This window comes from Vibrio sp. J1-1, from assembly GCF_021728395.1.
Taxonomy (GTDB): domain Bacteria; phylum Pseudomonadota; class Gammaproteobacteria; order Enterobacterales; family Vibrionaceae; genus Vibrio.
The window spans coordinates 346,029-403,699 of record NZ_JAKKCM010000002.1 but is presented as its reverse complement, the minus strand read 5'-3'; the positions used below and the strand labels follow the sequence as shown (position 1 = coordinate 403,699).

Here is a 57,671-nt window from a genome sequence, read left to right as displayed (position 1 = left end):
GGTGTTGTGTCATTGGTGGTGACATCATCCACCGTCACGGCTGGCGCGGTGGTATCAATGGTTAAACTGCCACTCGCGGTACTCTCTGCGCCTGTAAGAGTGGTAGCTGTCACCAAAATCGGGTAATTGCCTTCTGCCAGTTCAGTTACTACGTTGTCCCCAATTGACCACGTGCCATCACCGTTATTTATAGCCGTATAGTCGGTACCATTCACATTGACAACAACGGTTGCTGCCGAGTCATCAATCGTTCCAGACAGTGGAGGGGTCGAATCATTAGTCACTGCACTATTAACCGTAACAGTAGCAGCGGCTGCATTGGTTGTGCTGCTTGCAGGCTCACTTGTATTGCCTGCCTGATCGGTTGCCGTCGCCTTGACTTCAGTTCCATCCGCCAACGGACTATCTGGCGTTACAGCCCAATTGCCATTTTCATCCGCTGTGGTCGTATAATCTGGCGTTCCATCACCATCGACGTCAATGTTGACCTCACTATTTGCTTCTGCCGTTCCGCTGATTTCCGTTCCATTACCAGCGTTTATGACCGGAGCGTCCGGTGCGACAGTATCAACGACCAACGTACTCGTGGCGGTGCCTTGGTTACCCGCCTCGTCTGTGGCTGTGACCGTCACCGGATAGCTGTTGTCAGCCAGTGCAGGCAAAGTATCATCCGCTAGTGTCCAAGTGCCATCGCCATTGTTCGTTGCGGGGTAATCCGTGCCATTCACCGTGACGATAACATTCGCCGCCGGATCATCCACCGACCCCGTTAACGCCGGTGTCGCATCATTGGTAAGGGCATCATCGACCGTGACCACTGGCGCTGTTGTGTCCACCACTAGCGTGCCGGTTGAGGTGCTTTGGTTGCCCGCCTCGTCTGTGGCGGTCACTGTCACCGTATAGCTGTTCTCAGTTAGAGCTGGCAAAGTGTCGTCTGCTAGCGTCCAGGTACCATCGCCGTTGTTTGTCGCTGGGTAATCCGTGCCATTTACATTGACAGTAACACTCGCCGCCGTGTCATCTACCGTGCCAGTTAATGCTGGTGTTGCATCATTGGTAAGAACTTCATCAACTGACACCACTGGCGGTGTTGCATCCAGAGTTGTGGTATCCGTAACCGTGCCCGTGTTTCCTGCCTCATCAGTCACTTCCATCGTCACAGTAAGTAAACCATCATTCAGGCCGGATAAATCAAGATCGCTCACTGTCACTACACCACCGACGATGGAAATATTGGCTGCTGGAATTGAGATGTCGGTAGTGCCGTCACTAATGGTAATGGAGTTTATAATCGCCCCATCTTCAACTTCACCAGATAAAGAGACCGAAACCGCTTCATCCTGACTTAATAGCTCATCGCCACCATCGTTAAACATGATTGAGTTAAAGCCATCGCCGGCGCTTGGCGCGGTTGTATCCACGACCAACGTACCCGTGGCGGTACCTTGGTTACCCGCCTCGTCTGTGGCGGTCACTGTCACCGTGTAGCTGTTCTCATTTAGAGGTGGCAAGGTGTCGTCTGCTAGTGTCCATGTACCATCGCCGTTGTTCGTCGCCAGGTAATCCGTGCCATTCACATTGACAGTAACACTTGCTGTATTGTCATCCACGGTTCCGGTTAAGGCCGGTGTGGTGTCATTGCTGGCAACATCATTAACCGTAACCGCTGGCGCAGTTGCGTCAATGGTTAATGTGCCGTTAGCGGTACTAATTGCCCCTAAGTCTGTTGTTGCTGTCACGACTACTGAATAGCTACCGTCTACTAAAGAGGGCAGCGTGTCGTCTGAGATTGTCCAAGTACCATCACCGTTATTTACCGCTGGATAGTCGATACCGTTCACATTGACCACGACGGTTGCTGACGGGTCATCAATCGTTCCAGCCAGTGGAGGGGTCGAATCATTGGTCACATCACTAGTAACCGTAACAGTAGCAGCGGCTGCATTGGTCGTACTGCTTGCAGACTCACTTGTATTGCCTGCCTGATCCGTTGCCGTCGCATCGATTTCTGTGCCATCCAGCAACGGACTATCGGGTGTTACACTCCAATTGCCATTTTCATCCGCTGTGGTCGCATAATCTGGCGTTCCGTCACCATTGACATCAATATTGACGACACTATTCGCTTCAGCAGTACCACTAATTTCTTCTCCATTACCAGCGTTGATGATCGGAGCGTCAGGTGCAACAGTATCAACGACCAACGTACCCGTGGCGGTGCTTTGGTTACCGGCCTCATCTGTGGCGGTCACTTTCACCGTGTAGCTGTTGTCAGTTAGCTCTGGCAAGGTGTCGTCTGCTAGCGTCCATGTACCATCGCCGTTGTTTGTCGTGGTGTAATCATTCCCATCAACCGTAACAGTGATACTTGCCGTCGGATCATCGACCAAACCTGTTAGCTCTGGTGTCGCATCGTTAGTAAGAGCATCGTTAATGGATACCACTGGCGCACGTGCATCCACTTCAGCGGATGAAGGGTCACTCACATTACCTGCATCATCGGTTGCCGTTGCAGTTATAACGGTACCATCGGCTAAAGGCGCATCGGGTGTAATGCTCCAGTCACCGTTTTCATCGGCTACTGTGGTGTAATCCGGAGTACCGTCACCATCGACATCCACTTGAATCTCGCTTCCTGCTTCAGCCGTACCCGTGATTTCAGTGCCATCACTTGCGTCGATCAAAGGACTAGCAGGAGGAGTGGTATCAATGACAACGGTTCCTGAGCCAAGACTAACGACTCCTGTAGGCGTTGTCGCGGTCACGGATACATTATATGTTCCGTCGACCAGTTCAGGTAAGGTATTGTCAACCAAAGTCCAAGTGCCATCACCCTGGTTTGTAACGACGTAATCAATACCATTCACGTTAACGACAACGGTCGCATCCGCAATATCAACCAAGCCACTCAGCTCAGGTGTCGGGTCATTCGTAATAAGGTTATAAACAGATACATTAGCAGCAGAACTGTCCACGACAGCTAAGCTAGGATCACTAGCATTTCCAGCACCGTCTGTCGCTGTTGCAGTAACCTCCGTACCATCTGCCAAAGGGGTATCTGGCGTGATACTCCACTGCCCATTACCATCTGTGGTCGTCGTATAATCCGTTGTACCATCACCATTGACATCAACATCAATACGACTTCCTGGCTCAGCGTTGCCCGTAAGTTCACTACCATTAGTATCATTTATCTGAGGAGCATCAGGGGCGGTACTGTCCACTTCGAGCTGACCGTCTGCACGGCTTTGATTTCCAGCTTCATCCGTAGCTTCAACAGCAACCGAATAAGAACCATCGGCCAATTCTGGTAACGTGTTATCAGCCAGAATCCAAGTGCCATCACCGTTATTCGTCGCGGTGTATTGCTCGCCACCTAGGCTTACAATAATCGTGGCTGTAGGATCATCCACAGTACCGGTTAACGCTGGTGTTGGGTCATTGGTCAGCACATCGTTGATGAGTACATTCGGCGCCTGCGCATCAATTGTCGACACGCTAGGGTCACTATCATTGCCAGCGTTATCAGTCGCGGTGACGCTAACCTCCGTCCCATCATCTAACGCTGGATCTAACGTAATAGACCACGATCCTGTCTCATCAGTGACTGTCGTGTAGTCGGTATTCCCATCACCATCGACATCTATTTGAATTTCGCTACCAGGCTCGGCACTGCCGCTTAACTCACTACCATCGCTAGGATTAATCGTTGGAGCATCAGGCGCTGTTAGATCAATAATCACGGTACCTGATGCTGTGTCGCTGTTTCCGGCAGAATCCGTTGCCGTTACCGTTACAACGTATTCTCCTTCAGCGAGTTCCGATACGGTATTATCCTCTAAAGTCCAAGTGCCATCACCATTGTTGACAGCTGGGTAATCCACACCATTAATCGTAACAACAACCGAAGCCGTAGCGTCATCAACCGTGCCATTTAAGGCAGGCGTACTATCGTTAGTTTCTAAGTCGTAAATGTCAACATTAGGAGATTGAGTGCCACCAGAGTCAGGCAATACATCATCATTGTCGCTACCGCCACTGCCTCCACCACCGCCAAGTGCCAATGCCCCAAGCCCAGCTAAGGCAACACCACCGAGTACCATCGGCCACCAAATCGTTTGTTCTTCTACAGTGTCGTAGCCCAAGCTTTGAAAAGTCACATCCTCATCGTCTAGACTCTCAAGAAAATCTTCCGTCAATCCGGATTGAGGGACAAAATAGTAGTACTGCCCATCTTCTGCTAATCCGATAAATTGTGGTGGGTTATCTAATTGAAAATAGTCTTCAATTACTACATCTGCGGGTGAGTTGGCGGTCGTCCCACCCAAACGTATTTCTAACGTATCGTCGACACGTTTAAACATAACTTGTTGGGGTGCAACTCCTGTAGATGGCTCTACGACTTCATAAAGAACATCGTTTTGAGCCCCAATAGAAGTGCTACTGCCGCCGCTAGTGATATCATAACGCTCTATAACCTGATCGCCATCGCGAGCAATAATTTCGTACTGATTGTCCATAACACATTACCTACCAACTTATCGATTAGTGTAATAATTTGAGCACGAACCTATTATTCAATTTTTAGTCGTGCATTTAGAACGCACCCACCTTCCTATCGATGGGCAGAAAACAATGGACTACGTTTGATTATGTCTACGCTCTATTGAGCAAAACACCGAATGTATAGAATCATAATTAGCCACTTTGCCAAATCCTGACGGTAACGCGACGATTAGGCTGTAAGCAGCGGATGAGCTCTTCTCGGGCAAGAGTACTTGAGCACGTTACAACAGGCTCACTCGGACCAAATCCGAAGGCGTGTATCGGCCCACCATAGCCACGGCTAATGATATAATCAGCAACTGTTTGTGCTCGTTCTTCTGACAACTTCTGATTGAAATCTTTCGTGCCAATATGATCGGTATAGCCAGAGACAGTAATCTTTAATCCCTTGTCTTCATGAGTATCAATAAAGTCGATAACCTTCTGCAACGTGTCACTCTGAACAACGTCCATTAATTGAGCACCACCGAATTCAAAGAATGACTCCGAGCTAAGATTGAATTCCACAGGCTCTGAGGTCTCACAATTTAACTGATGACGTGGTACGAGGAAGCTTTTTGATCTAGAGCGCGACTCTTTTAAGGCATCATTAATAGATGTAACACTGGACTGTTCATAACGGATTCCGGATGGGGTTGAATACGGAAATAACTTAACGTACTGCAACGACTGTGCGGAAATATTCACGTTAACAGCACCTCCTACCCCACCTCGTGTGACTTGGAATGACTGGTTCCCCTTACACACAGGCAGTACAGCATATTGAGATGGCTGCAAACCAGCCATAACAGAACCATTGGAGAAAATAACCATTGCCTTCGACTGTTCATCTTTCAGGCCTGCATTATAGAAAACAACTTCTGACGTTAAATCATTTCCTATTTGATAAGAAGTTGCTGTTTGTTCTCCGACTAATAGATCACCCTTAGTAGTACAAGCGAGTAGTGCGGAGGTTGTGGCCAACAGACATGCTCGTTGAATCGTATTCATTGTTTTTGTGTTCCTTACATTATTTTCGAGCCAAAGATTTAGTTGAGGGTGTTGTCTACACATAAACAGACATATCAACTAATTACTTAACTCGACCATTATTTATACGATTTCCCTGTATAATAATAAATAGCACGATCTAATAATAATCAAGAAAAAATATATGACAAGTAAAAAACAAAAAGCAATTAAATTATAACTTCACCCTCAACAAAATAATAACTCTACTTTTCTTATGGATAATTTAACCCACTTCTAGCCAGGAAGATTGAAAAATATAAAATCAAACAAGATGTTAATTTAAAAAACAAATAAATTAGGCGGGTAAGACATAATTACTTTAAATCAGCCCTTGGCTTACTTACATCTAAAAAGACCACAAAATAAAATATCCACCTATTTAAATCAACAACTTAGGACAATTTGGAGAATTTACAAAACACTTCAACCCGATGCTTAATCTAGCACGTAATAGCAATGCTTCTTGAGTATTAAACACACATTTAAAACAGAACATGGAAAAATAACCAAAGTATCAATATAACTTATAATCATACTTTTAATAAGGTTATGTATATATTTTAGAATTGATAATGGTTTTCATTTTCAATATATAACAATATTATCCAGCCATACGTTAAAGAAAATAAAAATATGCCTTCCGCAATAGTCGCTTTATTTATATGGATATTTACCAATAATTAACAACAGTTAACGCGTGACGTTGATCACAATGACAATTAACTAGATTACATGCATTCACATTAAATAATGACTACGATTACAATTGGAAGAGTTTTTGGCACTAATTTAAACGTATATTATTGCGCCTAATTCAGTAGACTAAGCCGCAACCTCTTTAAAAACCTCAGAAAGCCCTACCAAATAGAGGTTCCCTGTTTTCGGTTGTCTAGCACTCGATTTTTTAGAAGAGCAGCTTCTTGCTAATACCTACCTTTTCAATGCAAGAGCCAACAAAGACGGCAGTAATATAAGGAATAACCCACTTTAAGAAGCGGCTATAAGGAACATTAGCAATACACAACTGTCGCAGCGGTAGAAGCGAATAAGTTGATCCAGCCAGAACCAATTTGATAAGCGATGACAACTATATCCTTATCAACCGATGCAAAATCGCTCATTGGCCCCATTAAAGGCATTGAAAAAATCGCGAGGCCAGAACTAGAAGCAATAAAGAATGCAAGAACAATATGTGCAATGTGCGTAACGACTGCAAATACACCACTATCGAGTCCAACGACCATAGCTTCCGCCCAACTTAACATTGTATCAGTGATATTTGCATCGTTCATGATAACGTTGATGCCTTTAAGCCACTGCAATGACTAGAGCAACACCTATCATATCTTTACATCCTGCGATAAAGGAACGGACAAACTGCTCCTCTGGCATTCTATTGATCAAGCCTATTAGTAGAATCGCAGCGCAAAGATAAACTATCGAGGAGTCGTCATAGGACTATGATGAGTAACTGCTATAGCCGCTCGGTTGTAAGCTTGTGATTTAGCTTCATCGAATTGTGCACCAAAGGCGTACTCAGAAACGTGTAATTCCCCCCCCAAAAAAATAAACGAAAATAATCCTTTACATGTGAGTGCTAAAAGACAATAATGGCGTCGCTCTGTTGTTCAGAGTTATTAAATGAGACATCACGTAGTAAAAGTAAAACCCTTAGAATTCACCTGTTGTTATCCTCAGTGTTTCCCTTAGCTTCAAAGATACATTAAATAATTCAAGCTACTAGCGCATTCAAATAATTAATTTTTTCAATTTATATAAGGGACATATTATGTCTAATAAAACAACTGGTTCTGTAAAATGGTTCAACGAAACTAAAGGTTTTGGTTTCCTAACTCAAGACAACGGCGGCGCAGACGTATTCGTTCATTTCCGTGCAATCGCTTCTGACGGTTTCAAAACTCTAGCTGAAGGTCAAAAAGTGACTTTCGAAGTAGAGCAAGGCCAAAAAGGTCTTCAAGCTGCTAACGTTGAAGTAGCATAAGATTTTAAGTAGACGCAAGCTGTAGGAAACTACGGCTTGCGTCACTTCTATCTGATTTCATTAATATCTTCCCCTTTAAGACCCCCCAATTCTCTTTATCTGATCCCCTTTCTTCTATTGATTTTGCTTTATAGCGAGCTTCTTTCACGCTTTTAAGCTATTAAATGTCATACCCATACAAAACCCCAATCTTGATGAGTAAACGGTCAGATTATTGTGGGAATTGGTATTATGCCTATATTTAAACACGAGCCCCTGAGGTACAGATCATGACTGATGAAGAAAGAATTGAACTTCAAAAAAACAACCCTCTCCATGGTCTTAAACTAGAGACGATGATCGCAGAACTAGCGGACTTTTATGGATGGGATATCTTAGATGCAGCAATGCGATTTAATTGTTTTCATACAAATCCCTCAGTCGCAAGTAGCGTGAAGTATTTAAAGAAAACAGATTGGGCGAGAGAGAAGCTAGAAAACTTTTATTTGTACCGCTTTAAGCGTATGCCGAGAGCGTCAAGTGAAGAGTTCGATCTGCCGCCACGTTCCCGTACGTTTCCACACGGACTTAAACCTAAAGAGCCAATGGAACTTACGGTTGAGTCGATCTTAAAATCGCAGGCTAAAGCCGCTTCAGCGCATAAAGAACGCTCTTCACGAGCCCGTTTTAAACGATAATATCTGGGTAACTCGCCGCCACTAAAGCTGGAAAACACATGACCCATTAGGTCGTTTGAGCATCAAAAAAGTGGAGGAGTTAGAATCTCCCCCACTTTTTATTCAACTAGCCACTAGTCTCTACGTCTAGACAAGCTCATCAGATAGCTCTGGGAGCAACAGGTTATGCATCAATTAAAACTCAACTCAGACTCGCTAGTCGTGCCGCAAAGCCCATAAAGAACATACCAAGTAACCCGTTGCCTAACTTTGCTAACACTTTATTATCTTTGAATAATTGGGTTAATGATGATCCCAGAAAGATCAGCGTACTCAAATAAATGATGCTAAAGACTTCTAAGATAAACGCTAGGATCAAGTATGAAATCCACGTGTGTTCATACGTATAATCAATAAACTGTATAAAGAAAGAGACGTAAAACAGGATTGCTTTTGGATTGGTCAGACTTAACGTCAGCGACTTAGCAAACACATTTTCGCGTTTCTTAGGGCGAGCGACGTCTGATTCACCATCATCACTTTTGCTCATTAACTGATGAACGATTTTCACCCCTAAATACAGCAAGTATGCGGCACCCAAGTAGCGAATAATCGTGAACAAGACGGGAGAAGTTTGAATTAACGAAGCAACACCTAGGTAAGAGAGCAAAATTAAAACTGCGTCACCAATAAGCACACCAGAAGCTGCTTTATAACCCGCCTTAACACCCAGCGATGAGCTAGATTTCAACACATAGAGAGAGTTTGGACCCGGAGCAAGAATGATCATGGTCAGACCGACCAAATACGTCCATATATTAATTACGCCAAACATCTCCAACATGACGATCAACCCTTTTACCAAATGACATCGAACGGAATTACGAGATATAACTGAAACAAATAGCAAAGTCTATCTCAGTGTGAAGAATTCCGCCGAAAAGATATAAATCCCTATTCATAACAGACTTCTCATTCATGTTAGAAACTAATTAAAGATGTTATAGAACGTGATCAAACTCCTAGATTTCGCCTCATGTTACCGGTAACTTAGCCAATGTTCCCGGTAACATTCGGGCGTAGTAGGAATACAAGTAGATCCGATAATAAATTAAAGGACGAATGAATGAGCATCATACAAAAATCCCTAACCTCAGCTATCTCACTAGCGTTGCTATCCACTTCCGCTTTCGCTGCTGACTTTAACTTTAAGTTTCAATCCAGTGATCCGTCTGGTGACAAGAACTTTCAGGTTCAAAAAGAATGGACTGAACGCGTAGAGCAAATGTCTGGTGGTCGTATTGAAATCGACTTATTACCTGTTGGTGCCGTGGTTAAACACACCGAAACCTTGGGTGCTATCAAAATGGGCATCATCGATGGTCATATTACCGCTACAGGTTACTTCACTGGTCAGGACCCTGCTTTTGGTCTGATTGGTAATATGGTTGGTGCATGGTCAGACACTCGCCAACTACTTCAATACATTAACTACGGCGGTGGTTATGAGTTGATGACTGAGCTCTACGCGCCTTACGGCGTGAAATATATTGGCGGTTCAACAACAGGCGTAGAATCGTTTGTATCTAAAGTGCCACTAAATGGCGTTGATGATCTAAAAGGTCTTAAGCTTCGTGCTCCGGAGGGTCTGGTTCAACAAGTTTTTGCGGCCGCAGGTGCAACCCCCGTAAACCTACCTGGTTCAGAAGTCTTTACTGGTTTGAGTAAAGGCGTTATTGATGCTGCTGACTACACCGTTTTCTCTACTAACCATCAAGCAGGCATGAACGATATCGCCACTCACCCTGTTCAACCGGGCTTCCACTCACTGCCAACGATTGATATCTCAATGAGTCAGAAAAAGTGGGACAAACTACCAGCCGATCTTCAAGAGATCATGACAGTATCGGTTCGTGACTTTGCTGAAGATATTACGACTCAACTGCGTATCGCAGATCAGAAAGCCGTTAAAGAAGCGGAAGCGAACCCTAACATTACCATTCACGACTGGTCAGAAGAAGAGCGTAAGAGGTTCCGTCTGATAGCGATGGGCGAGTGGGAAAAATATGCTGAGCTCTCTCCTAATGCGAAAAAAGTTTACGATTCTATTACGACTTACCTAAAAGACTCAGGTCTTCTATAAGTTGTTAAAAAAAGGGAGGTTTACTCCTCCCTTTTTCATTTGGAATTAGACATATGAAAGAACCAGACACAAATCTCGCGGCTGAAATGCCCCAGAATGTTCTCGATAAAGCAATAACCAAAATCAGTGAACTGTTTAGTTTATTGTTTGTTGCCACCGTCATCATTTCATTTTACGAAGTAGCAAGCCGCTATTTGTTTAACTCACCAACCATGTGGGTACACGAAACCGCCTCCTTTATTGGTGGAGCACTGTTTGTGATCGGCGGGGCCTACGCTCTCGCAACCGACAAACATGTAAGGGTCGTTCTCGTTTACGATGCGGTATCACCAAAGACAAAGCGTTACCTGAATGTCTTTCACCACCTAGCAGGGTTGCTGTTTAGCGGGTTATTGATTTATGCCGCGTGGCAAACTGTTGCTAACTCTTGGTTTGCACCTTGGGGCGGATTGAGGTTAGAAACCTCGGGCTCCGCTTGGAATCCTCCATTTCCTGCCCTGCTTAAAGGCATCATTCTATTTACCGTTTGCCTGATGTTTATTCAATTCATTTTGCATTTTATTAAAGAAATTCAACAACTAAGGGACGAAGGCGATGAATAACTTATCTTCTACAAAACCTTCTGTTGGGAGCTACAAACCAGTGTTCCTTGTCATCGGCCTTCTGACCTTAGCGGCTGCTTTAGGATGGGTTGGTGTGCAAACCTTCACATCGAACTTGTCATCAATTGGCATCGAGTATGGTAGCTTGTTGATGCTTGCGTTAATGATTGGTCTATTGTTGACTGGCATGCAACTCGCTTTCGTTACAGGTCTAGTCGCACTGATCTTTACCTTAGGTTGGTTTGGCGTCGATGCGCTGCCACTTATTACGAGCCGTATTTTTAGCTTCGTCAGTGGTTACGTGTTCCTCGCGGTACCAATGTTTGTACTGATGGCTGCATTACTCGACCGCTCAGGAATTGCCAGAGACTTGTTCGATGCAATGAAGAGTGTTGGCCGTAAAGTGCGCGGTGGGGTTGCGGTTCAAACTCTGCTTGTTGCGGTGATTCTTGCATCTATGTCGGGCGTTATCGGTGGCGAAACAGTGCTACTCGGTATTCTTGCACTGCCACAAATGCTAAGACTTGGTTATGACCGGAAGCTAGCAATTGGTACAACGTGTGCTGGTGGTGCGTTAGGTACTATGCTTCCACCAAGTATCGTACTGATTATTTATGGTTTATCGGCGTCAGTATCGATTGGCGAGCTATTTAAAGCGGCATTCTTACCGGCATTCATTCTCGCTATGTTTTACATGGCTTACGTACTCATTCGCTGTAAGCTTAATCCAGCCCTTGCACCACTGCCATCAGAAGAAGATCTGGCTAAAGATGCTGAAGATCACCCTAGCTACTTCAAAGCGCTGTTCTTCCCTCTGCTATCGGTTGCGACGGTTCTAGGAAGTATTTACACCGGTATCGCATCAGTTACCGAAGCTTCTGCGTTGGGTGTGGTTGGTATTGCTATCAGCGCTGCGATTCGCAAAGAGCTAAATTGGAAAATGGTCAAAGAGTCTTCCATCGCAACCATGCGTACCTGCGGCATGATCATGTGGATCGGTATCGGCGCTTCAGCATTGGTTGGCGTTTATAACCTGATGGGTGGTATCGATTTTGTTGAGGAAACCATTCTTGCGGCAAGTGGCGGTAACGCAATGTCTACCCTGCTTATTATGATGGCAATCCTGTTTGTTCTGGGCATGTTCCTTGACTGGGTAGGCGTTGCATTGCTTACCATGCCGATTTTCGTGCCAATTATTACCGGCCTTGGGATGGACCCAATCTGGTTTGGTGTGGTGTTCTGTCTGAATATGCAGGTCGCGTTCTTGTCGCCACCTTTTGGTCCAGCCGCATTTTATCTTAAGTCTGTTGCGCCTAAAGACATTAGCCTTGGTGAAATATTCACTGCACTACTTCCGTTTATAGCACTACAAGTTTGTGTTCTTGCTCTCGTGATTGTATTCCCTGAGCTTGCATTATGGTGGCGATAAATCTGCCCATTAAGCCTAATTATGAGTTGATACTATGAATAAAAAATATGTCGTTATGGGTGTTTCTGGGTGCGGTAAATCTTCTATCGGTGACTCGCTGGCAAAATCTCTGAACATCCCTTTTTTCGATGGTGATGATTACCATCCAACGGAGAACGTTGAAAAAATGAGGAATGGCATCCCTCTTACCGATGAAGACAGAAAAGAGTGGCTGTTAACCTTAAATACGTTAATACAGGAGCAAGAAAACTTGGTACTGGCATGCTCTGCCTTAAAACCAGAGTACAGAGAAACATTAAGAGCAGGCTGTAATGATCTCACGTTCTGCTATTTAAAAGGTGATTTTGACACGATATGGGCTCGTCTAAAAGCCAGAGAAGATCACTATTTCCAAGGTTCAGCGATGCTAGAAAGCCAGTTTAATACCCTGATTGAACCCACCGAGCAGGAGGCAATCTATATCGATATCAATCAGCCTCCAGAAAAAGTTGTCGGCGATATCCTCGCAAAAGTTTGATCATAAAGGGCTGGTTTACCAGCCCTTTTTCTTAGAATTAATACTGTTAGCTTGTTACTGATGATGAACTAGAAGCAAGGATATGAAGAAAGAAAAAGCCCGGCAGCATGTGAGCATTACACTTCATGGCCGGGCTTGGATGCTTGCGATTTAAGTACCACCTTTATTGGTATGAACGGCAATCGACCCTATTCATACCGCTAATATCTGCTCAAATCGATGAACTCCAGTAAAGCTCATTTTGTTAGTGATTGCCTTGAAACCACGGTTTCTTTGGCTTGTCTTTGTTGTTTGGGTGGTTGTGTTTATTTTTATGTTTGTTGTGCTTGTTAGGATGATTAGGGTTCTTTCCAGGCTTATGTTTATCATCATTGCCAAATGCAAGCACGACGATCGCTGGATCATGATCAGACGCTCGGTAAATATCAGAATATTTCGGTAAATCACCTGAGTATTCTGTCGAGTAGTCAACGTAAGTTGATTCAGGTGAGTTAATATTCCAGTCGATAGCGGCAACGACGTTGTTTTCTGCCGTTTCTGCATCTGACAGAATATAATCCAGACTCCCTAAAGTGTCATTGTACGAATAGCTGTATGAGTTCGGATGCCATTCTCTGATAACATTTCTGTAGCCAAATGATTGTGAGAGGCTTTCAGGTTGAGCCCCATCCATTTTTTGATCACCAATAAACGTATCACGAGCTGGTGTCACCGAGTAACCTTCTGGAAGCTCTGTTAGCAACAAAATCGGGTCTTCGCTGGCGTAAGAGTTCAGGTCTCCCAGAATCAGCTTATGTCCGTCGATTTTAGCCAACTCAGTTCCCAAGTGTTGTGCGGCAGAAACCCGAAAGTTTTCACATGAGCCCTGCCCATCTACATCTTGTTTGTTCTGCAGGTTCACATCTTCCCAACAGGTTGAGCCCTTTGACTTGAAGTGATTAACAGATACCGTAATGGTTTCATCACTCCCCTTGATACGGAAAGTTGGTGTTATGGCATCCCTCTGATAGTTGTCAGTATCCTCACCTTCGGTGGCGTGTTGTTCCGGCATTTTGATCAGTCGGTACGTATCGAGTGTTACTTTAGCAGGTTTGAATATCACTTGGTTAGTGATGGCATCAGTACCTACGTATTCATAACCATCACTGGATACATACGAATACTGGTCAGACTCATCTTCAATCAAAAGATTAATTTTATTGACCAAATGCGCTACAGCAGACTCTTCGCCGAAACCATTGTTTTCAATCTCCATCAAGCCAACGATATCCGCGTCCATCGCGACAATGGCTTTTGCAATTTTGTCACCCTGACGTTCAAACTCACCGAAAGTTTCAGCACCACGGTTGTTACCATAAGGGTTTTCTGCACCGCCAAATGGAGAGTTAAAGTAGTTGAGAACGTTGAAAGTGGCAACGCGCAGATCACCATCGGCAACGTCAGGAGCGGTGGTACGGTCATTGTCATGAATAAACGTGTCCTGGGTCGCTTGATTGGTTACGTACAGACGGAAGTCACTGTATGAATACCCCAATACGCCCTGAAGCCCGTTAATAGTATCGTCGATACGGATATAATCATCACTGGTCGTCGTACCGTCTTCCATTGGGACCGCACTTTCTGTCAGAAAATCACTGTACCAAGGTACCACACCGTTGGCCGCTTTTTGGAATGACTCAATATAGATACGGCGATCTTTATTCTCATTATCCTGCGCTAATGCTTCGACTGAACCCGGTACATTTTGCTGGTTCACATGTAGGTTAACCCGCTCATAGGACGCCATCATATTGTAGCGGTAAGCATCATAATCAAAGCTGAACGTACGCGTGATATGCATGTCAGCTGCTTCGTCTAGCTCAATCAACATGCCCTCATGGCGCTCCAGCGTAAAGTCGAAACTTTCATCAGTATCCAGAGTACGCAGTGGGGTTGGAGTGATCGCGATTTGGGTAGGTTCGACATTATTGATATGCGTATCAATCAGTTGAGTCCAGCCATAGCTTTCATAGGCTTTACCCTGAACAGTAACGGTATTACCAACCTCGATACCATTAATATCACCTCTGATGAAAATTGCGTCAGAGGTATTCTCGTTACCGTCCCCATATTGATCTTGCAGGAAGAATCCTACCGGCAGATCATTCCCTAATGCTGACGTTTGAATAGCCGTCACAATACCTGTAACTTCGTAATACCCCTCTGATTCATAACCAGATTCAATTAAAGGTGAACTCCAGGAATCTCCCTGTATTTCCATAATGGTTGTCGCTGTCGCGTCGGGAATAGTCTTATCTACAGTTTCATCAGACAGGTTTCCCAGGCCATCAAAGGTATCTTTGGCGTAGTTACTCCAGTCACTCTCATCGTATACCGTGTTCGCCGAACGTCCTATACGGCGTAGAGTAATATCTTTCCCCCAACCACTGGTCGTTGGCACATCACCAACAATATCGACCACAATACCGTTATTGAGAAGCGCAACCGCATCACCACCATTATGTACCAGGCCAGAAGAAATGATAGTGGCGACATCAGCCGGTAGCGACAGCTCTGCCTGACTGTTTTGCACGACCAATAGCTCTTGTGGCGCTAATGTACCGGTCAAGCTAACCATTGGTGTTGGGGTTTCAGAACCGTCTTTATAGCGTGCCAACGTGTAATTAGAGAGCAGAACACTTTCCGAGCCATTGTTGTACAGCTCTATTGCTTTATTATAGCTGCCTCCTTCAACATATTCCGTAATCAAAACTTCGGCGTTGGCAATGTTAGAAAGTGCCAGACCCACCGATAATGTAATCAGTGTTTTTTTCATCTTGTATCTCATCCATGTTTTATAGATTGAATGTTTAATGTCGTGAAGACTTACTTGTAGTAATTATTCATATATTTAAAACTAAATTAGCATTCAAATATGACCTTTAAGTTAATAAAATTCATATGGTTAGCTAATTAACAAAAAGGCAATCTTATTACATTTTAATTAGTTTAATTCCGAGTATATTGCCAGTGTTAAGTTAAAATCATATGAACATTTAATTATTCTATCTACCATAAATTAAAGACAATTAAATATAATAGAGTGTAATCGAATACATTTATTCTTCAGAATTAATGATGCAAATTAATTAAAATTAAACGTAAAATTCTAGTTAAGATCGATAAAGCGGAGCCGCGACAAAGCACCGTTTGGGATAATATTTTAAGGTTAATAGGAGTAGACACATTAAATTCAAGGTTTCTAGCTCATCTAGATACGAGCAACCTCGAACCTTAGCTATTTTTTATGCGCTCACGCACATGCTTGGTGCGAAAATGTTTCATTTCTGTTAGCGCACGCAAGGGAATGCAACAATAATTTTGCAACACATTGCGCAATGAATAATCATGCTGTAAAACAATATCATTCCTGAGTAAGTCCGCTTGTAAATACGCCAGACACACTCACGTGCTATGTAAGTATCATCATCAATTTGAATCGCACTCGAAAAGAATTATGCACACTAGAACCAATACTCCTTTTGGCGTGACTCTCAATATCATCGGGTCGGCCCTCTTCGCTGCTATGTTCGCTTACACGTCTTTACTCGGTGAACTCGATGGGGAAGAAATTTATGGGTGGCGTATTTTAATCACTTTCCCTCTTTTAACTGGTTTCATTTTGCTAAACGGCAACTGGCACCAAGTGGTGGGTATCTTTCAGCGATTACTGCAATTTAACTTAACGTTCATATTAACTCGGTTCTTAACGTCTTTTTTAATTGGAATCCAGTTATGGCTATTTTTGTGGGCACCAGTGAACGGCTATGGACTTGCCGTGTCGCTAGGCTACTTTATTATGCCTATCACGTTAGTTTTGGTTGGGCGCTTGGCATTTAACGATCAATTGTCTCGCTTTCAGAAATTGGCGTGCTTTTTTGCCATACTAGGTATTCTCAACCAAATGGTGGTATCTCAGACATTAGCTTGGCCTACACTGGTAGTCTGCTTAGGTTACCCAGTCTATTTTTGGCTTAGACAAAAAACCGACACAAATAATATTGGTGGTGTCTGGTTCGATATGATGCTGAGCCTGCCAATAAGTCTCTACTTTATTGTTGAAAGTGGCTACATTCTTCAACAGATCAATGTAAGTTCTGATCTCCTTTGGTTAATTCTGGGATTAGGGTTAATTAGTACGTTAGCCTTGGCATTTCAATCTTTGTCTGCGCCGCATCTTAACCTCAGTTTGTTTGGTCTGTTGGTCTATGTTGAACCAGTTCTTTTAGTTGTGGTCGCGATTTTGTTAGGTGAGAGCATTACAACGAAAGAGTGGCCAACGTATATAGCAATTTGGCTCGCTGTTTTTGTGCTGATGGTTGAGGGCTACTTAAGTTTGAAGAAAACGAAGTATTGAGTGCTGGGTTTACTCGCTCACAGAAAACTCGTCTCTCCCCAATCAACTCAATTAACATGACAATGTGGGGTTCAACGAGCATCTGACTATCAATACTGAGTTCGTATATCGTTTACTATTTTGTTTCCATCGTTGCCGGAATGGTCGAATCTTCCAGCTCCTCTGTCTTCAAAATAGCTTGCTCTTGTTTCTGCTTTTCATGCAGCGCTTCGATAAGCTGACGATCTAATTTCGCAAAATAAAGATCTTCTTCCGCCTTGCCTTTTAGCCTAAGTTTTTCTGTAAAGTCCATGGTAGTCACCTCTTCATCATGACTATCTATTGAAAGTATAGGTGCAGACTTCCCACTCAAGAGCTATTTTTAAATTCTTCATAAGATAAGGGACAACTCACCCACACCATCAGTTTTGGACCCGAGTTAAGTGAGTTGGTATAAGAATAAGAAAAGGGTAACGGAAAGAAGAATGTTACCCTCGGTATTATAGTTGGGGTGAGAGTTTGGCTAGTTATCCATTAAAGCATGTAGAGAAGAGCCCTCGTCAGCGCTGTTGTTGAACAACTCACTCAACGCTTGGACTTCATGTGATCGTGGCTCGTCTTTCGTCAATTTATATAACGAGGTAACTTTTTTATCGACGACTGCGGCCATTCCTTTTATTGATGGATCATCTCGGCAAATTATCTTATCAACAGACGACGTACTTGGTAAAAGTCGTTCAATTTTCATTTGCAGTTCGGAGATACCCATCGGCGAACGAATACGATACAGATAGCCACCATCAATTTTTTGTCTGGCGACGTACCCAACATTACTGATCAAAATAGCTTCTCTCACCAATACGGTAGCACTGGTTTTATAGTCATAGGATTTTATATCTACAGGGGTATATTTAAACTCAGGTTGACCTGACAAAGTGTCCGTACGCGAATCAACCAGAGCGCAAGGCTTACTTAACGGGCCTGTAATTTCATTCCAGTGAATAGGAACAAACAGTTCGCCCGGCTTCATAGTGTCACTGGAAATAACCTTAACAACACACTCACCATTGTTATTGAACACAACCACCATTTCGTTATTAGAAAGGCCATACTGCATGGCTGTTTGGGGATGGATCAAAACGTAAGGTTCACTTGCATGCTCTGCTAAACGACTCGATAACCCCGTACGCGTCATAGTATGCCATTGATCCCGGCAACGACCCGTATTCAAAACTAACGGGAACACTTTCGTTGTTGATGCTAGTGGTGGTACATGTTTTACCGCGATAAAGTTAGCACGATGATCCTCGGTAAAGAATCGTTGATCGGCAAACATTCTCTGATTCACCACCTTGTGTTGTTGCTTCTCTACTGGCCACTGCTGGGGAGTAAGCGAGTTGTATTCAGAATCGGTTATTTCAGCAAGGCCAGCTAAATTGAGATCTCGTTGTTTCGCTTTTGTACTTCCGCGGTCTGAGTTACCTAAGGTCGTAAGTTGAGCATACTCGCGGAAGATTTCTCCCTCATGTAAGTAATCAAACGCATCTTTAAACCCAATTCGTTGTGCGACTTGAGAAATGATCCACCAATCCGGTTTAGCCATGCCAGGACTGGCTAATAATCTACGTTGTCGAGATATTCGACGTTCAGAGTTCGTCACAGTGCCAGATTTTTCACTCCAGCCCTGCGCTGGCAGTAAAACATCAGCGTATGCTGTCGTGGCGGTGTTCTCAACACAATCCGAAACCACTACTAAAGGACAGTTTTCCAAAGCTTGTTTAATCTTATCGCTGTCAGGAAGGCTAACGATCGGGTTTGTCGCCATGATCCACACTGCTTTTATCTCACCACGGTGAATGGCATCAAACATATCAATCGCTTTTAGCCCTGGTTTTTTCGCCAATCTGTCGGTTTGCCAAAACGCTTCAACACAATCGATATCATCAGGATGAAATTCCATGTGCGCGGTCAGCGTATTTGCCAGAGCACCGACCTCACGGCCTCCCATCGCATTTGGTTGCCCTGTAACAGAGAAAGGACCAGCTCCTTCCTTGCCTATCTTTCCTGTCGCTAAATGGCAGTTAATAATGCTGTTTACTTTGTCAGAACCCTGAGAGGACTGGTTCACCCCTTGCGAGTAAATCGTGATGACTTTTTCTGTTTTAGAAAAGCATTCATAGAATTCCTGAAGCGAAACCAAATCAATGCCCGTCACCTCACTGACCTCGGCGTCATTTAATGCAGACTGGTATGCCTCACTAAAGCCGTTTGTCGATGAGCTAATAAAAGCGTGATCAACTAGGTTGTGTTCACCAAGGTGTACCAATAAACCATTAAAAAGCGCAACGTCTGAGCCAGGATTAAGCGCTAGATGTAGGTCTGCAATCTCGCAGGATTCATTGCGGCGTGGATCGATGACAATCACTTTTAGATTGGCGTTGGCCTGTTTAGCCGCTCTCAAACGTTGAAACAGCACAGGGTGGCACCAGGCCAAATTAGAGCCGACCAATATAACCAAGTCAGTTTTCTCAAGATCCTCGTAGCAAACCGGCACCGTATCCATCCCAAAAGCACGTTTGTGCCCGACAACCGTGGACGCCATACACAAGCGAGAATTACTGTCGATATTCGCGGTGCCAAGAAAGCCTTTTATGAGTTTATTCGCGACGTAATAGTCTTCTGTCAACAGTTGTCCAGAAACGTAGAACGCCACAGAATCGGGACCAAATTGCTCTATCGTATCGGAGAAGCCTTGTGCTACGCGGGAAAGAGCCTCCTCCCACTCAGTATCACACCAGTCACCCGCTTCTGTTTTCAGTTTAGGAGCCAATAAGCGGCCGTCATGGATGACGGTGTCACCCAATGCAATGCCTTTAGTACATAACTTTCCGTAGTTCGAGGGGTGCTCCTTATCGCCACGTACTTCTAGCAGTCCGTTAGACATAGGTCTGGCTTCAATACCACACCCGACGCCACAATAAGCACATGTTGATTTAATCCATCCTTCGCTCATACCCACTAGTCTCCAAATTTCCTTTTAAGAACCTAGGAGCAAAATTCATTCCAACCACCATTATTTTATTGATTTCTATTTTTTATTGTTTTATTTCATTACTTTATACAAATGCATAACCCCAAAGTGGTAGCTTGGCATCCCCCTTAAAACTACCACCTTTTATGTATATTTACCTATTTTGATGCAACCTTGACCATGAATCACCGTCGCCTACCACTTTTGGTATTAGTCTCTCTTTGCTCTCCATCTCCAGCCAACACAAATAAAAACCAATAAACTATTGTATTAAAAAGGATTTTATTTAATTTCAACAAAAATAAATCATGCTGGCATTCATATTGCTTTGTGGGTAACAACTAGCAAAGTCACATTCGAGGCAATGATGATGAATACAGAACATTCAATTATTGGAAATGTATCCTTAGTAGGCGCTGGACCAGGTGATCCAGACTTACTTACCGTTAAGGCTATTAAGGCGATTGAGCATGCCGATGTCATCGTGTACGACAACTTAGTCAGTGAGGATATACGTGCTCTGTTCCCCTCCCATTGCAAGCTTGTTTATGTCGGAAAAGCAAAAGGCTGCCATAGCTATAAACAAGAAGAAATCAACCAGTTAATCGCTAATTTTGCGTTCGATGCAAAGAACGTATGCCGAGTAAAAGGTGGAGACTCGTTCGTGTTTGGGCGAGGCGGCGAAGAAATGCTATTTCTCACTAAATTGGGAATTAATGTAAGCGTGGTTCCGGGCATTACCGCCGCATCAGGGTGTTCTACTTACTCCAATATCCCCCTAACCCACCGAGGCTTAGCGCAGGGTTGCACATTCATCACCGCTCACGCTGATAAGAAGCTTGAAATCAACTGGTCGGCGTTGGCTCAACTCAACCAAACGTTGGTCATTTATATGGGGTTGACCAAAGCACCACTCATACAACAGCAGCTGACCAGCTCAGGTATGAACGCAGACAAACCAGTAGCCATTATTGAAAACGGTTGTACGCCACAACAAAGAACGATCATTGGCGAGTTATCCGAACTATCCGAATTGATAACTCGTCATTCAATAAAGTCTCCGGCATTAATTGTAATAGGTGACGTTGTCACAGTGTCAAGCCAAATGCATTGGTTACAACAACTTAATAACAAGAATATGGAAGTTCTTTCCGAATCAAGTTTACGTAGAAGCGCCTAATTACACGGCCATGAAAAGTCAGAATCACTAAGGGAATGAGATTATGAGTAAACAAAAAATCATTGTGGTCGGTAACGGAATGGTTGGCCATAAATTTATAGATACGTTAATCCAGTCTGAACAAGACAACATTGAGGTCGTGACGTTTTCTGAAGAGCCACGCCTAGCTTACGACCGTGTTCAATTGACCTCATATTTTACTGGTAAAACGGTCGAAGACCTGTCGTTAACCAGTGAAGGTTATTACCAGTCAAACGGCATTAAATACCTGCTGAATGAAAAAGTGAGTCAAGTAAACCCAGAAGATAAACAGATTGTCACTTCTTCAGGCCGTGTGGAAAGTTACGACAAATTGGTACTTGCGACAGGTTCGTACCCGTTTGTGCCACCAATTCCTGGTAACGAAAAAGAATTCTGCCATGTCTACAGAACCATCGAAGATCTGGACGAAATTGAACGCTCAAGTAAAGAAAGCAAAGTTGGCGTGGTAATTGGTGGCGGCCTTCTTGGTCTGGAAGCGGCTAATGCAATTAAAAATCTTGGACTAGAAACGCATGTCGTTGAGTTTGCCCCGCGTCTCATGGCGGTTCAGCTTGACCAGGATGGTGGCGATTTATTACGCCGTAAAATTGAAGCACTTGGCGTCACCGTCCATACAGAAAAAGCAACCACAGAAATCATCGATGGAGACGAATGCCGTTACAGAATGAATTTTTCCGACGGTACTCATGTTGATACTGACATGATCGTATTCTCTGCGGGTATTCGCCCACAAGATGAGCTAGCGCGTAACAGCGCCATAGAGATTGGCGAGCGTGGCGGTATTGTGATTAACAATCACTGTCAAACTAACTATGGCGATATCTATGCTATTGGTGAGTGTGCATTGTGGGAGCAACGTATTTTTGGTCTGGTGGCACCTGGCTACCAAATGGCGAAGGTTGCGGCTCAACATATCCTTGGCACTGATGAGGCACCCCAGTTTACGGGCGCAGATATGAGCACCAAATTGAAATTAATGGGTGTCGATGTCGCGAGTATTGGTGATGTCCATGGCCAAACAGCTGGTGCCCTGTCATACACGTACAAAGATGAGATTGAGCAAGTTTACAAACGCTTAATCGTCTCTGAAGATAAAAAGAAAATTGTTGGTGCGGTCTTAGTCGGTGATGCCGCTGCGTACGGAAATCTGCTACAGATTCGCCAAAACGATCTTCCATTGCCAGAGAACCCATCCGTGTTAATCCTGCCTAACGTGGCTGAAGATGAATCAGCCGGGCTGGGTATTGATGCTCTGCCTGATAGTGCTGTTATCTGTTCATGTTTCGATGTCACTAAAGGCTCAATTAAACAAGCGGTGGCTGCTGGCTGCACTACGATGGCGGCTCTAAAAGAGACAACTAACGCGTCAACAGGCTGCGGTGGTTGTAGTGCATTGGCAAAACAAGTGCTCGACAGCGAATTAGAAAAGCTAGGCGTGGAAGTGAACAATCATGTTTGTGAGCATTTTGCGTATTCACGTCAGGAACTCAGTGATCTTATTCGTGTAAACAAAATAAAAACGTTCGATGAACTATTAGAGAAATACGGTCAAGGACTCGGCTGTGAAATCTGTAAACCTACCGCAGGTTCTATTTTGGCCTCGTACTGGAACGACTATATCTTGCACGATGATCATATTGAGCTTCAGGATACCAATGATATTTATCTTGGTAACATGCAGAAAGATGGCACCTACTCTGTTGTCCCAAGAGTGGCTGGAGGTGAAATTACCCCAGAGAAACTCATCGTGATTGGTGAGGTCGCTCGTGATTTCGAACTTTATACCAAAGTCACTGGCGGCCAGCGAATCGACCTGTTTGGCGCACAGCTCAATGACTTACCTTTAATCTGGAAACGACTCGTTGATGCGGGCTTTGAGACTGGTCACGCCTACGGCAAATCCGTTCGTACCGTAAAATCATGCGTAGGCAGCACTTGGTGTCGCTATGGCGTTGGCAACAGCGTAGGTTTCGCTATCGATTTAGAAAATCGTTACAAAGGTCTTCGTTCCCCTCACAAGCTCAAGTTTGCCGTTTCTGGCTGTACTCGTGAATGTGCTGAAGCCCAGTCAAAAGATATCGGTGTAATAGCGACAGACAAAGGATGGAACCTCTATGTCTGTGGTAATGGCGGTATGCGCCCTCGCCACGCCGATCTATTGGCAACAGATTTGGATGACGAAACTTTGATTAAGTATGTCGACCGAGTTTTGATGTTCTATATCCGCACAGCAGACAAACTGCAACGTACTTCCGTATGGCTTGAGAATCTGGAAGGCGGCATTGACTATCTCAAAGAGGTGGTGATTGACGACAAACTTGGGTTAGCAGGCGAGCTGGAAAAATCGATGCAACACAGCCTCGAAAATTACCAGTGTGAATGGAAAACCACCTTGGAATCTCCTGAGAAACTGCGTCGATTCAGCCACTTTATTAACAGTCCTGATCGTGATGAATCACTTCAGTTCGTCACAGTCAGAGAGCAGAAATTTCCGAAAAACACAGCAGAAGAGCTTGCTATCGAAGTGGTCGAAGTTAGCTGATACCAATCTGGATATTTAATTTTAGGAGAATCGATATGAGTAACTGGATATCAATCTGTGAATCAACTGCCATCGCACCCAACACCGGGGTTTGCGCCAAAGTAGATGATAAACAAATCGCGGTGTTTTTCAGCCAGCGCACCAACTCTTTACACGCTATTTCTAACTTTGACCCTATTGGTAAAGCCAACATTTTATCGAGAGGAATTCTTGGGTGTGTGGGAGAGATACTGTGTGTTGCCTCGCCTTTGTACAAACAACATTTTTGTTTGGAGACAGGCAAATGTATCGAAAACCCAGAGTATAACGTGCCAATTTTTGAAGTCAGGAATAACAACGGCATGATCGAACTTAGACCGTAACGAGAAGCAGACGCCAAAACACGGTGGCATTGCCTAAGCGACACAATCAAGGCAATGCCTTCGAAATGAATCTTATAAGGATTATTGAACATGGAAAGCTCAAAATTCACCCTCTTTTCCTTTAACGGAAAAATGAAGATCCTCCATTTAAGCTGGATGGCATTTTTTATTACATTTGTTGTCTGGTTTAACTTTGCACCATTGCTACAAATGGTGAAAGAATCACTTGGTCTCTCGAGTGAAGAAATTAAAACGTTGTTGATTCTAAACGTCGCACTGACTATACCTGCGCGTGTACTTATCGGCATGTTTACCGATCGCTTTGGTCCACGAATTGTATATTCGGCATTGCTGGCTATCTGCTCTATTCCATGTTTCATGTTCGCCTTTGCAGATTCCTTTATTCAGGCAGCCATTGCACGGTTCCTGCTTGGCTTTATCGGTGCAGGCTTCGTTATCGGTATTCGCCTCGTTTCAGAATGGTTTCCACATAATCAACTTGGAACCGCAGAAGGCATTTATGGTGGTTGGGGTAACTTCGGTTCTGCCGCCGCTGCATTTACACTACCAACTCTAGCATTAGTCTTTGGTGGCGAAGACGGCTGGCGCTATGCGACGGCTCTAACAGGTATAATGAGCCTTCTGTTCTCTGTTGTTTTTTACAAGAACGTCTCAGACACGCCAAAGGGCGCAACTTACTTCCGCCCTAAACACTTGTCAGCAATGGAAGTTACATCAAAAGGCGATTTCTTTTTCCTTTTAGCAATGAAAGTGCCAATGTACGCGGTACTCGCACTGCTGGTATGGAAGTTGTCCCCAAGCAATATCAATATGCTTGAACAAGGTGTCGTAAACGCCATTTACGCTGGCCTCACGTTGCTTTACGTCATCGACGCGAATCAGGTTTGGAAAGTCAACAAATCGATTTTCAAAAAGCCTGTTGAACCTATTCACCAGTACAAATTCAAGCAAGTGGCGGTGCTAAACGTGCTGTACTTTGCAACGTTTGGCTCTGAACTAGCCGTAATTTCGATGTTGCCACTTTTCTTTTCTGAAACCTTTGAACTATCGCCAGTAGTGGCCGGAATGGTGGCTTCCGCTTACGCATTTATGAACCTGATGTCTCGTCCGGGTGGCGGTCTAATCTCAGATAAGTTTGGACGCAAACTAACGCTTCTCATTCTGACAGCAGGCCTTGCCGTGGGTTATTTCCTGATGGGGCAAGTCAACGAAAGCTGGCCAGTCTGGTTAGCCGTGGCTGCTGCTATGTCTTGTTCATTCTTTGTTCAGGCAGGTGAAGGCGCAGTATTCGCAACGGTTCCACTTATCAAGCGCCGAATGACAGGGCAAATCGCAGGGATGACAGGCGCGTACGGCAATGTGGGTGCGGTGACTTATCTAACCATTTTATCTTTCGTCTCTTATCAAACGTTCTTCTACGTAATCGCAGCTACGGCTATCGTTGGCTTCGTCGCTCTCATGTTTATGGAAGAGCCATCAGGTAAAATTGCAGAAGTTAACGAAGATGGTAGCGTCACTCTGATTGATGTATCTCATTAAGTTGTATAAGTATCGGGGTTTATCGGGAGATATTGAGCTTTACTGATTGATATACGCAAATAATCACCAAATTAAGTAATGTCTCAATATCGTTCAAAAGCTCGACCAATTCTGGTTGAGCTTTTGTTCTTGTTTATTTTTATTCTGGGAAAATGCAGCAAGGACGGCTCAATGTTAACTCAAGAAAAGTCAGATCAAGAAATACAACATATTGAATTTTCCGGGTGTTCTTTGGTGGGTAATAGAGACGAAAATCAAGACGCGTTTATCGTCAAGTATCCGACCACTCGAGATGAATTGATTCACAAAGGGGTTGTGGCTTGTATTGCCGATGGCGTGAGTTGCAGTAACCAGGCTCAGCAAGCCAGCCAGACCGCTACCACTCAATTTGTAACCGATTACTATGCGACGCCCTCTAGCTGGAGCATTAAGCGTTCAGCGATTGAATTACTTACCAGTTTAAATAGTTGGCTCTATAGTCAGGGCAAAGAGCAACTTTACCATAATGGTATGGTAACGACGTTTAGCGCCATTGTTATTAAATCTAATACTGGGTACATCTTTCACGTTGGGGATAGCAGAGTTTATCTCTATCGCAATGGCACTCTGACTCTCCTAACCCGGGATCATCAGCGAACTAATTTCGGCCACCAAAGTTATCTGACTCGAGCCCTTGGTATGGATGAAAAGGTTGAAATCGACTTTCTCACATTACCGCTCAAAGAAAACGACACCATAGTTTTAACCACAGATGGGGTTCATGAGACCTTAACTCATGAAGAAATCAAACAACAGATTAGCAACGCAAACTCTTGCGAAGCCCTTTCGCAGGCTTTATGTGACAACGCTTTATTCAAAGGAAGCTCTGACAATGTAAGCTGTACCGTGTTGAAAGTAAGAGAATTACCTAGCTTTAACTTGACTGAATACCAAACTGCCTTACTCGCGAACAACATTCCACCAGCTTTACAGCAGGGTCAAAGCCTCGATCATTTTGAAATAATAGACACTCTCTACGAAGGACCACGCAGCCACGTCTATCTCGCTTTTGATAGACAAAAAGGTGGTAATGTCATTATCAAAGCCCCCTCGCTCAATTACAGTGACGATCCCGAGACGTTAAAACGATTTGCCAATGAGCAATGGTTCTCGACTCAATTAGACAGTCGTCGAGTAATGAAAATGTATCCGAGGCCCGTCCATTCAAAATTCATCTATCAGGTATGCGAATACATTGAGGGAATAACGCTACGCCAATGGATACATGATCATCCCAACCCACCTTTGGATTCCGTGCGTGAAATACTCGATGGCATCGTAAAAGCAGTTCGGGTTTTCCAGCGCGCGGATATGGTGCATCGCGATTTAAAGCCCGAAAACATCATGATCACACCCAATCGCGAGGTTAAAATCATCGATTTTGGTACGGTTGAAGCAAAAGGACTGCGAGAGATGCAGCAGGAAGAAACCACATCTTTCCCGCTTGGTTCGGTCAACTATACGGCTCCTGAGTACATCAATACTGGAGAAGCGAACACACTCTCTGATCTATTTTCTATCGGTATTATCGGGTATGAAATGCTCACCGCTCACCTGCCATATAAGGAACATTCACAGCAAACACTGCAGCAGGCTCGGCACGTCAGATGGGAATACCACTCTATAAAAGAGTATCGGGAAGATATTCCGTTATGGGTAGATCTCGCATTTAAAAAAGCGACCGCCGAGCTCCCCAATAATCGCTATCAGGCTCTGGGTGATTTCATTGCTGACCTTTATACGCCAAATACCCAACTATTAAACGGTGTCGACAACAAACCTTTAATAAAGCGTAACCCCATTTTATTTTGGAAGTCTCTTGCTTTACTTGCTTGCTCTGCCGCGGTGATTGAAGGGTTACTTTTACTAAGTGATAAATAATGGTGGATCTAATGGCTATAAATCATGATCATACATCTAAACAACACATGGAGGAGTTAATGTTGAGCACACAAGATGCAACGATAATGTTGGTCGACGACCACCCACTATTTCGCAGCGGGTTACGACAACTGATTGCCTTGGAAGAAGGTCTACAAGTGATATGTGAATATAACAACGGAACTGATGCAATCGAAGGTGCCGTTAAGCATGATCCGGACTTGATTATTCTCGATCTGAACATGCAAGGAATAGACGGCTTAGAGACTGTCCGCCAAATGAGGGAAAGAGGCGTCACTTCCCGTGTGGTGATGCTGACCGTTTCCGACAATGAAGATGATGTTCTTAATGCAATATCCAGCGGTGCCGATGGCTATCTGTTAAAAGATATGGAACCTGAAGATATTGTGACTAACATAAAGCAAGCCGTATTAGGACAACTTGCCTTGTCTGACCGACTGACCAAAGTACTGCTTCAATCATGCAATAAACCGAAAAAGATCGCGCAAGAAAGCCCACTAAAATCACTTACCAATCGAGAACTTGAAATACTGTCACTCATCTCTAAAGGCATGAGTAACAAGCTCATCGCTCACGAACTAAAAATCACCGACTCGACAGTAAAAGTCCACGTCAAAAATCTTATGAAAAAACTCAACGTCAGTTCTCGCTTAGAGGCCGCAGTCTGGATGATCGACAATCAATAATCAAAATCAGCATGATATGTAAACCCAGTTCGATAACCTGTTTTTACCATCCTGAATTAAGCGCAATTAACTTAATCTAAGCCGAAAAAGACTTATGCAATACGATATTTTATCTTCCTTCAATTTTTTGAGACGAATTCTCGGGCCTGATCTTCAAATTCATCCAGCGTATTAGAATCAGTAACGCTGTCTGTGTCGCTGTCATTACAACCAGTCCAAAGTGTGAGCGCGGTTCTAAGCTACTGACTTGTGGAGTCTGTTGGGGGTGAAAACAAACATTGCCAACGTTGACGCCACGTTAACGAGGGTTGGCTAGCGTCTTTAAGCATATCTTTCCACTCCGAAAAGAGAACCGTTATTGGGTTAAAACTGTTTACAGGCTTAGATATCCCGTAACACACAGTTTCGACCTCTGGCTCAAAAGAGCCAAACATACGATCCCAGATAATGAGCACACCTGCGTAGTTTTTATCTATGTATTGTCGATTGATGCCATGATGTACACGATGATGAGACGGTGTATTAAATACCCATTCTAATGGCCCAAGAGAGCGTATCGATTGAGTATGAACAAAGAACTGTAATCCCAAATTGAGCAACACAGCGAAGATCACCCATTTCGGTTCAAAGCCTATAACCACCAAAGGCAACCAAAATAGCCACATCCCCGCAAGCGGATACATTAAACTTTGACGAAAGGCGGTACTAAAATTCATCCTTTCCGAGCTATGGTGAACAACGTGTGCAGCCCACATCCAACGAATACGATGGCTAGCTCGGTGAAACCAATAGTAGAAGAGATCTTGTAGGATTAAGAGTGTTAATAATGTAGAGATACTGATTTCGATGTCAAACAAGCGCCAACCAAAAAACCATAAATAGAGCTGAGAGATAAACAGCCCCGCAAGAATATCTGCCGCTTGGTGTAACCCTGCCAGTATAAAATTACATGCCACTTCTGGCAGGACATAGCTGGCGCTTTTTGGCAAACGACCTTTACGCTGACCTAACCAGTACTCTGCGAACATGCAGAGAAAAAATATCGGAGCCAGAATCATAAGCAGCAGCTCAGGGCGCTCCATTAACATTGACCAATCCATGTCTTTGCTACCATTTTGCGTAGTGATCTTCAGTTAAGCCAACGACATCCTTCAATTCATGTTTCTTGCCATTTCCATCAACGACAAAGCCGTTAAAGTGCCCCATATATTGACGAAAATTACTTTTGAGAAACCAGAAGTTCTTTCTTTCTGATCGACAGTTTAACGGTGTAAAGCTGAGTTCAACTCGCCCATCTTGCGAGGTAATCCTCCACGCCTCATGTGGTTTCTTGCGCGAAAAATGAAAGTGCACCGGTGCCATCAAATGACGGTCACCATTAACCCAAAGCACATTTTCGCAATAGCCTGTTTCGTTGACTCCCACGGCGAGGTTAAGCCCTAAATGATCAGTATCTCGAAGATGATTAATACTCGCCCATCGCCAACTTGTTTCTCTTCGCATGTATCCTGCCGAAAAATCGTACCCTGCTGAGACTTTACTCAGGTCTTGTTCTTGACCCAAAATAAACAGGTTACCAGCCACCGCTAATCCATTGTGCTTTTGCGTGTAGGTCCAGCCTGAATACCCCGTCGGTGTACATAACATCAACGGAATACTATGTGGTTCAGGGAGTAAGCTAATTACGGCATTTACTGAACCAGACACAAAATGGACGTGCCATGTACCTTCTTGGATGGAAAATTGGATGGCGTCATCCGCCAGAGTCGCGGAGCTTGACCAACTTGATGGCTCAGTTTGATAGCCGAGATTGAAAGGTTTAAGCCATTGTTGCTCAACGAGTTCGTTGTTTTTAATGTCATAAAGATAACAAAAACCGGAAGCCAAATAACGAATATCCGCGATCGCAATACCTATGAGATACTCAGGCGTAACCAGAGAGACAAACTGGAATTGCTTGTAGCCGAAATACTTGCGTAATTTCGATGCGGGTTGGTCCATCTCATTCCGGTATGCAAAACGATCAAGCTGTAACGATTTAGGCATTGCGTCAAGATGACCAAACGTCGGGGAGCCGTCCGTTTGCATAAACGACTCTAATGGGGTGCGGCTACTCATGTCGTAATCTTGTTTGCTTAACACACGCAAACAATAACATTAATTTAACAAGTGACGTTTGCGCTGACGCACAACAATGTCATTTCGTCGCTTTAGCGACATAATCTGACATTGTTAAAGGAGTCTGCCTGGTTAAATAATTAAGGCCCAGAGCCGATTGGTAGAAATCGGTTACTCAAGAATATTTGTTACTACTTCAGTTTTTACAGAGTTAGCAATAAAGCAATTTTCATGCGCCATGTGATGCATCTTTTCTAGCTGTTCGTACGTAGGCTGTTTCTCACCCGAAAAGACGATTTTGGGATTCAAATTCACTCGCGATACCCACTCCTTACCATTGTCCCCTTTGGTAAGCTCTCCTTCAGCTGCATCAACGTAAGAATCGACGATATAACGACGTTTGGCCGCTATCGACAAAAAAACCAACATATGACAGCTCGAAAGCGCCGCAACAAACGCTTCTTCTGGATCCACATTTTCGGCAACTGATAGTGGAAGAGGTACGACAAGAGGGGACGGAGAAGCAGGTATCTGTAAGCCGCCGTCAAACGTCCACTTATGTGCCCGACTGTATTGATTGTCGCTAAAAATTTCGCTTGTTTGACGTTGCCACTCAATGATCGCGGAGTGCTTACTCATATGAACTTCCTACCTATTTGCATAACTGCTCGTTGATATGATGTGTGGCAAGTGTTTGCTCAACCAGCCACGTCGTTCAAATTAGTTGAAAAATGACAATAGCCGATGAAACCAAGTGATCTCACCGTAAGCAATTAGATCGTAGATGGTAAAAAATATCATACAGATAATGGCTAACTTGGCTAAGCGGTAAACAATAAACATCGCAAATTCCTTTGTTTTTAGACAGTTTACTATCGCCTTCACAATTTAGATACTCAGTACAATCGAAGTTCTCTACTTAATATGAAAGGATTTGATAATATTACGCGCATCAATTAACCAGCGTTAACTGGATATCGGTAGTTTGAATCTCTATGTCATGTGAAACATAACTTCGAAGGTATTTAACCAACTCAATGTTAACAAATTGAACTTCCATCAAAAAAATATAGTGTTAGATGCCATACAATTTCAAAAAACTTATACCTATAACCATTTTTAATGCAAACGTTTCGCTTATCTAACTTAAACCTTCGCTATAAGACGGCTTTATACTTCTCACTTGGTTTGCTTGGAATGGTGCTAAGTTGTCTGATCATAAGTCGCTATTTTTTTCTTTATAGCGTCGACCAATTAGAAAACATGGAAATTGACCAGGCCAACCAGCAAGCACTCGCCGTGGTTGATTTGATGCTATCCCAGCAAAGTGCTAACTCTTATGACTGGGCCTATTGGGATGAAACTTACGAGCTTTTTCTCGATAAGCCGGACGTAGCGGGTTATACCGAACGAAATCTGTATATAGAAACGCTCAACTCGTTAAACCTGGACATGATGTCGTTTGTCACGTTTGCAGGGCAAGAATTACTCTCTCTTACTCGAGAGGATTCAGAAGAAAAATCTTCTTCGCTATCAGCTAACGTTGTGCAACACCCTCTCATACAACAGCATATAGCCGCGATGAATCACAAACCAGATGCTCATCGTACCCAACTCTCAGGGCTTTTAAAAATAGATCAAACCATCTGGGGGCTCAGTTTAACGCCAGTCAGAAACAGTTCGAGTAACCGAGCTTCCAATGGTTGGCTATTGTGGGGAAGAAATTTATCAACACGCTTTCCCGGTGATTTCGCACCTGCCCTATCCGCTCAAAGTTCGTTAACGCCTCTCATCTCTTTACCGCCTGAAAGCACCCTCACACGAGATATAGACAAATCAACGACGGCTATTACCAAATCCTCCCTGCTGAGTGACCTGGGTGGCTCACCTATTGCCTGGGTAGAGACCAAAATGAAACGTGAGTACTATTCTAAAAGCAATGCACTGTTTCTCTATTTATTCGTGACTGTCGGTATTGTGGCATCGATCATCGCGGCAACAACGTTTATTGTTTTCAAGCACAAAGTGGCTCTTCGTTTTAATCGCTTCGCAGATGATATGCGCAAAATCGCGTCAAAATATAACCTTGAAGGCGTTCAGTCGATTAGCGCAGATGAACTGGAACTGGCTTCTAAGTTGGTACAGAAGCTGTCTGACAATACATCGATAACGAAATCGCAGTTAAAGGATTCAATGCATAACTTTAGCGCGTTATATAACAGCTCTTCGCTAGGAATGCTTTTCGTGATAGAGCATCAAATTGTCGATGTCAACCCACGGGCGTTGGAAATACTCAATCATCAAAAGTCCGAACTGATTAATCGCCCGCTCAACACCCTTTATCCAAATGATAACGGCGAATCACGGTTCGAAGAGATGTTGATTGAGTTAGAAAACGGCAGAGCCCTGTTCGAAGCACAAATACTTGATGCCCATAGCGATACTATTGATTGCCTGATTGAAGCCGCGCTGATTCAACACGACGGACAGAGTGCGCTCATGTTGCTCATTCAGGATATTCGGGAAACCAAACAGCAAGCAGAAATGATCCAAAAGTTGACCGACTTTGACCCTGTCTCCGGGTTCTGTAATCGTCCATCTATCATGGAAGCACTTGATAAACTAGTAAAAACACAACCTAATCGCTTTTCATTCATTTTGCTTAAAAGTAAGCAGCTAAAGCAACTTGCTGAAATATACGGGCATCATGTATTCGACGAAGCAGTTCAACATATTTCCAAGTTGCTGCGTGAAGCATTGGGGCAATATCAAATAGGTCGTATCAGCGAACATGAATTTATTATTATAATCCCTGATGAGACAAACCATCAGGATGTGATTGAATCCACAAATCACTTGTTAAAGCAGCTCTCATATAAGACTGTATTTTCTGACATTACCGTATCTCTTAACAGCAAAGCGGTGATGATGGATCCCAAAATCACCCACCAACCAGTTGAACATCTTCTGATGGCTGCACGCCACTCAGCACAGTCGTTAAGCGGATACCAGATTCGTGAGGTATTCGTTACTGGTGAAGCGCTATCTGAGCAAGCAGAAGCCTTAAAGATTATTAACCGTGACTTAGAAGCCGCAATACAGCAAAGCGAAATCACGCCCTACTTTCAACCAATCGTTGATGCCAAAACAGAAGAAGTGATCGGTTTTGAGGCTCTTGCGCGCTGGCAACATCCAGAGCTTGGTATAGTATCACCCATTGTTTTTATTCCCGTGGCTGAGCAAGGAAAACTGATAATTGAGCTCGGGGAGTCCATCCTCAAACAATCTTGCGAGTTTATTGGTCCACTCAATCAAGTGCGGATCGCTAAAGGATTACCGCAACTCTCGGTTCACATTAACTTAAGTGCCCGCCATTTTTATCACTCAAAATTAATTTCCTACCTCACAACGTTGATTAAAGAATACCAAGTCTCCGAAGGAAACCTCATACTTGAAATTACTGAAAGTATGTTGATGGGAAGTGAGACAGAATCCATTAACTGTATCAATGAGATTAAGCGTCTGGGCGTTCAACTCGCATTGGATGATTTTGGTACCGGTTATTCCTCATTTAGCAGCATCTGCAACTTTCCGTTGGATATTGTCAAATTGGATAAATCCTATATTGATGAGATTGAATGCAATGATCGCGCAAAAACACTTGTACGTAATATTGTCAGTATGTCTCAAGAGTTAGGGTTAACAATCGTTGCAGAAGGTGTTGAAACAGCAAGTCAGGTGCGTAAGCTAAAGGTATGGAATATCAATAATTTACAAGGTTTTTATTTTTATAAGCCAATGAAAAAAGAGGAAGTATTGGAAAAGTTCTCCGGTAAACAAGTCCATTAGCTTATGTGAGGCAGGCAATCATCCCTTGATCTATTGCCTGCCAACACTCCTCCAAAGCCTTCAAAATCGATTCCCCCTCTCCTGATCTGACCAACCAAAGTAATCTAACTCTGCATGCAGTGATTACTTGCGTATACTTAAAATAAGTCCCTGTCACTGTACAAGGAGGACTGTATGAAACGAATATGGATATGGCTCTTACCACTGATCATGTTTGCCAGTCAGGCTATGGCGAACACGGTATGGATCGTCCCGGTAAACGGTGCCATTGGTCCTGCCATCAGCGATTACCTTTCCAGAGAAATAGAGCAAGCTCAAGAGGAAAATGTCAGCTTAGTCATTTTAAAAATGGACACTCCGGGCGGTCTCGATAGCGCCATGAGAGACATCATCCATGCCATCACCACTTCATCTATTCCTGTCGCAACTTGGGTTGGTCCCTCAGGTTCTAGAGCGGCCAGTGCAGGGACTTACATCCTTCTTGCCAGTCACGTGGCAGCAATGGCAGAAGCAACAAACCTTGGCGCAGCTACCCCTGTTGCGTTGGGTGGTGGGGCTCCGGGAGTTCCTTCCCCTAGCGAAGAGAAAAACGAGAGTTCCGAAGACAAACAAAACGACACTGACGATAGCTCCGAAAAGGTTCCTGCCAAAACAGCAATGGAAAAGAAAGTCATTAATGACGCTACCGCCTACATTAAAGGGTTAGCCAAACTGCATGGCCGTAATGCCGAATGGGCAGAGAAAGCGGTGAGTGAAGCTGCGAGTCTGGATGCCCAAGAAGCTCTGAAGCTCAATGTCATTGATCATATTGCTAATTCACCAGAAGAACTGGTTCAGGTGATTAACGGAACAACCGTTAAAATAAACAATCAGCCCGTGACATTGTCATTGGACAATCCTGTATGGGTCGAAAGAGTGCCCGATTGGCGCGCGGAAATGTTAGCCGTCATTACTAATCCTAATGTTGCTTACATTCTTATCCTTATTGGTATCTATGGTCTACTTTTAGAGTTCTATAACCCGGGTATTGGTTTACCTGGCGTGTTGGGCGGCATCTGCTTGTTGTTAGCTATGTACGCACTCCAGATGATGCCCGTTAACTACGCAGGCTTAGGGCTGTTACTACTCGGTATCGCACTCATGGTAGCAGAGGCATTCAGTCCGAGTTTTGGCGTTTTGGGCTTAGGCGGTGTGGCTGCCTTTATTCTTGGGTCGATATTCCTCATGGACAGTGACTTGCCGGGCTTTCAAGTCGCGCTGCCTTTAATATTCGGTCTTGCCATTTTTTCAGTTGCGCTGATCATTCTGACAGTCGGCATGCTAGTTAGAATACGCCACAGACGGGTCACTACTGGTCTTGAAACCTATCCCGGTAAACATGCAGTAGTAAGTGATGACTTTGTTGACGGCGAAGGTCGTGTGCAAATGGATGGCGCATTCTGGCAAGCTAAAACAGAAGAAAACCAAGGACTCAAACAAGGTGACCAAGTTACCGTTGTCAATGTTAAAGGGCTAACCTTAACCGTGAAGCCCAGTGACCGCCCTAACCAATAGGAGGCGAATATGTTGCTCTACACTGTTTCTGTGATCGTAGTTCTGTTGATCGCACTAGCGACACAAATTTTCAAAGTTCTGCGTGAGTACGAACGAGGCGTTATATTCTTCTTGGGTCGATTTCAAGAGGTAAAAGGCCCTGGCCTGATCATCTTGATTCCGTTTATCCAACAAATGGTCCGCGTCGACTTACGAACCATTGTTCTGGATGTTCCAACGCAAGATCTTATTACCAAAGACAACGTGTCTGTTCGCGTTAACGCAGTGGTTTACTTCCGAGTGGTTGACCCGCAAATGGCCATCAACAACATTGAAAGCTACAACGAAGCAACCAGTCAGTTGGCACAAACCACTCTGCGTTCAGTATTAGGTCAACATGAGTTAGATGAACTTCTATCTGAGCGAGAAAGATTAAATAAAGACTTACAAGCCATACTTGATCAACAAACTGATGACTGGGGCATTAAAATAGCCACCGTTGAAGTCAAGCATGTTGATTTGAATGAAAGTATGGTTCGAGCGCTTGCTCGTCAAGCCGAGGCCGAGCGTAACCGTCGCGCGAAAATCATTCACGCAACCGGTGAATTAGAGGCGTCTAAAAAGTTAAAAGAAGCGGCTCAAATGCTGAATCAAGCACCAAATGCATTACAGTTGCGCTATATGCAAACATTAACTGAAATCACCACAGATAAAACTTCGACGATTATTTTCCCGATGCCAATTAATTTAGTTGAAGCAGTACAAGATATTGCTAATTCTGTTAACCAGGACAAAGAAAAGAAAGAGGAATAAATACAACTATCTATGACTAATTTAAGTTCTATACCCAAGAGCCGCAGCGTAACTAAACTGCGGCTCTTTTCGTTATCGAGTTGTCTATTCTGGAGTGATTAAGCCACTTTATCTGACCTGAAGTTACCCAGTAGCGCATCATATAACTCGTTGTCACTCAATACGCCTACCAGCTGATTATCTTCCACCATCAAGAGAGGTTGATTACTGCGCTGCTTAAGCTCTATTGCTTCACGCATACTGATATCCGGGCTAACCTGAACCAACGCGTTTTCTTTCACATCATCAAGGTTCGATGATTCGCTATCCCAAAGAATCAACAGCTTATCACTATCAATTAAGCTTAGTCCTTTCGGTTCTTGCGTCACCCAAATCCCTCTTTCAGGACAGATAAGAACGCGCTCTTCTTCACGTAGCAAGGATGTACTCGATTGCATTAAAGAGCGACCCTTGAGTACATTTAACGGATTAGTGTGTGCCACGAAGTCCGCCACATAATCATTCTCTGGAGTAAGAATGATTTGTTCTGGTTTACCATGCTGAATCAGTTTACCCGACTCCATAATGGCAATGTTGTTACCAATTTTAAGTGCTTCATCCAAGTCATGACTCACAAATAATATCGTTTTGTTCAGCTTCTCTTGAAGCAATATAAGTTCATCTTGAAGCTGTGCTCGAATCAATGGGTCAAGGGCTGAAAACGGTTCATCCATCAATAAGATGTCAGTGTCCATCGAAAAGGCGCGAGCTAAGCCAACACGCTGCTGCATACCGCCAGAAAGCTCATGAGGAAATTTGTTTTCCCACTCTGACAAACCCACCATTTCAAGTTGTTCGCGTGCTTTTTCACGACGCTCCGCCTTGCCGATGCCTTTCATCTCCAATCCAAACGCCACGTTATCTAAGACCGATAACCAAGGCATCAAAGCGAACTTCTGAAACACCATAGAAACACGATGAGTACGTAAATGGCGAAGCGTCTGTTCATCACAATTCGCCAGTTCCACCATGTCGTCACCATCTTTAATTTTCAGTGAACCACGGGAGATGTCATTTAATCCGTTAACGGTACGAAGCAAGCTGGATTTACCTGAGCCCGACAAGCCCATCAGTACACAAATCTCACCCTGTTTAACGCTCAATGATACGTTATCTACCCCGACTACCTGGCCAGTTTCATCGATAATTTCTTGTCGCGACCTACCTTGGTCTAGTAAAGCCAGCGCTTGCGCTTGTTGCTGACCAAATACCACATCAAGGTTGTCAATAGTAATTGCGTCCATGGTTACGCCTCCTTCTGGTTTGGTGCTTTACACAAGCGATCAAGGATAATTGCCACAAGAACAATCGCTAAACCTGCTTCAAAACCTTGTGAGATATTTACCGTGTTTAGCGCACGTACAACGGGTTTGCCTAAGCCATCAGCACCCACTAACGCCGCGATAACCACCATCGAAAGAGACAGCATGATACATTGCGTCACACCCGCCATAATACTTGGTAGTGCCGCAGGTAACTCCACCTTAAACAATAGCTTCATGCGACTTGCACCAAATGCTTTACCCGCTTCCAACAACTCTTCTGGCACTTTAATGATGCCTAAATAAGTCAATCGAATTGGTGCTGCAATAGCGAAGATAATGGTTGAGATAAGCCCCGGAACGATACCTAAACCAAACAGAACCAGTGTCGGAATCAGGTATACAAACGTTGGTACCGTTTGCATCAGGTCCAGAATCGGTCTGAGTAATGTGTATAACCAAGGACGATGCGCCGCCATAATTCCCAGAGGTACACCAATTAATACGGAAATCGTTGTCGCTGCAAAAACAAGGACAAAGGTTTCCAGCATCTCTTGCCAATAACCAAGGTTAAGAATCGCAAGTAGCGCTAGCACGATAAATACGACGAGAGGAATACTACGATGTAGGAACCAAGCAATAGCTGCCGTCATAATGATTGGAGCCGCAGGTGGCATCCATTTGAAAATATCCACCACAAACATAATGATGGTTTCAAGTGTAATTGAGATAGTATCGAAGAACCCAGACGCATTGATGGTTAACCAATCAACCCCGGTTTCCATCCACTGCCCTAATGGTAGTTTGTTGTCCGTAATAATATTCACAATAAACCCTTAGTGTTAATGAAGTGGGCATCACCGCCCACCTAGTATCCCCAAACAATTACTCGAGTTTTGGGGTATAAATCAGATTAAGCGTTTGATTTTAAGTATGCTGAGATCGATGCCTGTGCATCCTGGCCATCGACCGTTTTCACATCCTTAAGCCACGCTTCGATTTGATCTTGATTCGCGTTTAACCACGCTTGTGCCGCTTTCGAGGGCTTTTGCTTCTGGTTAAGAATCGCTTCCATTAACTCGTTTTCCATTTCTAGGCTGAACTCTAGGTTTTTCACTAGCTGGCCTACATTTGGACACTCAGAAAGGTAGTTTTTACGTACGTTTGTGTAGACATTTGCGCCACCGTAATTTGGACCGAAGAAGTCATCACCACCCGCTAAGTATTCCATTTCAACGTTGTTGTTCATCGGGTGCGGTGCCCAGCCTAAATATACAATCCACTGATTACGACGCACTGCACGTGATACTTGTGACACCATGCCCGCTTCACTGGACTCAACTAAGCTGAAGTCTTTCAGACCAAACGCATCGCCATCGATCATTGATTGGATCAGACGGTTACCATCGTTACCCGGTTCGATGCCGTAAATGCGACCTTTAAACTTGTCGGCATGTTTTACCAGGTCAGCGAAGCTCGTCACGCCCGAGTCGTAAACGTATTTTGGTACCGCGAGTGTGTATTTAGCACCGACAAGGTTAGCTTTAACAGTTTCGACGGTACCTGCGTCACGGTATTTAGCGATATCACCTTCCATCGTTGGCATCCAGTTGCCTAGGAAAATATCTATGTCGCCATTTGCCATTGACGAATAGGTTACTGGTACAGAAAGCAGATCCGTTTTGGTCTTGTACCCTAACCCTTTTAGTATTTCTGAAGTAACGGCGGTTGTTGCTGTAATGTCTGTCCAACCTACATCAGCAAATCGAACGGTTTCACACTGATTTGCGTAAGCACCGGTTGCTAAGGTACTTAACGCGATAGTTGATACAATTTTCGTCATCTTAGACATGTTTAGTTCCTTGTAATGATTACTGACTATTTGTTGATTATTTGAATTATGAGATTGAATCTAAATTTCTTTTTGGTGGATGCATTCGTTGCATCTCTTGCCAGTTCGGTGCAATCCAAACCGGAGTATTGTTTGATTTTTGTAATGCGTTACCTAGGATCATATCCGCAGCGCGTTCGGCAACCATGATGGTTGGCGCATTCAAGTTGCCGTTCGGAATGGTTGGGAAAATGGATGAATCCACAACACGTAATCCTTGGATACCACGTACCTGACACTGCTCATCCAGGACTGCTAACGGGTCATCGTCCGCGCCCATTTTGCAGCTGCAAGATGGATGGTAAGCACTCTCTACATTCTGCTTCACCCATTCATCAATTTGCTCGTCAGTGGTGATGTTTAAACCCGGTTGTATTTCATCGCCACGGAACTCGTCCATCGCTGGCTGGTTCAATATTTCACGCGTCAGGCGGATACAATCACGCCAGTCCTGCTTATCTTGCTCTGTGGAGATGTAGTTGAACTCGATCTTTGGTTTATCATTTGGATTCGATGAAACTACTTCTACTGAGCCTCGGCTTTCTGGCTTATTAGGGCCAACGTGTACCTGAAATCCATGGCCATCAAAGGCAGCCTGACCGTCATAACGCATCGCAGCTGGTAAGAAGTGGTATTGAATGTTCGGCCACTTCAAGCCTTCGCGAGAACGAATAAACGCGCACGATTCAAAATGGTTCGTCGCACCGAGGCCTTTGCGGGTAAGAATCCACTCGGTACCAATTAACCCTTTGCTCACCAAACCTAACTTACTGTTAAGTGTGATTGGCTGTTTACAGTGATATTGGAAGTAAACCTCCAGATGGTCTTGCAGGTTTTTACCCACGCCTTCCAACTGGTGCTTCACCTCGATACCCGCTTTTTCCAATACATCTTGAGGGCCAATACCGGAAAGTTGCAGTAGTTGTACCGAACCAATTGAACCCGCACTAGAAATCACTTCATTATTTGCAAAACACTGCTTAACGGAACCTGATTGCTCGAATTCAACGCCTACCGCTTTGTTGTTTTCAAGTAAGACTCGGTGGACAGTGACTCGCTTCATTAGCGTGAAGTTCTTACGCTTTTTAGCACGGCTTAAGTACGCATTAGATGTTGAAGCGCGAACGCCTTTATCAACGGTCATGTGCATTGGACCGAAGCCCTCTTGCTGGTAACCGTTGTAATCATCCGTTTCTGGGTAACCCGCATCTTTACCAGCTTGGATAAAGGCTTCGTATAGTGGGTTAAGCTTCATGTCATTACCGTTGCAGGTACCAACAGGGCCGTTATCGCCACGATATTCATCCGCGCCACCAACCCAAGATTCCGCTTTACGGAAGTAAGGCAAACACGCTTGGTAGTTCCAACCTTTTGCACCCTCTTCTTCCCACTGGTCGAAATCACAAGCGTGACCACGCACGTAAACCATGCCGTTAATAGAAGAGCTACCGCCAAGAACTTTACCGCGAGGACAGTGCAGTTGGCGTCCATCAAGGCCGCCTTCTTTTACTGTCTCGAATTGCCAAGCGTACTTTTCCGTGTTCATCGGGTAAGAAAGCGCTGTCGGCATTTGGATAAAAATGCTCTTATCCGTGCCACCTGCTTCTAGTAATAAGACAGAGTGCTGACCGCTTTCACTCAAGCGATCCGCTAAAACACAGCCGGCCGAACCCGCACCGACGATAATATAATCGTAGTGTTGTTGCATTTTGATTCTCCTGGAGATTTAAGCGTAAGGGCTTTCGAAGTCGCTCAGTTGAACCAGTACACTCTTAGTTTGCGTGTAATGCTTCAGGGTTTCGACGCCATTTTCGCGGCCAATTCCAGATTGCTTGTAGCCGCCTACTGGCATTTCTGCAGGGGAATCACCCCAGGCATTAACCCAGCAGATTCCCGCCTGAATTTTATGAATAACGCGATGGGCGCGAGAGAGGTTCTGAGTAAAGACACCTGCAGCCAGACCGTAATCGGTATCATTGGCACGTTGAATAACCTCAGCTTCATCACTGAACTTAAGCACCGACATAACAGGACCAAAGATCTCTTGCTGTACGTGGCTCATGTTATCATCACAATCAATAAATACGGTTGGAACAACAAAGTTACCGTTTTCCAGACCGTTATCTGTTACTTTGTAGCCGCCAGTCAGTAGCGTTGCGCCACTTGCCTTAGCGTCTTCAATCGCAGACAACACTTTGCGTTCATGTTCTTTAGAAATCAAAGCACCGATCTGCGTGCTTTCATCAAGAGGATCACCGACAATCAGCAGTTCAGTACGAGTTTTAAGCTGTGCAACAAATTCATCATAGATAGACTCATGAACAAAAACACGAGTACCGTTGGTACATACTTCACCCTGAGTGTAAAAGTTCGCAACCATGGCTGCTGATACGGCATCATTTAGTTTTGCATCATCAAACACGATCAGTGGTGACTTACCACCCAATTCCATGGTGACTTGCTTGAGTGTTTTCGCACTGTCACCCATGACAGTTTTGCCCGTACCACACTCGCCAGTGAACGAGACTTTCGAAATATCAGGATGTGCCGTTAACATTTGGCCAACGCGATAATCACCCTGTACCACGTTGAATACCCCATCCGGCATGCCCGCTTCTGAATAAATTTCGGCCAACTTCAATGCTGTCAGCGGCGTTTCTTCTGATGGTTTGAAAATCATTGCGTTGCCAGCAGCCAGTGCTGGTGCTGATTTCCACATCGCGATTTGAATTGGGTAGTTCCAAGCACCGATACCCGCACAGATCCCCAGTGGCTCACGGCGTGTGTAGAAAAACTGGTTTTCATTAAGTGGCTGTTGTTCGCCCTGTAAACTAGGCGCTAAACCCGCATAGTATTCAAGTACATCAGCCCCTGTCGTGATATCAACCGCGATCGCTTCTTGGATTGGTTTCCCTGTATCTGCCACTTCCAAAGCCGCTAGTTCACCATTACGTTCACGCAAGATCGCAACGGCTTTGTTAAGAATACGACTACGCTCGATTGCCGTCATTGCTGACCATACTTCAAAGCCGCGTTTTGCAGATTCGATAGCCGCTTCCATATCGCGTTGATTTGCTTGTTTAACATTGGCCAATGGCTCACCATTCGCCGGGTTGTATGTGGTGAAATGCTCGTCAGAGCTTCCGATATACATTGCACCATCAATGTAATGTGTTTTCATTTCCATTTTGAAGACCTGTGACTTTTAAATTTTTTGTGAGTAGTACGTTAGCTGCTTTTCGAGATAGTCGTTGATGATGACCCTTGCTTTTTCTGCATCGATGCCTTGCGGGTTGAGCGTTCCGCGTAGCCATATTCCATCAATGAGTGACGCAATCCCGTGAGCAACCAATTCCGCTTGCTCTGCACTTAATAGTGCTTTTAATTCTCTTCTTAGATGGGACAAAAGACGTCGTTCGTTTACACGTTGCAGACGCTTTAGCTGTTCGTCATGCATCGAATAAGACCAGAAGGCTAGCCATGTCTTGGCCACTTTATTTTCAGCCTGAAAGCCGACAAAGTTACCGTCAATAATGGCGTTGATACGTTGATGATGAGCATCAGCCGGCAGCTCACGAAGCTTTTTCGTGATCGTGAATGAAAGCTGGCGAAGGATCTCGCGCATCGTTTCTTCCAATAACCCGTGCTTACCACCAAAGTAATGATTGATGATACCCGTTGATACGCCAGCTTCTTTGCTGATCAACGAGATACTCGCTGCATGTAAGCCCACCCTATCAATCACTGACATTGTCGCTTTCACCAGCTGTGGCTTCCTGATTTCAGGCATTCCCACCTTCGGCATTTCATCCCCTTTCATTTTTAATTGAACGGTTAGTTAAATATAAAATGCCTGAAATTTAGTTCGATCTCAAACTATTTTTTGTAAATTCATCCGAAGAATGTTGGAAAATTGTGCTTTGAGACACAGACATGATGTGTTGGAAATGACCAATTAAAAGGCAATCCACAGCTTAATTAAAGAAATTTAATCCTTATTTTTCAATATATTATAGAAATAAAATTATTATCTTTGTGTTTTTTAATTTTTGGGTAGATTAATTTTCAAATTTATCAACACAAAAAATTTACATCGTACACTAATGATTGCACCGATACTGTTCTGTTTGCACAAACATTACCCACGCCATGTGGTAACAGTCTCATAACATTATAATTTTCATTTGCACAATTGTTGGTCGCTATGAAATAGGATTTTGCATGCCCGATAACGGCGGTTCAAAAGTGTGATCCGTACACAGTTTTAGAAAAAGCATTTAAAAAGATGTAAAGAGAAACTGGGAAGCTAATTGGGATGGAACGTAAAATGGATAGAGAGGCTCAATCTGGTTTATGCAACTGCCATCAATGAGGAAATTTTGATGTTGGCTAACAATACAACGAACATTGTTAGCCTTGTGATTGAGATTACATGCGCATACCACCATCTACTTCTAATACTCTTCCGGTCACGAACTCGTTCGTTAATACATATTTCACGGTCGCGGAGATTTCATCAGCAAGCCCCAAGCGGCCGACAGGAATCATCCTAATTAGCCTATCCATGGCTTCCGGCTTAATCTGGTCCGTCATCGCCGTTTTGATAACGCCCGGCGCGATCGCAACAGAACGAATACCAAATCGTCCTAACTCCTTCGCCCATACCGTCGCCATGGCCGCAACCGCAGCTTTGGAGGCGGAGTAGTTGGTTTGGCCAATATTCCCAGCACGAGCCACACTGGATATATTAATAAGCACGCCTTTACTATCGGTGTTGAGCATGACTTTGCTCGCTTCACGTCCGCATAAGAAAGTACCCGTGACATTTACATCCATAACCGACTGGAACTGCTCGAGGGACATCGGAGTGACCTGACCGTCTTTCACTTTAATGAACATACCATCACGCATAATACCAGCGTTGTTAATCACGCCATTAAGCTGCTTAAAGTCTGCTTCAATTTGCTCAAAGGCAGCGCAAACCTGTTGTTCATCTGTCACGTTCGTCACATAACTTCGGGCGCTTACCCCCAAAGATTGACACTCTGCCTGTGTCTCTCGCAATTGTTCTAAATTAAGATCGATAAGCGCGAGATTCACGCCACTTTCAGCCAAAGAAAGTGCCATCTGTTTGCCAAGCCCCTGCCCAGCACCTGTAATCGCAACAACCTTATTTGCTAACTCCATAAACGCTCCTTAGGCCTGATTTTGCTTTTGGTAGAACTCAAACAAACTAGAGAAATCTTTTTGTCCATTGCCCTGACCATTATGAAAATTAAACAGGTTGCGAGCTAAACTGCCCATCGGCGTCGAGGTTTGGCTAGCAACTGCCGCTTCCATAGCAAGGCCGAGGTCTTTCGCCATAAGCTGACTCATGAAACCACCCTGATAGCCATTACTCGCAGGCGCATTTTCCATCACGCCCGGACATGGGTTGTAAAGCTCTAACGCCCAGTTACGACCTGAGCTTTGCAACATAATGTCGGACAGCACTTTAGGGTCAAGCCCATTCTCTATACCCAAGTTCAGCGCTTCACAAGTACCACTCATCAGAATACCCAGCATCATGTTGTTGCAGATTTTAGCCACCTGACCAGCACCAGCATCACCGGCATGGAAAATGTTTTTACCCATATGGCCAAGCACCACTTTCGCTTGAACAAAATTCTCTTGTGAGCCGCCAACGATAAAAGTCAGCGTGCCTGCGGCTGCACCAGCAACCCCACCTGACACTGGCGCATCGACAAAGCTAACGCCTAGCTGCTGTGACTTTTCGCCAACCAGACGAGCGGTCGCCGGATCAATAGTGGATGAGTCAATCAGTAATGTTCCAGATTCAACGCTTTCTAAAATGCCATCCTGACCAAGATAGACACTTTTTACATGCTGACTAGCGGGTAACATTGTGACAACGACACCCGCGCCTTGAACGACTTGCTGAACAGAATCTGCACTCGAAGCGCCAAGTGCGGTCAGTTCCGCCACAGCGTTCGGATTCAAATCAAAAACTTCAACTTTCAAACCTGCGTTGACGAGATTCTTAGCCATGGGTGCACCCATATTGCCAAGACCAATAAATGCTATTTTATCCATGTTCTGTCTCTTCCTTTCCTTGTCGCTATTCCGTTTAACTACTCCGTTAAACTAAAGTTCAGCCGTCGCCAATTGCGTTTCTGTAAGTGGGTAATCAACTGAATCAATCGGTGCAAAAAAGCGTTGCAACTCCTGCGGAGTGACATCAACGACACACTTGTGTATCCATGTTGGCTGGTTGGTTTTATCAATGATGAGCGCGCGAACCCCTTCCCTAAAATCACCTTCTAAACCACAACGCAACGTGAGGTTAAACTCCATATCAAAACAAGCATCCAAAGGGAGTCCTTGATACTGAGTCAATTGTTGGTAAGTAAGATTTAATGAAAGAGGGCTGCCATAACTGAGCGCTTTCTGCGCGTTAACAAACCATTTATCATCCACATCTGCACTACTAATGGCTTTGATAATCGTTGTTAAATCACCGTGACAAATCTGCTCTATAAGATCAGCATGAGGTAGCATCAAGCCCACACCCGGCTCTTTGACTTCTAGCGTGCGAAGTAGTGTCGCAATCTTCTCGTTGATGTCTGTTTCACTTTTCCAATGAATACTGGAGAGTTGAGAGAAGAAGCTTCCCTTACTATCAGGATGTGTAATCCATTGGCTCAACCCTAATGCTTTCATGTCGGTCGCATTGATCTGACAGGCAGTTAAACCAAGAAACAGCGCGTAGTGTTTTGGCAACTGATTCAAAAAGTAGGTCGCGCCTACGTCAGGATAAAGGCCAATCTTGATTTCTGGCATCGCAAAGCGAGTGTTCGTCTCCGCCACACGATGGCTTGCGCCCATAAACAGACCGACACCGCCGCCCATCAGGTAGCCATGCCCCCAAGCGATGATTGGTTTTGAGTAAGTATGAATCAGATGATCACAGCGGTATTCTAGATCGAAAAACGTTTCCATGGCAGAAAACGCAGCGTCGAAATCTTGCTCTTTATTTTCTAGCGCTCTATAAATTGCTTGGATATCACCGCCAGCACAGAATGCTTTTTCGCCCTTCGCATGCAAACACACCGCAACGATGTTGTCATCGATTTGCCACTCAAGCAGTTGATTATAAAGCTGCTCGATCATCACATAACTCAGTGCGTTGAGCGCCGCCGGATTATCTAGCTCCAGCACACCGATGACAGAACCATCGGCACACTCTAGGTTTGACACGTTTACTTTGCTGGTCATGGCGACTCCTTAGCTATTGGTCCAGTTTGGCTTTCGCTTTTGCAGGAAGGCGTTCACACCCTCTGTCTGATCTTGTGTATTGAAAAGCTGTAAAAACAGTTCACGTTCCAATACCAACCCTGCCGCATGAGTCTGGCTGCGTCGATTTTGGATGAGTGTTTTGCAAGCAGATACAGACTTCGGCGATTGACCCGCGACACGCTGTGCCAGTTCCATTGCGGTTTCTAACGCTTGTCCTTTTTCAACGACTTCTTCGACCAAACCGATTTTCTCTGCTCGCTCGGCCGTCACACGTTCACCACACAGGATCATGCGCTTCGCCCAACCTTCGCCGACTAACGCAGTGAGGTTTTGCGTTCCTCCGGCACAAGGCAACAAGCCAACCGACGCTTCTGGTAACGCCATTTGCGTTTGCTCTTCAGCGATACGGATGTCGCACGCCATCGCGACTTCCAAACCACCGCCCATTGCATAGCCATTGATCGCCGCGATAGATACACCATCAAACGCTGATAAGGCTTCAAACGCTTCACCAAATGCGAACGCCATATCTGCCGCTTGCGATTTGTCACCCGATGCGAAATTATTAAGGTCCGCACCAGCAGAGAAGAACTTCTCCCCTTCACCCGTTAGTACCAAAGCGTAAATAGAACGATCATTGCTAAGTTCAATCGCTAATTCTTTGAGTTGATTGAGAGAGTCCAAAGTCCAGGTATTCGCAGGCGGATTACTAATAGTGAGCTTGGCGATGTGAGCTTCACGCTCTAATTTGATTTGTGCTGTCATAATCTTTCAATCCCTTTTTATTCTTTTAGGTAAGGCGCTATCTCGCTGACTAAACCAGCTCAACACCCTCTGTAAGTAGACGTCTTGAGATGATCAGACGCATGATTTCGTTGGTACCTTCAAGAATTTGGTGCACACGAACGTCTCTGAAGTGGCGCTCGACTGGATATTCTTTAATGTAGCCATAACCGCCATGAATTTGCAGTGCCTCGTCGCAAACTTTAAAACCCACATCCGTTGCAAAGCGTTTCGCCATGGCGCAGTACGCACTTTTTTCCGCGTGTTGAGCATCGAGTTTTGCGGCAGCAAGTCTCACCATTTGACGCGCAGCAACCAGTTCTGTTGCCATGTCCGCCAGTTTGAATTGCAGTGCTTGGAATTGAGCGAGTGAACGTCCAAACTGTTTACGTTCTAACATGTACTGTTTTGCTTCGTTTAACGCTTGTTGCGCAGTGCCAACAGAACAGGTGGCAATATTGATTCGGCCGCCATCGAGACCGAGCATGGCAAACTTAAAGCCTTCCCCCTCTTCACCCAACAGATACTCAGCCGGAATTCGAACGTTTTCGAAGGTGATCATACGAGTTGGTTGGCAGTTCCAGCCCATCTTGGCTTCTTTCTTACCGTAACTGATGCCTTCGCTGTCAGCTGGTACAATAAAGGCAGACACGCCACCCGCCCCTTCACCACACGAACGAGCCATGACTACCAAGACGTCAGTATCACCTGCACCAGAGATAAACACTTTTGCGCCATTCAAAACAAACTCATCGCCATCACGCACTGCGCTGGTCGTCAGAGATGCCGCGTCAGAACCCGCATTTGGCTCAGTGAGGCAGTAAGAAGCGAGCTTTTCTCCGGAGATCAATTCACCACTAAATTGTTGAGCAACTTCCGGTTTGGCAAAGCTGGTGATCATCCAGGTCGCCATATTATGGATAGTCATAAACGCTGTGGTTGCGGTACAACCCATCGCCAATTGTTCAAAAATAATCGCAGCATCCAAACGGGAAAGCCCCAAACCACCGTGCTCTGGCGGCGTATAGATACTCAAGAAACCCAGTTCACCAGCCTGGCGAAGTACATCTTTAGGGAAGTGTTGTTTTTCATCCCACTCAGCGGCGTGCGGTGCAAGCATCTGTTCTGCGAATTGTTTCGCTGCGTCTGCGAATGCGATTTGATCTTCGTTTAATTCAAAATCCATCTTGAAGTCCTAAGGTCTAATTCATTGCATTTGAATCTAGGCCAAGCAAGAATTAGCTTGGCCATATACTGTTAACGAGGGTAATTAGTTAAGCTGAATGGTCATGTTTGGGCCACTTGGGATATCGTCTTCAAACCAACGTGCAGTCACCGTTTTCGTCTCGGTGTAGAAACGAACCGCTTGTTTGCCATAAGCATGCAGATCGCCATAGAAACTGCCTTTCCAGCCCGTAAATGAGAAGAATGGCAATGGCACAGGAATCGGCACGTTGATACCCACGTTACCCACTTCGATATTGTGCTGATACTTTCTCGCGGCCGCGCCATTCGCCGTGAAAATAGACGTACCGTTACCAAAGCGGTTCGCATTAATCAGCTCGATAGCTTCATCCAAGTCATCCACTTCCATAGTGAGCAGCACTGGGCCAAAAATCTCTTCCTGATAAATCGACATGTCTGTCGTCACGTTGGTAAACAGTGTTGGACCAACCCAGTTACCGTCAGGGAAACCAGCCACTTGGCAATCTGTTCCGTCAAGGACACAGTTAGCGCCAGACGCTTTGCCTTCATTAATCAGATTCACCACACGTTGTTTCGCTTGCGGGCTAATCAGCGGGCCATAACCTGCGGTTTCATCATCCCACGCACCTGGTTGAACTTGAGCTAACGCCTCTTTAAGCTCCGGAATCCACTCTTTGGTTTCGCCAACAAATACCGCGACCGAAATCGCCATACAGCGCTGACCAGCGGCACCTACTGATGCACCAACCAGGTTATTAATTACCTGCTGTTTGTTTGCATCTGGCATAATAACCATGTGATTTTTCGCACCTGCAAACGACTGAACGCGTTTTAGGTTATCAGTACCGGTTTTGTAGATGTACTCGCCAACTGGCACTGAACCTACAAAAGAGATCGCACGGACGACTGGATCGGTAAGAATGCGGTCGACTTGTTCTTTGGTGCCGTGGACGATTTGCAACACGCCTTTTGGTGCACCTGCTTGTTCAAACAGTTCAGCCAGTTTCATTGCCGTTAATGGCACTTGCTCCGAAGGTTTCAAAATGAAGGTGTTACCGCACGCAATCGCCATAGGGAACATCCATAACGGGATCATCGCTGGGAAGTTAAACGGAGTGATACCAGCACAAACGCCGAGCGGTTGAATGTAAGAGTAGCCATCAATATTGGTTGCGACATTCTCAACCGTTTCACCCATCATTGAGCTACAAATATTTGCAGCTTGTTCAACGACTTCAATCCCGCGCCAAATGTCACCTTTTGCATCCGCGAGGGTTTTACCTGTCTCGCTTGAAAGTAATATTGCCAACTCGTCGTGCTGCTCTTTAAGTAGATGCTGGTAGCGCAGCATCAGTCTTGCACGCTCCGGCGCAGCCACCTCTTTCCAACGCTTAAACGTCTCTGTTGCGCTGGCGATCGCCGCATTCATTTCCGACTCCGTAGCACAAGGTACTTGTGCAATCACTTCATTGGTTGCCGGGTTAGTGACATCTAGCCATTGTTTTGAGTCGGAGATGGCGAATTCACCACCGATATACTGCTTTACTTGTTCTGTCATGATGACATCCTTGTATTTTTCAGCTTGTTACTGACTATTTTTGTATAAGTTCGCCACAGACTTGCGCCGCGGACAGAGGAATGTTGTTAAGAATGATTTAGCAGATCTCAATCGCGATTGCGGTTGCCTCACCACCACCAATACAAAGTGATGCAACGCCACGTTTACCGCCAGTCTGTTTAAGCGCATGAATCAAGGTCACGAGGATTCGGTTACCACTCGCGCCAATTGGATGACCTAACGCACAAGCACCACCGCGCGGGTTAACGTTACTCTCGTCCAGTTCGAGCACTTTCACTGCGTACTGAGTCACGACGGCAAAAGCTTCATTAATTTCCCAAAGGTCAACGTCCGATTTGTCCCAGCCTGTTTTTTCCAGCAGTTTTTCAATCGCGAAGACGGGGGCGATGGTAAACTCTTCTGGCAGCCTCGCATGTGTGCTGTAAGCGACGATTTTTGCAAGGGGTTGTAAGTTCTCTTGACGACCAAACTCGCTATCGACCAATACCATTGCCGAGGCACCGTCAGAAATTGAGCTTGAGTTCGCCGCTGTTACGCCGCCATCTTTAGCAAACGCAGGACGTAAAGTTGGAATTTTCGCGACGTCGAGTTTGCTAGGTTGCTCATCGTCTATAACCAAGGTATCGCCGCGTCGGGTTTTCACATGGACAGGGACGATCTCTTCTTTGAACAAACCTTGTTCAATCGCTCGCTGCGCGCGAGTTACCGATTGCTGCGCCCAAGTATCCATACTTTCGCGGTTGAACTGATACTTTTGCGCCGTTTGTTCAGCAAAGACACCCATCAACTCACCTTGATAGGCATCCTGTAAACCGTCATAAAACATGTGATCGAGTACTTGCTCATGGCCTAAACGAAAACCTTCGCGTGCTTTCTTTAATAGATAAGGAGACGAAGACATGTTCTCCATGCCACCCGCAATAACAGCGTGCGCGTTGCCAGATTGAATAAGATCATGAGCAAGCATCACTGTCTTCATGCCCGACCCGCACACTTTGTTCAGCGTCGTACAACCAATCGATTGTGGCATGTCGGCTTTTAAACTCGCCTGCCTCGCAGGAGCCTGCCCCACACCAGCTGGTAGTACACAACCCATCAGTACTTCATCTATTTTGTCTGAATCCAACTGACTTTCTGCTAATGCGCCCTGAATCGCTGTCGCCCCTAGCTCAGTGACATCGGTTGAAGCTAGTGCACCTTGAAAAGCTCCGATAGGCGTTCGTTTAGCGGCAACAATCCATGTTTCATTTTTCATTTCATTAACCTTTTGTTGACGTTTACGTCATAACTATACTAACATTTACGTTAACGTCAAGTTTGAGGTTATTGTTTGTTCGAGTGAATCGTCAGTTTCGGGTAAACGTCAGTAATATCAAGGCTCAAGAGTGTTCACTAGTTATTTACTTTAACGTTAACGAATTGTATATTCGGATGATTGTTATACGAAAGTCGTAAGGTTAAAGAATGAATACATTTAAGATCAGTGAGCTCGCGAAAGAGTTCGATATTACAACCCGAAGTATTCGCTTTTACGAAGATTTAGGTCTGCTGACTCCAGAACGTAAAGGCAACACTCGAATCTACAATGGTCGCGATCGAATTCGACTAAAACTGATTTTGCGAGGTAAGCGATTAGGCTTTTCTCTTGCAGATATCAAAGAGTTGTTTGAACTCTACGATACCGATCAAAGTACTGAGCAGTTGACCTATATGATTCGGTTGATCGAAGAGAAGAAGGCAGCATTGCAACAGCAGGCGAATGACATTCAAGCGGTAATGATGGAGTTAAATGCTGCGCAGTTGCGATGCCAAAATACACTGAGATCCATGAAAGGCGAAAAAGTCACCTGACACCTCAACACTGGGATGTAGGTGACGTAAAGGCAAGGACACGCAATGAAATCTACCTACTCTTCCCTAAACTTTGTTTATGACGAAAATACCGATTTGCTTCGCGAGCAAATCAATAGTTTTGCTGCAAGAGAAATTGCGCCTCTAGCGCAGTCTATCGACCAATCTAACGACTTTCCAAACCACCTTTGGTCCAAATTAGGTGAAATGGGTCTTTTAGGTGTGACCACCAGCGAAGAGTTTGGTGGTGCAAACATGGGCTACCTCGCCCACGTGATTGCTATGGAAGAGATCAGCCGGGCATCTGCCTCGGTTGCTTTAAGCTACGGTGCTCACTCCAACCTTTGTGTTAACCAAATCCACCGCAACGGGACACAAGCACAAAAAGACAAATATCTGCCTAAACTCATCTCCGGTGAGCATATTGGAGCCCTTGCCATGAGCGAACCTGGCGCAGGTTCCGATGTGGTATCTATGCAGCTTAAAGCGGAACGTAAAGGCGATATTTTCCTGCTAAATGGCAACAAAATGTGGATCACTAACGGTCCTGATGCACACACCTATGTTGTCTACGCCAAAACAGAGCCAAGCCTCCATTCCAAGGGCATCACGGCCTTTATTGTAGAACGTGGATACCCTGGATTCACTCAAGCGCAAAAGCTCGACAAATTAGGTATGCGCGGTTCGAACACTTGTGAGTTGGTGTTCCAAAACTGCGAAGTCCCTGCAGAAAACATTCTGGGTGAAGAAAACCAAGGCGTGAAAGTGCTGATGAGCGGTTTGGACTACGAACGCGTTGTGCTTGCTGGCGGCCCGCTTGGCATCATGCAAGCATGTATGGATATCGTTGTGCCGTATATCCACGACCGCAAACAGTTTGGCAAATCCATTGGCGAATTCCAGCTTGTGCAAGCAAAAGTCGCGGATATGTACACGCAAATGAATGCCGCTAAGGCCTATGTTTACGCCGTTGCAGCTGCTTGTGATCGCGGTGAAACCACACGTAAAGATTCTGCTGGTGCGATTCTCTACAGCGCAGAGCTGGCAACCAAAATGGCTTTGGATGCGATACAGCTACTTGGCGGAAACGGCTACATAAATGAGTTTGATACCGGCCGCCTGCTTCGTGATGCCAAGCTGTATGAAATCGGTGCGGGCACTTCTGAAATTCGACGCATGCTTATTGGTCGCGAATTGTTTAACGAAAGCGCCTAGTCATCATTCAACCTCAGGCGTACTGACTCAACACATTTCATTAATCAACCTAAATTGGTGACAGGCAATCTACGTCTGTCACTCCGAATGGAGATCGGCTATTTATGGCTTGTTTGACGACCAATATTAATACCCATTCAGAGCAATATCAGGAAAACTACCGCTCTATGGCGTCACTTGTGGATCAACTTTATACCGTGACCGCCCAAATAGAAGACGGTGGTGGCGAAAAAGCACGTGAGCATCAGCAGAAGAAAGGAAAGCTTCCCGCTCGAGAGCGTATTCTTGCCCTACTCGACCCCGGTTCATCTTTTTTAGAAATCGGTCAGTTTGCTGGCTGGGATGTGTACCCTGATTACGTTCCATGTGCTGGAGTGGTTGCGGGTGTGGGTGTGATAGATGGCACAGAATGTATGATCGTAGCCAACGATGTGACAGTAAAAGGCGGCAGTTACTACCCGCTTACGGTTAAAAAGCACTTAAGAGCACAGGAAATTGCAGAAAAATGCCAACTGCCGTGTGTTTATCTGGTCGACTCTGGTGGCGCTAACCTACCCCGCCAGGATGAAGTATTCCCAGACAAAGACCACTTCGGTCGTATTTTCTACAATCAAGCCCGTATGTCGGCCAAAGGCATCCCACAAATTGCCGTGGTCATGGGGCTGTGTACCGCTGGCGGCGCTTATGTTCCCGCCATGTGCGACGTATCCATCATCGTAAAAGAGCAAGGTACGATCTTCTTAGCGGGTCCACCTCTTGTAAAAGCGGCAACAGGTGAAGAAGTGAGTGCTGAAGATCTTGGTGGTGCCGATGTTCACTGCCGTACGTCTGGCGTAGCCGACTATTACGCAGAAAACGACCACCATGCATTAGAGCTAGCAAGACAGGCTGTTTCACAAATCAACCACTTAAAGCCGATTCAACTTAAGCAAAAAGCACCACAAGAGCCACGTTTCTCCGCTCAGGAGCTTTACGGCATCGTCGGTACCGATCTTAAAAAACCGTTTGATGTAAAAGAGGTCATTGCACGAATTGTTGATGATTCACAATTTGATGAATTTAAAGCCTTGTTCGGCGAAACTTTAGTATGTGGCTTTGCTCATATCCACGGTATGCCAATTGGTATCGTTGCCAATAACGGCATTCTATTTTCCGAGTCAGCACAAAAAGGCGCCCATTTTATTGAGCTGTGTGCCCAACGCAAAATTCCACTTCTCTTTTTGCAGAACATTACTGGCTTTATGGTCGGTCAAAAATACGAAGCAGAAGGCATCGCCAAGCATGGCGCAAAAATGGTGACCGCTGTTGCTTGTGCAGACGTACCTAAATTTACCGTTGTTATTGGTGGCTCGTATGGTGCAGGTAACTACGGCATGTGCGGCCGAGCCTATGACCCAACCATGATGTGGATGTGGCCAAATGCGCGTATTTCCGTCATGGGTGGCGAGCAAGCGGCTGGCGTAATGGCGCAAGTGACCCGCGATATTAAAACTCGCAAAGGTGAAAGTTGGAGTACAGAGGAAGAAGAAGCTTTCAAGCGTCCAATTGCTGAGCAATATCAGACGCAAAGCCATGCTTATTACGCCAGTGCTCGTCTGTGGGACGACGGTATTATTGATCCTGCTAAGACCCGAGATGTTGTCGGTATTGCTTTATCTGCTGCACTTAATGCACCAATACCAGACAGCAAGTTTGGCATCTTCCGTATGTAGTCGGATGCAAGGCAAACCTTAACTCCTCGCTATCCATCAATGACTAGTAAAGTGCTGTTTAGCGAGTATTGGAATATCAAACAGAAATGTCAGACAAAGGAAGTCACATGACCGGACTACTGCTTGAAAAAGACAGCAATGGCGTTGCCTGGTTGAGCCTAAATCGACCAGAAAAACACAATGCATTTAATGATGAGTTAATCGCCTCACTGATTGAAACTCTTGAACAACTCGAAAAGGATGATTCTCTCCGTGCTCTTGTGTTAACTGCACAGGGAAAACACTTTTCTGCGGGTGCAGATCTTGGCTGGATGCAGTCAATGGCAACCAAAACCGAAAGTGAAAACCTTCAAGATGCACAGCAACTAGCAAAACTTTTGCATACGTTGGATACCTTTAGCAAACCAACCATTGCTATGGTGCATGGCGCAGCATTTGGTGGCGCACTAGGGCTTATCTGCTGCTGCGATATTGCCATCGGCACACCTGAAAGTCGCTTCTGTTTGAGTGAAGTGAAACTCGGCTTACTGCCTGCCACAATTGGCCCCTACGTAATCCGAGCGATTGGCCAACGCCAAAGCCGACGCTATTTTTTAACCGCGGAACTGATTGAATCAGAGACCGCGCTGTCGATGAACATTCTTCATCAAATCGATCCCCAGCCAAAAGAGGCGGTCAATCGTATTGTTGATCACCTGCTTAATAATGGACCGCTGGCTATGCAGGCAGCAAAAGCACTTTGTTTACGTTGTGACAACCAACCTATCGATCGCTCATTAATTGAATACACCAGCCAAGCGATTGCCGCCGCTCGTGTGTCCAGTGAAGGACAAGAAGGGCTGACTGCTTTTTTCGAAAAGCGTGCCGCTAACTGGAGGAATCATGTTTAAAAGAATACTGATTGCAAATCGTGGTGAGATTGCGTGCCGAATCATGAAAACCGCAAAAAGCATGGCTATCGAGACGGTTGCCATCTATTCCGAAGCGGATCGCAGCAGCTTACATGTTAAACAGGCTGACTTTGCCGAATTTATCGGCCCAGCTCCGGCCAGTGAATCTTATCTGGATATTGATGCCGTCATCAGTGCTGCTAAGAAATGGCAAGCCGATGCGATCCATCCAGGCTATGGCTTTCTTTCCGAGAACCCGAAACTGGCTAAAGCGTGCAGTGAAAATGGCATTGTGTTTATTGGCCCTTCCACCGACGCGATTGAGGCAATGGGTTCTAAATCTCAAGCCAAAGCAATCATGTCTGATGCGAACGTGCCGCTGGTTCCGGGCTACCACGGTACGGACAACAGCGTAGAGCATTTATTGGCAGAAGCGGAAAAAATCGGTTACCCCGTGATGCTCAAAGCGACCCAAGGTGGTGGCGGTAAAGGCATGCGAGTAGTCAACAGTGCAGCCGAGATGCCGTTAGCCATTGATGGTGCGCAGCGTGAAGCTCTTTCAAGCTTTGGCGATAAACAGCTTCTGATCGAAAAATGCATTTTGCAACCACGCCACGTGGAAGTGCAGGTATTCGCAGATCAACATGGTAACTGCGTCTATCTTTCTGATCGTGACTGCTCTATTCAGCGCCGTCACCAAAAAGTCGTCGAAGAAGCACCCGCGCCGGGGCTGAGTGATGAACTACGTCAACAAATGGGTGAAGCCGCCGTTCAGGCCGCTCAAGCGATTGACTACGTTGGTGCAGGAACGGTTGAGTTTTTACTGGATAGCCGCGGTCAGTTCTATTTCATGGAGATGAATACTCGCCTGCAAGTTGAGCACCCAGTCACTGAGTTGATAACCGGCGTTGATTTGGTTGAATGGCAATTCAAAGTTGCAGCTGGCGAACGTTTACCTATCTCGCAATCGGAAATCACGCATAACGGTC

44 protein-coding genes and 1 pseudogene (2 of these 45 cut by a window edge) are annotated in these 57,671 nt (G+C 44.9%); 21 read left to right on the top strand and 24 right to left on the bottom strand.

What is annotated here, in order from left to right:
• The 3 genes from L3V31_RS04465 to L3V31_RS04455 all read right to left on the bottom strand — a co-directional run.
• Positions 1-4,520: the 5' portion of a BapA/Bap/LapF family large adhesin gene (locus L3V31_RS04465; protein WP_237314917.1), read on the bottom strand. It extends 4,054 nt beyond the left edge of the window; 4,520 of the gene's 8,574 nt are visible here — the first part of the coding sequence; it begins with the start codon at positions 4,518-4,520; its stop codon lies off the left edge, out of view.
• 178 nt (positions 4,521-4,698) lie between these two features.
• Positions 4,699-5,529, bottom strand: coding sequence for an OmpA family protein (locus tag L3V31_RS04460; protein WP_237314916.1), 831 nt, complete (start codon positions 5,527-5,529; stop codon positions 4,699-4,701).
• A gap of 1,058 nt (positions 5,530-6,587) precedes the next feature.
• Positions 6,588-6,899 (bottom strand): hypothetical protein, encoded by a 312-nt coding sequence (locus L3V31_RS04455; RefSeq protein ID WP_267135884.1) that lies wholly within the window; start codon positions 6,897-6,899, stop codon positions 6,588-6,590.
• Positions 6,900-7,366: 467 nt separating this feature from the next.
• On the opposite strand from L3V31_RS04455, the gene L3V31_RS04450 reads away from it, so the two are divergent.
• A complete protein-coding gene (locus L3V31_RS04450; protein ID WP_237314914.1) occupies positions 7,367-7,579 on the top strand; it encodes a cold-shock protein in 213 nt (70 codons plus the stop codon).
• A gap of 269 nt (positions 7,580-7,848) precedes the next feature.
• Positions 7,849-8,256, top strand: a complete 408-nt coding sequence (locus tag L3V31_RS04445) for a VF530 family DNA-binding protein (RefSeq protein WP_237314913.1) — start codon at positions 7,849-7,851, stop codon at positions 8,254-8,256.
• 181 nt (positions 8,257-8,437) lie between these two features.
• Here the strand turns inward: L3V31_RS04445 and leuE are convergent, their stop codons facing one another.
• Entirely contained in the window at positions 8,438-9,079 is a 642-nt protein-coding gene (leuE, locus tag L3V31_RS04440; RefSeq protein WP_237314912.1) for a leucine efflux protein LeuE, read from the bottom strand.
• Positions 9,080-9,361: 282 nt separating this feature from the next.
• On the opposite strand from leuE, the gene L3V31_RS04435 reads away from it, so the two are divergent.
• The 4 genes from L3V31_RS04435 (at position 9,362) to L3V31_RS04420 (ending at position 12,926) form a co-directional block, all read left to right on the top strand.
• Positions 9,362-10,378 carry a TRAP transporter substrate-binding protein gene (locus L3V31_RS04435; protein ID WP_237314911.1) on the top strand — a complete coding sequence of 339 codons (1,017 nt, stop codon included), beginning with the start codon at positions 9,362-9,364 and terminating at the stop codon, positions 10,376-10,378.
• Positions 10,379-10,431: 53 nt separating this feature from the next.
• Positions 10,432-10,980, top strand: a complete 549-nt coding sequence (locus L3V31_RS04430; RefSeq protein WP_237314910.1) for a TRAP transporter small permease subunit — start codon at positions 10,432-10,434, stop codon at positions 10,978-10,980.
• Between the two features lie 151 nt (positions 10,981-11,131).
• The gene (locus tag L3V31_RS04425; protein ID WP_237315005.1) at positions 11,132-12,409 is read left to right on the top strand and encodes a TRAP transporter large permease subunit; all 1,278 of its coding nucleotides are present in this window, start codon (positions 11,132-11,134) and stop codon (positions 12,407-12,409) included.
• A 34-nt stretch (positions 12,410-12,443) separates the two neighbouring features.
• Positions 12,444-12,926 carry a gluconokinase gene (locus tag L3V31_RS04420; RefSeq protein ID WP_237314909.1) on the top strand — a complete coding sequence of 161 codons (483 nt, stop codon included), beginning with the start codon at positions 12,444-12,446 and terminating at the stop codon, positions 12,924-12,926.
• 244 nt (positions 12,927-13,170) lie between these two features.
• On the opposite strand, the gene L3V31_RS04415 is transcribed toward L3V31_RS04420, so the two are convergent.
• Entirely contained in the window at positions 13,171-15,741 is a 2,571-nt protein-coding gene (locus L3V31_RS04415) for an ExeM/NucH family extracellular endonuclease (protein ID WP_237314908.1), read from the bottom strand.
• A 681-nt stretch (positions 15,742-16,422) separates the two neighbouring features.
• Between L3V31_RS04415 and rarD the strand changes: the two genes are divergently transcribed.
• Positions 16,423-17,322, top strand: a complete 900-nt coding sequence (gene rarD / locus L3V31_RS04410; RefSeq protein ID WP_237314907.1) for an EamA family transporter RarD — start codon at positions 16,423-16,425, stop codon at positions 17,320-17,322.
• A 115-nt stretch (positions 17,323-17,437) separates the two neighbouring features.
• Here the strand turns inward: rarD and L3V31_RS04405 are convergent, their stop codons facing one another.
• Together L3V31_RS04405 and L3V31_RS04400 are read right to left on the bottom strand one after the other, a co-directional pair.
• Positions 17,438-17,614, bottom strand: coding sequence for a hypothetical protein (locus tag L3V31_RS04405; RefSeq protein ID WP_237314906.1), 177 nt, complete (start codon positions 17,612-17,614; stop codon positions 17,438-17,440).
• A 210-nt stretch (positions 17,615-17,824) separates the two neighbouring features.
• A complete protein-coding gene (locus L3V31_RS04400; protein WP_237314905.1) occupies positions 17,825-20,314 on the bottom strand; it encodes a nitrate reductase in 2,490 nt (829 codons plus the stop codon).
• A 388-nt stretch (positions 20,315-20,702) separates the two neighbouring features.
• Between L3V31_RS04400 and cobA the strand changes: the two genes are divergently transcribed.
• From cobA to narL, 6 genes are all read left to right on the top strand, one after another.
• Positions 20,703-21,512 carry a uroporphyrinogen-III C-methyltransferase gene (gene cobA, locus L3V31_RS04395; RefSeq protein ID WP_237314904.1) on the top strand — a complete coding sequence of 270 codons (810 nt, stop codon included), beginning with the start codon at positions 20,703-20,705 and terminating at the stop codon, positions 21,510-21,512.
• Between the two features lie 43 nt (positions 21,513-21,555).
• The gene (gene nirB, locus L3V31_RS04390; protein ID WP_237314903.1) at positions 21,556-24,096 is read left to right on the top strand and encodes a nitrite reductase large subunit NirB; all 2,541 of its coding nucleotides are present in this window, start codon (positions 21,556-21,558) and stop codon (positions 24,094-24,096) included.
• A gap of 35 nt (positions 24,097-24,131) precedes the next feature.
• A complete protein-coding gene (nirD, locus tag L3V31_RS04385) occupies positions 24,132-24,458 on the top strand; it encodes a nitrite reductase small subunit NirD (RefSeq protein WP_237314902.1) in 327 nt (108 codons plus the stop codon).
• Positions 24,459-24,548: 90 nt separating this feature from the next.
• A complete protein-coding gene (locus L3V31_RS04380) occupies positions 24,549-26,018 on the top strand; it encodes a NarK family nitrate/nitrite MFS transporter (protein WP_237314901.1) in 1,470 nt (489 codons plus the stop codon).
• 171 nt (positions 26,019-26,189) lie between these two features.
• Positions 26,190-27,938 (top strand): bifunctional protein-serine/threonine kinase/phosphatase, encoded by a 1,749-nt coding sequence (locus tag L3V31_RS04375; protein WP_237314900.1) that lies wholly within the window; start codon positions 26,190-26,192, stop codon positions 27,936-27,938.
• A gap of 59 nt (positions 27,939-27,997) precedes the next feature.
• Positions 27,998-28,645 carry a two-component system response regulator NarL gene (gene narL / locus L3V31_RS04370; protein ID WP_237314899.1) on the top strand — a complete coding sequence of 216 codons (648 nt, stop codon included), beginning with the start codon at positions 27,998-28,000 and terminating at the stop codon, positions 28,643-28,645.
• 239 nt (positions 28,646-28,884) lie between these two features.
• On the opposite strand, the gene L3V31_RS04365 is transcribed toward narL, so the two are convergent.
• The 4 genes from L3V31_RS04365 to L3V31_RS22015 all read right to left on the bottom strand — a co-directional run bounded on the left by L3V31_RS04365 (position 28,885) and on the right by L3V31_RS22015 (position 31,606).
• Positions 28,885-29,745, bottom strand: a complete 861-nt coding sequence (locus tag L3V31_RS04365; RefSeq protein WP_237314898.1) for a sterol desaturase family protein — start codon at positions 29,743-29,745, stop codon at positions 28,885-28,887.
• Between the two features lie 7 nt (positions 29,746-29,752).
• Positions 29,753-30,763: a DUF2804 domain-containing protein gene (locus L3V31_RS04360; RefSeq protein WP_237314897.1), complete on the bottom strand. Its 1,011-nt coding sequence runs from the start codon at positions 30,761-30,763 to the stop codon at positions 29,753-29,755.
• A 171-nt stretch (positions 30,764-30,934) separates the two neighbouring features.
• On the bottom strand, positions 30,935-31,402 hold the full coding sequence (locus L3V31_RS04355; protein WP_237314896.1) for an OsmC family protein: 468 nt from the start codon (positions 31,400-31,402) through the stop codon (positions 30,935-30,937).
• Between the two features lie 81 nt (positions 31,403-31,483).
• A complete protein-coding gene (locus L3V31_RS22015) occupies positions 31,484-31,606 on the bottom strand; it encodes a hypothetical protein (RefSeq protein ID WP_267135883.1) in 123 nt (40 codons plus the stop codon).
• A 354-nt stretch (positions 31,607-31,960) separates the two neighbouring features.
• Between L3V31_RS22015 and L3V31_RS04350 the strand changes: the two genes are divergently transcribed.
• The 3 genes from L3V31_RS04350 to L3V31_RS04340 all read left to right on the top strand — a co-directional run bounded on the left by L3V31_RS04350 (position 31,961) and on the right by L3V31_RS04340 (position 36,958).
• A complete protein-coding gene (locus L3V31_RS04350; RefSeq protein ID WP_237315004.1) occupies positions 31,961-34,612 on the top strand; it encodes an EAL domain-containing protein in 2,652 nt (883 codons plus the stop codon).
• 174 nt (positions 34,613-34,786) lie between these two features.
• Entirely contained in the window at positions 34,787-36,166 is a 1,380-nt protein-coding gene (locus L3V31_RS04345) for a nodulation protein NfeD (protein WP_237314895.1), read from the top strand.
• 9 nt (positions 36,167-36,175) lie between these two features.
• Positions 36,176-36,958 carry a slipin family protein gene (locus L3V31_RS04340; RefSeq protein WP_237314894.1) on the top strand — a complete coding sequence of 261 codons (783 nt, stop codon included), beginning with the start codon at positions 36,176-36,178 and terminating at the stop codon, positions 36,956-36,958.
• A gap of 98 nt (positions 36,959-37,056) precedes the next feature.
• Here the strand turns inward: L3V31_RS04340 and choV are convergent, their stop codons facing one another.
• From choV to L3V31_RS04275, 13 genes and pseudogenes are all read right to left on the bottom strand, one after another.
• Positions 37,057-38,241, bottom strand: coding sequence for a choline ABC transporter ATP-binding protein (choV, locus tag L3V31_RS04335; protein WP_237314893.1), 1,185 nt, complete (start codon positions 38,239-38,241; stop codon positions 37,057-37,059).
• A gap of 2 nt (positions 38,242-38,243) precedes the next feature.
• Complete coding sequence (gene choW, locus L3V31_RS04330; protein ID WP_118120313.1) at positions 38,244-39,086, bottom strand: choline ABC transporter permease subunit; 843 nt, start codon at positions 39,084-39,086, stop codon at positions 38,244-38,246.
• An 86-nt stretch (positions 39,087-39,172) separates the two neighbouring features.
• A complete protein-coding gene (locus tag L3V31_RS04325; protein WP_237314892.1) occupies positions 39,173-40,111 on the bottom strand; it encodes a choline ABC transporter substrate-binding protein in 939 nt (312 codons plus the stop codon).
• A 46-nt stretch (positions 40,112-40,157) separates the two neighbouring features.
• Positions 40,158-41,858, bottom strand: a complete 1,701-nt coding sequence (gene betA, locus L3V31_RS04320) for a choline dehydrogenase (RefSeq protein ID WP_237314891.1) — start codon at positions 41,856-41,858, stop codon at positions 40,158-40,160.
• An 18-nt stretch (positions 41,859-41,876) separates the two neighbouring features.
• Complete coding sequence (betB, locus tag L3V31_RS04315; RefSeq protein ID WP_237314890.1) at positions 41,877-43,337, bottom strand: betaine-aldehyde dehydrogenase; 1,461 nt, start codon at positions 43,335-43,337, stop codon at positions 41,877-41,879.
• A gap of 18 nt (positions 43,338-43,355) precedes the next feature.
• On the bottom strand, positions 43,356-43,955 hold the full coding sequence (betI, locus tag L3V31_RS04310) for a transcriptional regulator BetI (protein ID WP_014233980.1): 600 nt from the start codon (positions 43,953-43,955) through the stop codon (positions 43,356-43,358).
• Positions 43,956-44,578: 623 nt separating this feature from the next.
• Positions 44,579-45,337: an SDR family oxidoreductase gene (locus tag L3V31_RS04305; protein ID WP_237314889.1), complete on the bottom strand. Its 759-nt coding sequence runs from the start codon at positions 45,335-45,337 to the stop codon at positions 44,579-44,581.
• Positions 45,338-45,346: 9 nt separating this feature from the next.
• Positions 45,347-46,249, bottom strand: a pseudogene (gene mmsB / locus L3V31_RS04300) (3-hydroxyisobutyrate dehydrogenase); the annotation flags it as partial.
• 45 nt (positions 46,250-46,294) lie between these two features.
• A complete protein-coding gene (locus tag L3V31_RS04295; protein ID WP_237314887.1) occupies positions 46,295-47,425 on the bottom strand; it encodes an enoyl-CoA hydratase/isomerase family protein in 1,131 nt (376 codons plus the stop codon).
• Positions 47,426-47,434: 9 nt separating this feature from the next.
• Entirely contained in the window at positions 47,435-48,211 is a 777-nt protein-coding gene (locus tag L3V31_RS04290) for an enoyl-CoA hydratase (RefSeq protein ID WP_237314886.1), read from the bottom strand.
• A gap of 49 nt (positions 48,212-48,260) precedes the next feature.
• Positions 48,261-49,415, bottom strand: a complete 1,155-nt coding sequence (locus tag L3V31_RS04285) for an acyl-CoA dehydrogenase family protein (RefSeq protein WP_237314885.1) — start codon at positions 49,413-49,415, stop codon at positions 48,261-48,263.
• Positions 49,416-49,499: 84 nt separating this feature from the next.
• Complete coding sequence (locus L3V31_RS04280) at positions 49,500-50,993, bottom strand: CoA-acylating methylmalonate-semialdehyde dehydrogenase (RefSeq protein ID WP_237314884.1); 1,494 nt, start codon at positions 50,991-50,993, stop codon at positions 49,500-49,502.
• 97 nt (positions 50,994-51,090) lie between these two features.
• The gene (locus L3V31_RS04275) at positions 51,091-52,269 is read right to left on the bottom strand and encodes a thiolase family protein (protein ID WP_237314883.1); all 1,179 of its coding nucleotides are present in this window, start codon (positions 52,267-52,269) and stop codon (positions 51,091-51,093) included.
• Positions 52,270-52,478: 209 nt separating this feature from the next.
• Here L3V31_RS04275 and L3V31_RS04270 point away from each other — a divergent pair, with 209 nt between their 5' ends.
• The 5 genes from L3V31_RS04270 to L3V31_RS04250 all read left to right on the top strand — a co-directional run.
• Positions 52,479-52,865, top strand: a complete 387-nt coding sequence (locus tag L3V31_RS04270) for a MerR family DNA-binding transcriptional regulator (protein WP_237314882.1) — start codon at positions 52,479-52,481, stop codon at positions 52,863-52,865.
• A 45-nt stretch (positions 52,866-52,910) separates the two neighbouring features.
• Positions 52,911-54,080, top strand: a complete 1,170-nt coding sequence (locus L3V31_RS04265; RefSeq protein ID WP_237314881.1) for an isovaleryl-CoA dehydrogenase — start codon at positions 52,911-52,913, stop codon at positions 54,078-54,080.
• 104 nt (positions 54,081-54,184) lie between these two features.
• A complete protein-coding gene (locus L3V31_RS04260; RefSeq protein ID WP_065298805.1) occupies positions 54,185-55,792 on the top strand; it encodes a carboxyl transferase domain-containing protein in 1,608 nt (535 codons plus the stop codon).
• A 107-nt stretch (positions 55,793-55,899) separates the two neighbouring features.
• On the top strand, positions 55,900-56,682 hold the full coding sequence (locus L3V31_RS04255; protein WP_237314880.1) for an enoyl-CoA hydratase-related protein: 783 nt from the start codon (positions 55,900-55,902) through the stop codon (positions 56,680-56,682).
• A protein-coding gene (locus L3V31_RS04250; RefSeq protein WP_237314879.1) for an acetyl/propionyl/methylcrotonyl-CoA carboxylase subunit alpha crosses the window boundary here: on the top strand, positions 56,675-57,671 show its 5' portion. 1,064 nt of this gene lie beyond the right edge of the window; only the first 997 of its 2,061 coding nucleotides appear in the window; it begins with the start codon at positions 56,675-56,677; the stop codon falls past the right edge of the window. The genes L3V31_RS04255 and L3V31_RS04250 overlap by 8 nt, the downstream gene beginning before the upstream one ends.

Excerpts from the sequence above, each read along its gene's own strand:
- betA (WP_237314891.1), bottom strand. The coding sequence starts at position 41,858 with ATGCAACAACACTACGATTATATTATCGTCGGTGCGGGTTCGGCCGGC.
- L3V31_RS04260 (WP_065298805.1), top strand. The coding sequence starts at position 54,185 with ATGGCTTGTTTGACGACCAATATTAATACCCATTCAGAGCAATATCAG.
- L3V31_RS04400 (WP_237314905.1), bottom strand. The coding sequence starts at position 20,314 with ATGAGCGAAGGATGGATTAAATCAACATGTGCTTATTGTGGCGTCGGG.
- betI (WP_014233980.1), bottom strand. The coding sequence starts at position 43,955 with ATGCCGAAGGTGGGAATGCCTGAAATCAGGAAGCCACAGCTGGTGAAA.
- L3V31_RS04360 (WP_237314897.1), bottom strand. The coding sequence starts at position 30,763 with ATGAGTAGCCGCACCCCATTAGAGTCGTTTATGCAAACGGACGGCTCC.
- L3V31_RS04290 (WP_237314886.1), bottom strand. The coding sequence starts at position 48,211 with ATGACAGCACAAATCAAATTAGAGCGTGAAGCTCACATCGCCAAGCTC.
- L3V31_RS04425 (WP_237315005.1), top strand. The coding sequence starts at position 11,132 with ATGCTTGCGTTAATGATTGGTCTATTGTTGACTGGCATGCAACTCGCT.
- narL (WP_237314899.1), top strand. The coding sequence starts at position 27,998 with ATGTTGAGCACACAAGATGCAACGATAATGTTGGTCGACGACCACCCA.
- betB (WP_237314890.1), bottom strand. The coding sequence starts at position 43,337 with ATGGAAATGAAAACACATTACATTGATGGTGCAATGTATATCGGAAGC.
- L3V31_RS04325 (WP_237314892.1), bottom strand. The coding sequence starts at position 40,111 with ATGTCTAAGATGACGAAAATTGTATCAACTATCGCGTTAAGTACCTTA.
- nirD (WP_237314902.1), top strand. The coding sequence starts at position 24,132 with ATGAGTAACTGGATATCAATCTGTGAATCAACTGCCATCGCACCCAAC.
- L3V31_RS04255 (WP_237314880.1), top strand. The coding sequence starts at position 55,900 with ATGACCGGACTACTGCTTGAAAAAGACAGCAATGGCGTTGCCTGGTTG.
- L3V31_RS04365 (WP_237314898.1), bottom strand. The coding sequence starts at position 29,745 with ATGGATTGGTCAATGTTAATGGAGCGCCCTGAGCTGCTGCTTATGATT.
- choV (WP_237314893.1), bottom strand. The coding sequence starts at position 38,241 with ATGGACGCAATTACTATTGACAACCTTGATGTGGTATTTGGTCAGCAA.
- cobA (WP_237314904.1), top strand. The coding sequence starts at position 20,703 with ATGAATACAGAACATTCAATTATTGGAAATGTATCCTTAGTAGGCGCT.
- L3V31_RS04305 (WP_237314889.1), bottom strand. The coding sequence starts at position 45,337 with ATGGAGTTAGCAAATAAGGTTGTTGCGATTACAGGTGCTGGGCAGGGG.
- L3V31_RS04445 (WP_237314913.1), top strand. The coding sequence starts at position 7,849 with ATGACTGATGAAGAAAGAATTGAACTTCAAAAAAACAACCCTCTCCAT.
- L3V31_RS22015 (WP_267135883.1), bottom strand. The coding sequence starts at position 31,606 with ATGTTTATTGTTTACCGCTTAGCCAAGTTAGCCATTATCTGTATGATA.
- L3V31_RS04430 (WP_237314910.1), top strand. The coding sequence starts at position 10,432 with ATGAAAGAACCAGACACAAATCTCGCGGCTGAAATGCCCCAGAATGTT.
- leuE (WP_237314912.1), bottom strand. The coding sequence starts at position 9,079 with ATGTTGGAGATGTTTGGCGTAATTAATATATGGACGTATTTGGTCGGT.
- L3V31_RS04340 (WP_237314894.1), top strand. The coding sequence starts at position 36,176 with ATGTTGCTCTACACTGTTTCTGTGATCGTAGTTCTGTTGATCGCACTA.
- L3V31_RS04375 (WP_237314900.1), top strand. The coding sequence starts at position 26,190 with ATGTTAACTCAAGAAAAGTCAGATCAAGAAATACAACATATTGAATTT.
- L3V31_RS04350 (WP_237315004.1), top strand. The coding sequence starts at position 31,961 with ATGGTGCTAAGTTGTCTGATCATAAGTCGCTATTTTTTTCTTTATAGC.
- L3V31_RS04265 (WP_237314881.1), top strand. The coding sequence starts at position 52,911 with ATGAAATCTACCTACTCTTCCCTAAACTTTGTTTATGACGAAAATACC.
- L3V31_RS04295 (WP_237314887.1), bottom strand. The coding sequence starts at position 47,425 with ATGACCAGCAAAGTAAACGTGTCAAACCTAGAGTGTGCCGATGGTTCT.
- L3V31_RS04270 (WP_237314882.1), top strand. The coding sequence starts at position 52,479 with ATGAATACATTTAAGATCAGTGAGCTCGCGAAAGAGTTCGATATTACA.
- L3V31_RS04450 (WP_237314914.1), top strand. The coding sequence starts at position 7,367 with ATGTCTAATAAAACAACTGGTTCTGTAAAATGGTTCAACGAAACTAAA.
- L3V31_RS04405 (WP_237314906.1), bottom strand. The coding sequence starts at position 17,614 with ATGGACTTTACAGAAAAACTTAGGCTAAAAGGCAAGGCGGAAGAAGAT.
- L3V31_RS04435 (WP_237314911.1), top strand. The coding sequence starts at position 9,362 with ATGAGCATCATACAAAAATCCCTAACCTCAGCTATCTCACTAGCGTTG.
- L3V31_RS04275 (WP_237314883.1), bottom strand. The coding sequence starts at position 52,269 with ATGAAAAATGAAACATGGATTGTTGCCGCTAAACGAACGCCTATCGGA.
- nirB (WP_237314903.1), top strand. The coding sequence starts at position 21,556 with ATGAGTAAACAAAAAATCATTGTGGTCGGTAACGGAATGGTTGGCCAT.
- L3V31_RS04420 (WP_237314909.1), top strand. The coding sequence starts at position 12,444 with ATGAATAAAAAATATGTCGTTATGGGTGTTTCTGGGTGCGGTAAATCT.
- rarD (WP_237314907.1), top strand. The coding sequence starts at position 16,423 with ATGCACACTAGAACCAATACTCCTTTTGGCGTGACTCTCAATATCATC.
- L3V31_RS04415 (WP_237314908.1), bottom strand. The coding sequence starts at position 15,741 with ATGAAAAAAACACTGATTACATTATCGGTGGGTCTGGCACTTTCTAAC.
- L3V31_RS04280 (WP_237314884.1), bottom strand. The coding sequence starts at position 50,993 with ATGACAGAACAAGTAAAGCAGTATATCGGTGGTGAATTCGCCATCTCC.
- L3V31_RS04285 (WP_237314885.1), bottom strand. The coding sequence starts at position 49,415 with ATGGATTTTGAATTAAACGAAGATCAAATCGCATTCGCAGACGCAGCG.
- L3V31_RS04380 (WP_237314901.1), top strand. The coding sequence starts at position 24,549 with ATGGAAAGCTCAAAATTCACCCTCTTTTCCTTTAACGGAAAAATGAAG.
- L3V31_RS04345 (WP_237314895.1), top strand. The coding sequence starts at position 34,787 with ATGAAACGAATATGGATATGGCTCTTACCACTGATCATGTTTGCCAGT.
- L3V31_RS04355 (WP_237314896.1), bottom strand. The coding sequence starts at position 31,402 with ATGAGTAAGCACTCCGCGATCATTGAGTGGCAACGTCAAACAAGCGAA.